Annotated in this window: 50 protein-coding genes, 2 tRNA genes, 3 rRNA genes and 1 pseudogene (1 of these 56 only partly in view); 18 read left to right on the top strand and 38 right to left on the bottom strand. The window is 62.9% G+C overall.

From position 1 onward, the window contains the following. Together G513_RS0119105 and G513_RS24140 are read right to left on the bottom strand one after the other, a co-directional pair. On the bottom strand, nt 1-258 hold the 5' portion of the coding sequence (locus G513_RS0119105) for a GFA family protein (protein ID WP_022978469.1). 150 nt of this gene lie to the left of the window's left edge; the window shows 258 of its 408 coding nt (coding positions 1-258); its start codon is at nt 256-258; the stop codon falls past the left edge of the window. A 283-nt stretch (nt 259-541) separates the two neighbouring features. Beyond that, on the bottom strand, nt 542-1,501 hold the full coding sequence (locus G513_RS24140; RefSeq protein ID WP_022978468.1) for a LysR family transcriptional regulator: 960 nt from the start codon (nt 1,499-1,501) through the stop codon (nt 542-544). Between the two features lie 127 nt (nt 1,502-1,628). Here G513_RS24140 and G513_RS0119095 point away from each other — a divergent pair, with 127 nt between their 5' ends. From G513_RS0119095 to G513_RS0119085, 3 genes are all read left to right on the top strand, one after another. Continuing rightward, complete coding sequence (locus tag G513_RS0119095; protein WP_022978467.1) at nt 1,629-2,231, top strand: FMN-dependent NADH-azoreductase; 603 nt, start codon at nt 1,629-1,631, stop codon at nt 2,229-2,231. 32 nt (nt 2,232-2,263) lie between these two features. Continuing rightward, entirely contained in the window at nt 2,264-2,650 is a 387-nt protein-coding gene (locus G513_RS0119090; protein WP_022978466.1) for a DoxX family protein, read from the top strand. A gap of 82 nt (nt 2,651-2,732) precedes the next feature. Continuing rightward, nucleotides 2,733-3,614, top strand: a complete 882-nt coding sequence (locus tag G513_RS0119085; protein WP_022978465.1) for a pirin family protein — start codon at nt 2,733-2,735, stop codon at nt 3,612-3,614. On the opposite strand, the gene hutG is transcribed toward G513_RS0119085, so the two are convergent. The 6 genes from hutG to G513_RS0119050 all read right to left on the bottom strand — a co-directional run bounded on the left by hutG (nt 3,611) and on the right by G513_RS0119050 (nt 8,577). Continuing rightward, nucleotides 3,611-4,414, bottom strand: a complete 804-nt coding sequence (gene hutG / locus G513_RS0119080; protein ID WP_022978464.1) for an N-formylglutamate deformylase — start codon at nt 4,412-4,414, stop codon at nt 3,611-3,613. The two genes, G513_RS0119085 and hutG, sit on opposite strands and share 4 nt — an antisense overlap. Before the next feature lie 35 nt (nt 4,415-4,449). Next, the gene (locus tag G513_RS0119075; RefSeq protein WP_022978463.1) at nt 4,450-5,832 is read right to left on the bottom strand and encodes a formimidoylglutamate deiminase; all 1,383 of its coding nucleotides are present in this window, start codon (nt 5,830-5,832) and stop codon (nt 4,450-4,452) included. A gap of 293 nt (nt 5,833-6,125) precedes the next feature. Continuing rightward, nucleotides 6,126-6,797, bottom strand: a complete 672-nt coding sequence (locus tag G513_RS0119065) for an MBL fold metallo-hydrolase (RefSeq protein ID WP_022978462.1) — start codon at nt 6,795-6,797, stop codon at nt 6,126-6,128. Then, nucleotides 6,794-7,933 carry a mechanosensitive ion channel family protein gene (locus G513_RS24135; RefSeq protein ID WP_022978461.1) on the bottom strand — a complete coding sequence of 380 codons (1,140 nt, stop codon included), beginning with the start codon at nt 7,931-7,933 and terminating at the stop codon, nt 6,794-6,796. The genes G513_RS0119065 and G513_RS24135 overlap by 4 nt, the downstream gene beginning before the upstream one ends. Before the next feature lie 22 nt (nt 7,934-7,955). Continuing rightward, nucleotides 7,956-8,339 (bottom strand): type II toxin-antitoxin system death-on-curing family toxin, encoded by a 384-nt coding sequence (locus tag G513_RS0119055; RefSeq protein WP_022978460.1) that lies wholly within the window; start codon nt 8,337-8,339, stop codon nt 7,956-7,958. A 7-nt stretch (nt 8,340-8,346) separates the two neighbouring features. Beyond that, nucleotides 8,347-8,577, bottom strand: coding sequence for an AbrB/MazE/SpoVT family DNA-binding domain-containing protein (locus G513_RS0119050; RefSeq protein ID WP_022978459.1), 231 nt, complete (start codon nt 8,575-8,577; stop codon nt 8,347-8,349). Between the two features lie 104 nt (nt 8,578-8,681). On the opposite strand from G513_RS0119050, the gene G513_RS0119045 reads away from it, so the two are divergent. Then, on the top strand, nt 8,682-9,092 hold the full coding sequence (locus tag G513_RS0119045) for a DoxX family protein (protein ID WP_022978458.1): 411 nt from the start codon (nt 8,682-8,684) through the stop codon (nt 9,090-9,092). On the opposite strand, the gene G513_RS0119040 is transcribed toward G513_RS0119045, so the two are convergent. Next, entirely contained in the window at nt 9,068-9,451 is a 384-nt protein-coding gene (locus tag G513_RS0119040; protein ID WP_022978457.1) for a YchJ family protein, read from the bottom strand. The two genes, G513_RS0119045 and G513_RS0119040, sit on opposite strands and share 25 nt — an antisense overlap. Then, the gene (locus tag G513_RS0119035) at nt 9,448-10,050 is read right to left on the bottom strand and encodes a DUF938 domain-containing protein (protein WP_022978456.1); all 603 of its coding nucleotides are present in this window, start codon (nt 10,048-10,050) and stop codon (nt 9,448-9,450) included. The genes G513_RS0119040 and G513_RS0119035 overlap by 4 nt, the downstream gene beginning before the upstream one ends. Before the next feature lie 98 nt (nt 10,051-10,148). On the opposite strand from G513_RS0119035, the gene rsgA reads away from it, so the two are divergent. After that, nucleotides 10,149-11,186: a ribosome small subunit-dependent GTPase A gene (rsgA, locus tag G513_RS0119030; protein ID WP_022978455.1), complete on the top strand. Its 1,038-nt coding sequence runs from the start codon at nt 10,149-10,151 to the stop codon at nt 11,184-11,186. Here the strand turns inward: rsgA and G513_RS0119025 are convergent. Further along, the gene (locus G513_RS0119025) at nt 11,183-12,019 is read right to left on the bottom strand and encodes a D-hexose-6-phosphate mutarotase (RefSeq protein WP_022978454.1); all 837 of its coding nucleotides are present in this window, start codon (nt 12,017-12,019) and stop codon (nt 11,183-11,185) included. The genes rsgA and G513_RS0119025 overlap by 4 nt on opposite strands. An 84-nt stretch (nt 12,020-12,103) precedes the next feature. Here G513_RS0119025 and xth point away from each other — a divergent pair, with 84 nt between their 5' ends. Then, nucleotides 12,104-12,898 (top strand): exodeoxyribonuclease III, encoded by a 795-nt coding sequence (gene xth / locus G513_RS0119020; RefSeq protein ID WP_022978453.1) that lies wholly within the window; start codon nt 12,104-12,106, stop codon nt 12,896-12,898. A 165-nt stretch (nt 12,899-13,063) separates the two neighbouring features. Next, on the top strand, nt 13,064-14,047 hold the full coding sequence (locus G513_RS24130) for a hypothetical protein (protein ID WP_022978452.1): 984 nt from the start codon (nt 13,064-13,066) through the stop codon (nt 14,045-14,047). A 112-nt stretch (nt 14,048-14,159) separates the two neighbouring features. On the opposite strand, the gene G513_RS0119010 is transcribed toward G513_RS24130, so the two are convergent. From G513_RS0119010 to pyrE, 13 genes are all read right to left on the bottom strand, one after another. After that, nucleotides 14,160-15,428: a hypothetical protein gene (locus tag G513_RS0119010; RefSeq protein WP_156891808.1), complete on the bottom strand. Its 1,269-nt coding sequence runs from the start codon at nt 15,426-15,428 to the stop codon at nt 14,160-14,162. A 123-nt stretch (nt 15,429-15,551) separates the two neighbouring features. Next, nucleotides 15,552-17,291: a gamma-glutamyltransferase gene (ggt, locus tag G513_RS0119005; RefSeq protein WP_245563149.1), complete on the bottom strand. Its 1,740-nt coding sequence runs from the start codon at nt 17,289-17,291 to the stop codon at nt 15,552-15,554. A 30-nt stretch (nt 17,292-17,321) separates the two neighbouring features. Next, nucleotides 17,322-17,576 (bottom strand): YfhL family 4Fe-4S dicluster ferredoxin, encoded by a 255-nt coding sequence (locus G513_RS0119000; protein WP_022978449.1) that lies wholly within the window; start codon nt 17,574-17,576, stop codon nt 17,322-17,324. Nucleotides 17,577-17,613: 37 nt separating this feature from the next. Next, nucleotides 17,614-18,105, bottom strand: coding sequence for a pantetheine-phosphate adenylyltransferase (gene coaD / locus G513_RS0118995; protein ID WP_022978448.1), 492 nt, complete (start codon nt 18,103-18,105; stop codon nt 17,614-17,616). Continuing rightward, complete coding sequence (gene rsmD / locus G513_RS0118990) at nt 18,102-18,677, bottom strand: 16S rRNA (guanine(966)-N(2))-methyltransferase RsmD (protein ID WP_022978447.1); 576 nt, start codon at nt 18,675-18,677, stop codon at nt 18,102-18,104. The genes coaD and rsmD overlap by 4 nt, the downstream gene beginning before the upstream one ends. A 35-nt stretch (nt 18,678-18,712) precedes the next feature. After that, nucleotides 18,713-19,042, bottom strand: a complete 330-nt coding sequence (locus G513_RS24125) for an antitoxin (RefSeq protein WP_022978446.1) — start codon at nt 19,040-19,042, stop codon at nt 18,713-18,715. 4 nt (nt 19,043-19,046) lie between these two features. Beyond that, nucleotides 19,047-20,489 carry a metalloprotease TldD gene (gene tldD, locus G513_RS0118980; RefSeq protein WP_022978445.1) on the bottom strand — a complete coding sequence of 481 codons (1,443 nt, stop codon included), beginning with the start codon at nt 20,487-20,489 and terminating at the stop codon, nt 19,047-19,049. An 81-nt stretch (nt 20,490-20,570) separates the two neighbouring features. Beyond that, a complete protein-coding gene (locus G513_RS0118975; RefSeq protein ID WP_022978444.1) occupies nt 20,571-21,431 on the bottom strand; it encodes a carbon-nitrogen hydrolase family protein in 861 nt (286 codons plus the stop codon). Continuing rightward, nucleotides 21,424-25,338 (bottom strand): YhdP family protein, encoded by a 3,915-nt coding sequence (locus G513_RS0118970; protein WP_022978443.1) that lies wholly within the window; start codon nt 25,336-25,338, stop codon nt 21,424-21,426. Before G513_RS0118970 ends, G513_RS0118975 begins: the two co-directional genes overlap by 8 nt. A gap of 67 nt (nt 25,339-25,405) precedes the next feature. After that, nucleotides 25,406-26,863 carry a ribonuclease G gene (gene rng, locus G513_RS0118965; RefSeq protein ID WP_022978442.1) on the bottom strand — a complete coding sequence of 486 codons (1,458 nt, stop codon included), beginning with the start codon at nt 26,861-26,863 and terminating at the stop codon, nt 25,406-25,408. Beyond that, nucleotides 26,860-27,471: a Maf family protein gene (locus tag G513_RS24120; RefSeq protein WP_033418229.1), complete on the bottom strand. Its 612-nt coding sequence runs from the start codon at nt 27,469-27,471 to the stop codon at nt 26,860-26,862. The genes rng and G513_RS24120 overlap by 4 nt, the downstream gene beginning before the upstream one ends. A 90-nt stretch (nt 27,472-27,561) precedes the next feature. Then, nucleotides 27,562-28,227, bottom strand: coding sequence for a hypothetical protein (locus G513_RS0118955; protein WP_156891807.1), 666 nt, complete (start codon nt 28,225-28,227; stop codon nt 27,562-27,564). After that, entirely contained in the window at nt 28,157-28,804 is a 648-nt protein-coding gene (gene pyrE, locus G513_RS0118950) for an orotate phosphoribosyltransferase (RefSeq protein WP_022978439.1), read from the bottom strand. Before pyrE ends, G513_RS0118955 begins: the two co-directional genes overlap by 71 nt. Before the next feature lie 268 nt (nt 28,805-29,072). Here pyrE and G513_RS0118945 point away from each other — a divergent pair, with 268 nt between their 5' ends. After that, nucleotides 29,073-29,861 carry an exodeoxyribonuclease III gene (locus G513_RS0118945; RefSeq protein WP_022978438.1) on the top strand — a complete coding sequence of 263 codons (789 nt, stop codon included), beginning with the start codon at nt 29,073-29,075 and terminating at the stop codon, nt 29,859-29,861. Here G513_RS0118945 and G513_RS0118940 read toward each other — a convergent pair whose 3' ends face one another. Both G513_RS0118940 and G513_RS24115 read right to left on the bottom strand, forming a co-directional pair. Then, nucleotides 29,862-31,190 (bottom strand): AmpG family muropeptide MFS transporter, encoded by a 1,329-nt coding sequence (locus G513_RS0118940; protein WP_022978437.1) that lies wholly within the window; start codon nt 31,188-31,190, stop codon nt 29,862-29,864. A gap of 305 nt (nt 31,191-31,495) precedes the next feature. Next, nucleotides 31,496-32,128: a GNAT family N-acetyltransferase gene (locus G513_RS24115; RefSeq protein WP_022978436.1), complete on the bottom strand. Its 633-nt coding sequence runs from the start codon at nt 32,126-32,128 to the stop codon at nt 31,496-31,498. A gap of 142 nt (nt 32,129-32,270) precedes the next feature. On the opposite strand from G513_RS24115, the gene G513_RS0118930 reads away from it, so the two are divergent. Genes G513_RS0118930 through arsH form a run of 4 tightly spaced genes read left to right on the top strand, consistent with a single transcriptional unit; the run spans nt 32,271 to nt 34,429 of the window. Further along, nucleotides 32,271-32,603, top strand: coding sequence for an ArsR/SmtB family transcription factor (locus tag G513_RS0118930; RefSeq protein ID WP_022978435.1), 333 nt, complete (start codon nt 32,271-32,273; stop codon nt 32,601-32,603). Then, nucleotides 32,600-33,298, top strand: a complete 699-nt coding sequence (locus G513_RS0118925) for an aquaporin (RefSeq protein ID WP_022978434.1) — start codon at nt 32,600-32,602, stop codon at nt 33,296-33,298. Before G513_RS0118930 ends, G513_RS0118925 begins: the two co-directional genes overlap by 4 nt. Continuing rightward, nucleotides 33,295-33,726, top strand: a complete 432-nt coding sequence (arsC, locus tag G513_RS0118920; protein WP_022978433.1) for an arsenate reductase (glutaredoxin) — start codon at nt 33,295-33,297, stop codon at nt 33,724-33,726. Before G513_RS0118925 ends, arsC begins: the two co-directional genes overlap by 4 nt. After that, nucleotides 33,692-34,429 carry an arsenical resistance protein ArsH gene (gene arsH / locus G513_RS0118915; protein ID WP_028475761.1) on the top strand — a complete coding sequence of 246 codons (738 nt, stop codon included), beginning with the start codon at nt 33,692-33,694 and terminating at the stop codon, nt 34,427-34,429. Before arsC ends, arsH begins: the two co-directional genes overlap by 35 nt. Before the next feature lie 56 nt (nt 34,430-34,485). Here the strand turns inward: arsH and G513_RS0118910 are convergent, their stop codons facing one another. Further along, nucleotides 34,486-35,925 carry a mannose-1-phosphate guanylyltransferase/mannose-6-phosphate isomerase gene (locus G513_RS0118910; protein ID WP_022978431.1) on the bottom strand — a complete coding sequence of 480 codons (1,440 nt, stop codon included), beginning with the start codon at nt 35,923-35,925 and terminating at the stop codon, nt 34,486-34,488. Nucleotides 35,926-36,487: 562 nt separating this feature from the next. On the opposite strand from G513_RS0118910, the gene G513_RS0118905 reads away from it, so the two are divergent. From G513_RS0118905 to G513_RS25585, 3 genes are all read left to right on the top strand, one after another. Beyond that, nucleotides 36,488-39,442, top strand: coding sequence for a ribonucleoside-diphosphate reductase subunit alpha (locus tag G513_RS0118905; RefSeq protein WP_022978430.1), 2,955 nt, complete (start codon nt 36,488-36,490; stop codon nt 39,440-39,442). A 150-nt stretch (nt 39,443-39,592) separates the two neighbouring features. Continuing rightward, the gene (locus G513_RS0118900; protein ID WP_022978429.1) at nt 39,593-40,831 is read left to right on the top strand and encodes a ribonucleotide-diphosphate reductase subunit beta; all 1,239 of its coding nucleotides are present in this window, start codon (nt 39,593-39,595) and stop codon (nt 40,829-40,831) included. A 101-nt stretch (nt 40,832-40,932) separates the two neighbouring features. Beyond that, the gene (locus tag G513_RS25585; RefSeq protein ID WP_084711635.1) at nt 40,933-42,702 is read left to right on the top strand and encodes an ATP-dependent nuclease; all 1,770 of its coding nucleotides are present in this window, start codon (nt 40,933-40,935) and stop codon (nt 42,700-42,702) included. 393 nt (nt 42,703-43,095) lie between these two features. Here G513_RS25585 and G513_RS0118895 read toward each other — a convergent pair whose 3' ends face one another. Then, nucleotides 43,096-43,752: an SET domain-containing protein gene (locus G513_RS0118895; RefSeq protein ID WP_022978428.1), complete on the bottom strand. Its 657-nt coding sequence runs from the start codon at nt 43,750-43,752 to the stop codon at nt 43,096-43,098. 76 nt (nt 43,753-43,828) lie between these two features. Continuing rightward, nucleotides 43,829-44,626, bottom strand: a complete 798-nt coding sequence (locus G513_RS24110) for an enoyl-CoA hydratase/isomerase family protein (RefSeq protein ID WP_022978427.1) — start codon at nt 44,624-44,626, stop codon at nt 43,829-43,831. A gap of 161 nt (nt 44,627-44,787) precedes the next feature. Here G513_RS24110 and G513_RS0118885 point away from each other — a divergent pair, with 161 nt between their 5' ends. Next, nucleotides 44,788-45,063 (top strand): hypothetical protein, encoded by a 276-nt coding sequence (locus G513_RS0118885; protein WP_022978426.1) that lies wholly within the window; start codon nt 44,788-44,790, stop codon nt 45,061-45,063. Between the two features lie 178 nt (nt 45,064-45,241). Beyond that, nucleotides 45,242-45,694, top strand: coding sequence for a PA2169 family four-helix-bundle protein (locus G513_RS0118880; protein WP_022978425.1), 453 nt, complete (start codon nt 45,242-45,244; stop codon nt 45,692-45,694). Nucleotides 45,695-45,762: 68 nt separating this feature from the next. On the opposite strand, the gene G513_RS0118875 is transcribed toward G513_RS0118880, so the two are convergent. The 4 genes and pseudogenes from G513_RS0118875 to motA form a co-directional block, all read right to left on the bottom strand. Continuing rightward, entirely contained in the window at nt 45,763-47,109 is a 1,347-nt protein-coding gene (locus tag G513_RS0118875) for a histidine-type phosphatase (protein ID WP_022978424.1), read from the bottom strand. A gap of 5 nt (nt 47,110-47,114) precedes the next feature. Then, entirely contained in the window at nt 47,115-48,617 is a 1,503-nt protein-coding gene (locus tag G513_RS0118870; RefSeq protein ID WP_022978423.1) for a flavin-containing monooxygenase, read from the bottom strand. Between the two features lie 206 nt (nt 48,618-48,823). Then, nucleotides 48,824-49,798: pseudogene (motB, locus tag G513_RS24105) on the bottom strand (flagellar motor protein MotB); the annotation flags it as partial. A 1-nt stretch (nt 49,799) separates the two neighbouring features. Next, a complete protein-coding gene (motA, locus tag G513_RS0118860) occupies nt 49,800-50,654 on the bottom strand; it encodes a flagellar motor stator protein MotA (protein ID WP_028475760.1) in 855 nt (284 codons plus the stop codon). A 211-nt stretch (nt 50,655-50,865) separates the two neighbouring features. Here motA and G513_RS0118855 point away from each other — a divergent pair, with 211 nt between their 5' ends. Further along, nucleotides 50,866-51,495 (top strand): flavin reductase family protein, encoded by a 630-nt coding sequence (locus G513_RS0118855; protein WP_028475759.1) that lies wholly within the window; start codon nt 50,866-50,868, stop codon nt 51,493-51,495. Nucleotides 51,496-51,577: 82 nt separating this feature from the next. Here G513_RS0118855 and rrf read toward each other — a convergent pair. The 5 genes from rrf to G513_RS24100 all read right to left on the bottom strand — a co-directional run bounded on the left by rrf (nt 51,578) and on the right by G513_RS24100 (nt 56,841). After that, nucleotides 51,578-51,692: ribosomal RNA gene (rrf, locus tag G513_RS0118850) — 5S ribosomal RNA — on the bottom strand. A 191-nt stretch (nt 51,693-51,883) separates the two neighbouring features. Next, nucleotides 51,884-54,720, bottom strand: a 23S ribosomal RNA gene (locus G513_RS0118845). 258 nt (nt 54,721-54,978) lie between these two features. Beyond that, a tRNA-Ala gene (locus tag G513_RS0118840) sits at nt 54,979-55,054 on the bottom strand. 69 nt (nt 55,055-55,123) lie between these two features. Then, nucleotides 55,124-55,200 (bottom strand) — tRNA-Ile (locus G513_RS0118835). A 117-nt stretch (nt 55,201-55,317) separates the two neighbouring features. Next, nucleotides 55,318-56,841 (bottom strand): 16S ribosomal RNA (locus G513_RS24100). The 16S, 23S and 5S rRNA genes sit together here with 2 tRNA genes alongside, the layout of an rRNA operon. Between the last annotated feature and the right edge of the window lie 117 nt (nt 56,842-56,958).

Below are 56,958 nucleotides of genomic sequence, written 5' to 3'. Positions count from 1 at the left end.
CGGGGCACGTGAAGTGAGCGGCGTGCCACAGGCGCCGCAGAATTCGCGGGTGACCGGCTGGTCCAGATCGCTGCGCTTGAACACCACCGGCTTGCCCTTCACGTACGAAAACTGCGCTTCCGGCAGGCCGACGACGACGTTCGGGCTGCCGCCGCTGATGTACTGGCATTCGCGGCAATGGCACTGCGCACGCAGCTGCGGTTCGGCTTCGGCGCGGTAACGGACGGCACCGCAGTAACAGCCACCTTCAATGTTCATGTCGCTCTCCTCATGGGTCTATTAACAATTACTTTGGTCACTGCGTTGCCGGTCCCAAATAGTCTCACTGGGCCGCCGGGCGAAGCGCGAACCGCGGGCCATAGCCTACCTATGGTCAAGGTTCGCAACGAAGTCCCGGCGACTTTTTGGCCGCAACCCGAAGGGGCAGGGCCGTTTTTGCCCATTGCTGCCTCTCTCGTCGCGTCAATGGGTCGGCCATTGACCGCTCCTCGTTCGTTGCACTGGGCAAAAACGACCTCCGCCGCAGCGATCAAAGTAATTGCTAATAGACCTTGGTTTTTCGAGTCCTGGAAGTATGCCCGGCAGCATCCATTTCGGCTTGTCCGGCTGTGCACTTTTCGGCAGCCGTTTCGCGCAGGATTTCGGCGAGCCTGAGCAGGCCGGGGCCGGCGTAGTCTCGATCGGCAAAGATCAGATACAAGGTGAGATGCCGCTCTGCACCGTCGCGCAGAGGCAGGGCCTTGAGCCGGCCGGCGGTAAGTTCATCGGTGATCTTTTCCTCCGGGAACCAAGCGAATCCGTAGCCCATCGCCACCGCCTGGATCGAGGTCGACATCTGGCTGACCACCCAGCGCTGCTTGGCATCGTGCGAAACCTGGCCGGGATCACGAGCGGCGCCGGAATCGCGGACCACGAGATGACGGTGATTGCGCAGATCGGTCGAGGTCAGCGGTCGACCGAACTGGTGCAGCGGGTGATCCGGATGCGCCACAGCCAGGAACTTGAGCGGCATCAGCGGCTCGCCGAGAAAGCCCTGCGGAATCACCGGCGCGATCGCCAGATCGACCCGGCCAGTCAGCAGCGCTTCGGAAGTGCCGCCGATCACCGACTCGATCAACTCGATGCGCGTATGCGGGCTGACCTCGCCGAACGCCGCCAGCGCCGGCAGCAGCACCCGATTCGGGAAGATCACTTCCACCGCCAGCCGCAGCTCGGCTTCCCAGCCAGCGGATAGCTGGCCGGCGGCGCGCTCCAGTCCGGCGGCTTCATCGAGCAGCGCCTTGGCGCGGCGATAAAGCAACTGGCCGGTGGCGGTCAACACCGCTTTGCGTCCCTGCACCTCGAAGGCCTTGACGCCGAGACGGGATTCGATCTGCTGCACCGCGTAGGTGATCGCCGACTGGCTCTTGTGCAGCGCCTCGGCAGCCTGCGCGTAGCCGCCGGAATCGACGACCTGCAGCAGCGCGCGCCATTGCTCGAGGGTGATACGAGGCGTCGCCATGGCGAACTCTATGATCGAATGATTCGATGATTAAGCGCGAAAACTTATGCTTTTTTATCTCATCAATCAATCGTCAAATGCGTGCACCGAAACACCGCCCCCAATGCACCGCTTCAGGAGACGTACGATGACCACCCTGCTCCAGATCAACGCCAGCCTGTTCGCCGGCCACGGCCAGTCCAGCCAGCTTGCCGACCGCTTCGTCGCCACTTATCTCGCCGCCCATCCGGGCAGCAGCAAGGTGGTGCGCGATGTCGCCAGCGATCCCGTGCCGCATCTCGACGGCCGCCGCTTCGCCGCTTTCACCACGCCGGCTGCCGAGCGCACCGCCGAGCAGAAGACCGTCATCGCCTACTCCGATGCCCTGATCGCCGAGTTGAAGTCCGCCGACGTGCTGGTGATCGGCCTGCCGATGTACAACTTCGGCGTGCCCTCGCAGCTGAAGAGCTGGATCGACCACATCGCCCGCGCCGGTGAAACCTTCCGCTACACCGCCGAAGGCCCGGTAGGCCTGGTGACCGGCAAGAAGGTCTATGTATTCGCGACGCGCGGCGGCCTGTACGTCGGCACTCCGCTCGACACCCAGACCAGCTACGTGCGGGACTTCCTGAACTTCATCGGCATCACCGACATCGAGTTCGTCTACGCCGAAGGGATCGCCTATGGTCCGGAGCAGAAGGACGCCGCGATCGCCAAGGCCAACGACGCCATCGCCAAGCTGGCCGCCTGACCCTCAACCCACACGAACGAGCACCCGAAACCATGAACAAGACCTACCCTGCCATTGAACTCGCCGGCCGCATCCTGCTGGCGCTGATGTTCCTGCTGGCCGGCATTTCCAAGATCACCGGCTATGCCGGCACTGCCGCCTACATGGCTTCGGCCGGCGTGCCTGGCGCGCTGTTGCCGCTGGTGATTGCGCTGGAAGTCGGCGGCGCGCTGGCGATCATCGTCGGCTTCCAGACCCGCCTCGTGGCGCTGGCGCTGGCCGGTTTCTCGGTCGTCGCCGCGGCCCTGTTCCATTCGAATTTCGCCGATCAGATGCAGATGACCATGTTCCTGAAGAACGTGTCGGTGGCCGGCGGCTTCCTGATCCTGGCTGCCAACGGCCCGGGCGCCTTGAGCCTGGATGCGAAGCGCAAGGCCTGAGCCGCGACCCGACACTGCGGCGCCATCGTCACCCGGCGATGGCGCCGTCCCCACAGATACTTTTCCGATCCCGGAGACTTCCATGAGCACTCGCACCCTGCAGCACGTGATCCCGTCGATCCCGACCAGCGATGGCGCCGGGGTCAAGCTGCGCCGCTCGATCGGCGCCCAGCGCGGCCTGTATCTGGACCCGTTCCTGATGCTCGACGAGTTCGGTACCGACAACCCCGGCGACTACATCGCCGGCTTCCCGTCCCATCCGCATCGCGGCTTCCAGACCGTTACCTACATGCTCGATGGCCGCATGCAGCATCGCGATCATCTGGGCAATGTCGGTGATCTCGGCCCCGGCGGCGTGCAGTGGATGAGCGCCGGCCGTGGCGTTATCCATTCCGAGATGCCGCTGCAGGAAAGCGGGCGGATGCGCGGCTTCCAGTTGTGGATCAACCTGCCGGGCAAGGACAAGTTGCAGCCGGCCTGGTACCGGGATATTCCGGCGGCCGAGATTCCGGTCGCTGCACTACCCGATGGCGGCACGATCAAGGTGATCGCCGGCTCGGTGCAGCTTGGCGCGCAGACGCTCGATGGGCCGATCAATGGCTCGGCACAGCGGCTATCCACCGATCCGCTGTACATCGATCTCGATCTGCCTGCTGGTGCCCGCCATCAGCAGGCGATCGGCTCCGGCCACAACGCTTTCATCTACACCTACGAAGGCAGCGTGACCATCGGTGACGGTGCGACTGCGAAAGCGCTGCCGGCGCAGGCGGCTGGCGTGCTGACGCCGGGCGAGCAGGTGACCATCGTCGCCGGTGCCCAGGGTGCGCGACTGGTGCTGATCGCCGGCCAGCCGATCCGCGAGCCGGTGGTGCAGTACGGTCCGTTCGTGATGAATACCCGCGAGGAGATCGAGCAGGCAATTCGCGATTACAACGATGGCACCCTGACCCAGGCAGCGGCCTAGGCTGCCATCGGGCGCCAGCTGACCAGCGCGTCGACCAGCCGTCGCAGCACCGCCTGCAGCGGCTCGGCGCGCGCCGGGTTCCAGTCCTGCGGGTTGGCTTCGTCGAGATAGCCGGCCTGGACGATCTCCAGGTGCAGCGCGTGCAGGCCCATCTCCGGAATGCCGTAGTTGTGCGCGCTGTAGCCGCCTTTGACGATACCGTCGATGCTCAGCGAATAGGTCGGATCGGCATCGAGCGCGACGACCGCAGCCTGGCGCAGCGAGGGATCGCAGCTGCGGCCGTTGCAACTGCCGAGATTCAGATCCGGCAGCCGCCCGGTGAACAGGCGCGGCACTTCGGCGCGTATCGAATGGGCATCGAGCAGGACCGCGTGGCCGTGCCGGCCGTGCACGGCGGCGATCTGCTCGGCCAGCGTGTCGTGGTAGGGCTCCCAGTAGCGCTGACGGCGATCGTCGATCTGCGAAGCATCCGGCACGCAACCGGGACGGTAGATGTCGTCATAGGAGAAGGTGGTGTCGGCCACCAGCCCGGTCAGGTCGACGCCGGGGTAATGCGAGGCCCCGCCCGGATCACGATTCAGATCGACCACGTAGCGCGAATGCGTGGCTGCCATCAGGGTGGCGCCCGAGTACACGGCGAAATGAAACAGGAACGGCAGGTGCCAATCGGTATCGGGCAACGGCCGGGCCGCGTCGCTGAGCCGCTCCGCATAACCCGGCGGCAAGCTGGTGCCCGCGTGCGGAATGTTGATGATCAGCGGCGACTGACCGCGGATCAGCAGCTGCAGCGGGGCGGTCATCTAGACCCCGGCTCCACACAAGGGCGCGCGCGATTTCACGCAAGCAGCCTTTTCATCACTTGGCGATAGCGGGCGAAACTCGCCGCTGCCTGAGGATGCTGACCATCACGCACCACCCAGCGGCCGGCGACCATGACATCGCGCACCGGCTGACGCGCCGGGCCGAAGATCGCGGCGTCGAGCAGGCCGTCGTGGCGTTGTTCGGCGAGTGCGGGATCGTCATCGTTGAGCACCAGCCAGTCGGCCCGGCTGCCCACTGCCAGGCTGCCGACCGGCTGGCCGATCGCCTGGGCACCACCGGCTGCGGTGATCCGGTAAAGATGGCCGCCGAGCGAATCGCCGATGCCCTTGGCGAGCACGTTGCGGCGTTCGAAGCGCAGGCGCTGGCCGTATTCGAACAGCTTCAGTTCGAGGAACGGATCGACGCCGACATGGCTGTCGCTGCCGATGCCGATGCGGCCGCCGGCCCGGAGATAGGGCACGGCATTGAAGAAGCCGTCGCCGAGGTCGCCTTCGGTAGTCGGGCACAAGCCGGCGACGACGCCGGTACGCGCCAGGCGCTCGGCTTCGACGATCTCGGTATGGGTGGCGTGCAGCAGGCACCAGCGGCCGTCGAGGGCAATGTGATCGAGCAGCCAGGCCACCGGACGCTGGCCGGACCAGGCCAGGCAGTCGTTCACTTCCTTGAGCTGCGCGGCCAGGTTCAGGTGGATCGGCATGCCCGGCTGCAGACTGTCGGCGAGACCGACGGCCGCCGTGAGCTGCGCCGGCGTCACCGCGCGCAGGCTGTGCGGCGCAATGCCGATGCGCTGGGCCGGATGACCCTGCACGGCTTTCATCAGCGCTTCGACGATCTGCCCGTAACCTGCCGCGTCATTGATGAAACGCCGCTGACCGATGGTCGGCGGCGTGCCGCCGAAGTTGTCGTGTGCATACAGCACCGGCAGCAAAGTCTGGGCGATGCCGGTGGCGTCGGCCGCCGCCAGCAGGCGCTCGCCGACTTCGGCACGGTTGGCATACGGCCTGCCGCCGGCGTCGTGATGCAGGTAGTGGAACTCGGCGACGCTGGTGTAGCCGGCGCGCAGCATCTCGATGTAGACCTGCGTGGCGATCGCTTCGACATCATCCGGCCGCAGGCCTTCGAGGAAGCGGTACATCAGCTTGCGCCAGGACCAGAAGCTGTCGCCCTGCGGGCCGCCCTTCTCGGTAAGCCCTGCCATGCCGCGCTGGAACGCGTTCGAGTGCAGGCAGGGCATGCCCGGCACGACGGCGCCATTGAGAACTTCGGCATCACCGATGTCGGCGGCCGCGGCACTCGGCGTGATCGTGGTGATCAGGCCATCGGCGGCGACCTCGAACAGAACCTGGTCGTTCCAGCCGGTGGCGAGCAAGGCAGACGGCGCGAGGTAGCGGGACATGGTGGGTTGCAGGTCGGTTGAGGGCGGTCGAATTCGGGTTCGCTGGCGGCGAAGATTACGCAATCCGGAGGTGCGCCGCCTGCGCGTCGATCACCTGGTTCTGACGGTTCATGCTGTGCTCTGCAAACTGCAGCAATCCAGCATATTGAGGCCAAGCGTCGTTTACATGAAGACTGGTTCACCCTAACCAGGTCACCCCGCGCCGCAAGGGTAAATGCCGCTCCGTCCTGTACGGCTAAATCGGTTCAGGCCGGTGCTGCCGCTGCTGCGGCTTAGCTAGCCAATCTCAGAATTCAGAACATCGAGTCCGCGACATAGGGGTTCTGTTTCCGCTCGGCACCGAACGTCGACATCGGCCCGTGGCCGGGCACGAACTGGGTGTCATCACCGAGCGGGAACAGGCGGGTGCGAATCGCCTTAATCAGATCGGCGTGATTGCCGCGCGGGAAATCGGTGCGGCCGATCGAGTTCTGGAAGATCACGTCGCCAACCAGCGCCAGCCGCGAGGCCGGGTGATGAAACACGACATGGCCCGGCGTATGACCCGGGCAATGCAGCACGTCGAGCGTCAATGAGCCGAGCGTCACCGTGTCGCCCTGCTGCAGCCAGCGGTCCGGCACGAAGCTGCGCGTCGGCGGGAAGCCGTACTGCTTGGCGGCGTCCGGCATGCCATCGATCCAGAACGCATCGTCCGGATGCGGGCCTTCGATCGGCAGCTTGAGCTTTTCCGCGATCTCGGCAACCGCGCCGGCATGATCGAGATGGCCATGGGTCACCAGCAGCTTGACCAGCTTGATGCCGTGCGCGGCAACCCGAGCCAGCAGGCGCTCGGCTTCACCGCCGGCGTCGACCAAGGCACCCTCCATGGTCAGCGGATCCCAGATCAGCGAGCAGTTCTGCTGGAACGGCGTCACCGGAATGATCTCGCCACGCAACAGCGCCTCGGGCTTGGCGGGCTCGCTCATCGCTTGCCCTCCGGAGCTTCGTTGCCAAGCTGATGGCCGGCCTGGGCTGAAAGCTGCGCCACGGCCGCCAGCAGTTCGCGACTGCTGCCGCTGTACGGGAATGAAAAGCGGATGCCATCGGCTTCGAAGCGCCGGACGATAGTCAGCAGCACTTGCTGGCGGGTATTCATGTAAAGCCCGTAGTCCGGATCGATCATCCAGTAGACCAGCTCGAATTGGTAAGCGCCGCCGACCAGCGCCTTCAGATGGGCGCGGTCGACGCGCGTCTTGTCCTGACTGGCGACGATGTCGCGCAGCATGGCGGGAATTTTTTCGACGACATCGACCGGCGTGGCGAACTCGACATCGACGGTCATCACCACGCGGCGCTCGTACATGCGCTTGTAGTTGCGCAGGCGCGCCTTGAGCAGATCGCTGTTCGAGAAGATCAGCTGCTCGCCGGTGTCCGCGCGCAGGCGCGTGGTCTTCAGACCCACGTGCTCGACAGTGCCCGAGAAACCGTCGACCGCCATCGCATCGCCGATCACGAACGGCTTGTCGACGACGATCGACAAGGACGCAAACAGATCGCCCAGGATGTTCTGCACCGCCAGCGCCACCGCGATGCCGCCGATACCCAAGGACGCGACCAGCGCGGTGACATTGATGCCGAGGTTGTCGAGGATGAACAGCAACATCACCATCCACAGCAGCAGCTTGCCGATGAAATTCAGGGCCGACAGGCTGGTAGCGGTGCCGACATCGTGCTGTTCGGCGCGGACCCGCGAGGCGGCGACCCAGAAATCGAGGATCGCCCCCAGCCACATGCCGACCTGCAGCAGCACTGCCGCGGTGACGATGCGATCGAGGATCAGCGCGGTCTTCTTGCCAAGCTCCAGATACTGGCTGCCGAAGTACAGCGCGACGAAGACGATCAGCCACAGCTTGGTCGACTCGACGGCGTTGATCAGCGCCGGGTCCATCTTCGTCGCCTTCGGCCGCTGCCAGTTCGATAGCCAGCGGATCAGCAGCCGCTGCACGCCGAACACCACGAGCACGATGGCCAGCGCCACGGCGACGGCGACCAGCCAGTCGCTAAGTGGGTTGCGAACCAGCACGCGGTCGAGCGTGCTGAGGTAGGAGATCAGGTCATTCATCGAATCGAAGTGGGTTCAAGGATCAGCGTGCGGGCCTTAGCGGCTGCGTGGCCAGCCAGTTGGCGAAGCCCGCTTCATCGAGCAGGCCTTCGGCGAGTTGGACCATGTGTTCGACCATGTCCGGGGATGGAACCGGCATCGGGATGCCGTTCAGCCGCATGAACAGCAGCGCTGCGAACAGTCCGGTGCGCTTGTTCGCATCGATGAACGGATGGTTGCGGGCAATGCCGTAAGCGTAAGCCGCGGCCAGCTGATGCGGATCGGTCTCACCATCCGCAAACTTGTTTTGCGGCCGCGCCAGCGCGGAGTCGGGCAAGCCGGAATCGCGAATGCCCGCAGCCCCGCCATGCACGGCCAACTGGTGATCGTGCATGGCGATGACCACGGCTCTTTCGAGAAAGATCATCGGCCTTTCAACGCTTCGCCAGCGCCCTCAGTACATCGCGGTATTCACTCGCGACTTCTTCGGCCACTTTCATCTGCTCGGCAAAGCCTTCATCGAACGGCGTGATCCGGAACGAACCATCCGGCGCCTTGGTGGCGAATACCGAATCGCCCTGCTTGAGGCCCAGTTCGATCATCATCTCCTTCGGTAGCAACACGCCAGACGAGGAACCGACGGCGCGGACTTTCAGTTCATACATGGCTGGACCTCTGATCGATGAAGAATGTTGATACAGAAATTATAATCTTTCCTGCCAAACAACGGTCATCACCGACCCCGCTTTTACCGACCAACTCCCACGCAATGATCAATCTCCCCGCCAGCCCCGCCCGTCGCGCCGGCCTGATCTTCACTTTCCTGTGGTTCCTGATCGGCGGCATCGGCCACTTCGCCGCAGCCGGATTCTTCGCCTCGATCGTGCCGCCGTGGGTGCCGGAACCGTTGCTGGTCGTCTACCTCAGCGGCGTGGTTGAACTGGCGCTCGCCGCGCAGCTGATCCCGCTGAGGACGCGGCCGCTCGCCGGTGCCGCGCTGATCCTGCTGATCGTCGCGGTGACGCCGGCGAATGTCTGGATGCTGCAGCAGCAGGCGACGCTGTTCCCGCAGTTCCCGGTCTGGCTGCTGTCGTTGCGCCTGGTGATCCAGGTCGCCTTGATCGCCAACGTCTGGTGGAGCACACGGCCCGAGCCTCAGCGCACGTCGCCATCCAGATAGAACCAGCGGCCGCCTTCGCGAATGAAGCGGCTGGTCTCGTGCAGACGCACGGCGCTGCCGCCGCCGAGGCGGTAACGGGCGACGAATTCGACGATCGCCCGGTCTTCGCCGGTCTGCTGGTGCTGGCGTATCTGCAGGCCCAGCCATCGGGTCGGCGGCGTGGTCGCCAGATTCAGGTCGTCCGCACGCGTGCGCGGATGCCAGGTCGCCAGCAGGTAATCCTTGAGCAGCAGCACATAGGCGCTGTAGCGCGAGCGCATCAGTGCTTCGGCAGTCTCGGCGACGAATCCGTCATGCAGCGGGCCGCAGCAGCCGCCGTAATGCCGGCCGCTGTCGCAGGGGCAGGCATCACCGATCATCGATTCGCTCCGCGCTGCCAGATCAGGCAGCGGTTATTGGCCGGCATCGCTCTGTCCTCGACCAGCCGCAGGCCGATCGCCGAAGCCAGTGCGTCAATCCATTCGAAGTCGCGAATGCCGCTGGCCGGATTGCCGCTGCGCAGGCTGGCATCGAAGGCGACATTGCTGGCGCTGGTGTGCTGACCGTCGTATCGGAACGGGCCGTAGATCGACAGCACCGCATCATCACCGAGCACGGCTGGCAGCTTCGCGAACAGCAACTCGACTTCCGCCGCACTCATGATGTGCAGCGTGTTGGCGCTGTAGACGGCATCGAACAGCGCTTCCGGGAAAGCGCCGTTGACATCGAGCGCCAGCGGCGCCGGCGTGTTCGGCAAGGCTGCTTCATCAAGCCAGGCGCGAATGCCCGGAAGATAGGGCGCGCGGTCCGCGCATTGCCAGTTCAGCTGCGGCAGTGCCGCCGCGAAATGCACCGCATGCTGGCCGGTGCCGCTGCCGATTTCCAGCACCTGCCGGCGATCGGCGAAGTGCTCGAGCAACACCGCGAGGATCGGCTCGCGGTTGCGTTCGCAGGCGGGGGAATACGGCTTTTCGACCATGGCAGCAGTGATTGCGAGTTCAGGGCCGGCAGCATAGCGAAACGCTTTTTGCGTACCATCCAACGACCGCCGACTTTGAGCCCCAACCCTGTGATGACTTGCGCCTGAATCCGCTGAACGACGAAGACCTGCTGCGCGCCATCGGCTGGAACGCGCATTGCGCCGCCGCCCTCGCCGCGCTCGTCAACCCGCAGGGCCGGCCGGCGCGGATCATCGAGCAGCATCGCGGCCATCTCGTCGTTCACGATGGCCAGCGTGGCCACAAGGCGAAAACGCTGACTGCGCTGTTCGATCGCCTGGAAATCACCGGCGACGGTCTGGCCGTTGGCGACTGGGTGCTGATCGCCGAGGAAGGCGGCAGCCTCTACGTCCACGAGCATCTGCCGCGCGCCAGCCTGCTGCTGCGCAGCCGCGGCGACAACGGCGTGCAGCGGATCGCCGCGAACATCGACACCGCGCTGCTGGTGATGGCGCTGGACAATGATTTCAGCCCGAACCGTCTCGAACGCTATCTGCTGATGGTGCGTGCGGCGAACGTCACGCCCGTGGTGATCCTGACCAAGCCGGACCGGGCGACCGACATCGACGCGCAGCGTGCCGAAGTAGCGGCACTGGCCGGACCGGCAACGCCGCTGTTCGTGCTCGATGCGCGCATCGCCAGCGCGCAGCAGACCCTGGCGCCGTGGCTGGCCGCGGGCCAGACCTTGGTGCTGCTCGGCTCATCTGGCGTCGGCAAGTCGACCCTGGTCAACAGCCTGATGGGCAATGAACTGGAGCGCACCGGTGCGACGCGCGCCTACGACGATCGCGGCCGCCATACGACGACTTCACGCAGCCTGCGCACCTTGCCGCAGGGCGCCTGCCTGATCGACACACCCGGCGTGCGCGAGCTGAAACTCGGCGGCGAAGAAGACGTCACCGCCGATGCTTTCGAGGACATCGCCGAACTGGCGCACAGCTGCCGCTTCCGCGACTGCAGCCACGGCAACGAGCCGGGCTGCGCGGTGGTCGCCGGCCTGCCGCCGGAGCGGCTCGACAACTACCGCAAGCTGCGCGACGAACTGGCCGCCACCCAGAAACGGCGACTGGAAGCCGCCAGCGTGCCGATGCCGACGCGGCGTTCGAAGAAGCGCTAAGCAGCGTCTAAGGTCTGGGTGCCAGTCCACGTAGCGCCCGGTGCTAGGGTCACCGGACAACCCACCACGGCCGCTTCGATGCACAGCATCCGCAGGTAGCCCTGCGGATCGAGATCGCTAAGTGCTGCGCCTTTCGCAGCGCCTGGATTCCAGACCACGGTGTCGCAGAAGCCCTGCTGACCGATGCGCAAGCTGGCACGCGGCTCGCGCAGCAGCAGTTCGCTCGGTGCATCGAAATAGATGCGATCGACCTCGCCCTCGATGGCGACTTCGTGGCTCGCTTCCAGACGCACGACGCTGCCGTTCGCGCTATCGCGATAACGCAGACCCTGCAGGCCGAGCACGCGGACAGCGCCGAGATCCTCGACCGCCAGATAGGTGTGCAAGGCCGCGGTGAAGGTGAAGGCTTCGGTGCCGCGATTGCGCACCGACAAGCTCACCGACAGCTGCGCGCCGCCGATCGTCGCCAGCAGTTCGGCGACGAAAGCCTGTGGCCAGATCGCGCGCGTCTGGTCGCTGTCTTCGAGGCGGAAGCGCACCGACAATCCGCCGCCATCAACCGGCCCGGCGTCGACGAACGACCATGACGCCGTCCGCGCGAAGCCGTGCTTGGGCAGCGGGCCTTCCGCCGCAAACTGCGGAAAGATCACCGGAATGCCGCCGCGGATCGCGGCCGTCGGCCGGTAGTCGGTCAGACCGCTGAGATACAGGCGCTCAAGCCCGTCGACCGGCGTCCACGAGGTGATGTGAGCCCCGTGACGATGGACGCTGATGCGGGCGCCATCGGCGGCGGCGAGGTTCAGGATGGCGGCGTTGGCGTCGGCTTGGTTCATGGGAGCGCAAGAAGAAAGTGGCTGGCTACACGGCTACTGCTCCGCTAGTCTGCCGCGCGGATATCCGATCAACCAAGACTTGCCATGAAAATCGCCACCTGGAACGTCAACAGCCTGAAAGTCCGGTTGCCGCAGTTGCTGGCCTGGCTGGAGATTCAAGCCGAGACGGCGCCGATCGACATCATCGGCCTGCAGGAAACCAAGCTGACCGACGACGCTTTTCCGGGTGCGGAACTCGAGGCTGCCGGCTGGCATTGGGCACATGCCGGGCAGAAGACCTACAACGGTGTGGCGATCCTGTCGCGCCATCCGCTGCGCGATGTCAGCCGCGACATTCCCGGCTTCGCCGACGAGCAGCGCCGGGTCATCGCCGCGACCATCGACACGCCGGATGGCCCGCTCCGCTACATCTGCGCCTATGTGGTCAACGGCCAGGCGCTGGGTTCCGAGAAGTACGCGTACAAGCTGCGCTTCCTCGCCGCGCTGCGCGACTACATTGCCGACGAACTGAAGCAGCATCCGCGGCTCGCCGTTGGCGGCGACTACAACATCGCGCCGTTCCCGTCCGATACCCACGATCCAGCCACCTGGGAAGGCAACATCCTGTGCTCGGAGCCGGAACGCGATGGCTTCCGGGCGCTGCTCGCGCTCGGCTTGGTCGATGCGTTCACCTTGTTCGAGCAGCCGCCGAACTCGTTCACCTGGTGGGATTACCGCGCTGCCGGCTTCCGTCGCAACCAGGGACTGCGCATCGATCATCTGCTGCTGTCGGCGCCGCTCGCGCAGCTCTGCACGGCGGCAGTGGCCGATCTGATCCCGCGTCGCAACGAACGGCCGTCGGACCACGCGCCGTTCATCGCGACACTCAAAGGGAACTGACCGCTGATCCTGGGGGTCCATGCTGCCCGTCCGATAAGACGGCTGCTTTGAGACCTGCTTCACAGGTCACCGATGGCAAAGCCTTCGCCGGGCTGCATGCTACGTGCAGTCCAGAAGGCTTCCGCCTCCTGCCCCCAGCGACATCAGACAGAGACCGAGCCCGCAATGGAATCGCGCCGGCGCAATCATTACGACGTCACCAATCAGATCTGCATTGCCGATCCTCACGAGGTGCGCGACGAGGTCTCGCGGCTGCTGGCCGCGCACGATCCGCAGCTCGACGACGGCGTGCTCGATGCTGCGTTCCTGACCTTCACGCGCCTGCATGCCGGCGCCCTGCCCGGCTATGCCGCGGCCGACACGCTGTATCACGATGCCCAGCACAGCCTCGATTGCGCCCTGGGCACTGCGCGGCTGATCGATGGCCACGAGCGCGGCGTACCCGCCGCCGAGCGCATCGGCCCGCGGCGCGCACTGCTCGGCGTGCTGATCGCCCTGTTCCATGACGCGGGCTATGTCCGCCGCCGCGGCGATCGTGCCAGCAATGGCGCGGCGTACACGCTGAGCCATGTGCAGCGCAGCGCCGAATTCCTGCAGCGCTTCCTGCCCCGTTTCGGCTTCGAGCAGGAAGCGCTGCTCGCCAGCCGCATCGTCCATTTCACCGGCTACGAGATGGCGCTGGACGACATCGCCGTAAGCGACCCGCGCGATCGCGCCCTCGGCTTCATGATCGCCAGTGCCGATCTGCTGGTGCAGACCGCAGACCGCTGCTATCTCGAGAAATGTCGGGATTTCCTCTATCCGGAATTCGAAGCCGCCGGGCTTGCCGGGGTGCGCCAGATGGGTGGCCCGGAACCGCTGTATGCCGACCGCGACACCCTGATGCGCGGCACGCCCGAGTTCAATGCGCGGCTGTGGCAGGACCGGCTCGATGGCTATTTCGGCGGCATCCATCGCCACCTCGGCACCCATTTCGAGGGCCGGTACGGCGGCCGCAATCCATATCGGGATTGCATCGACGACAACCTGCAGCGCATTGGCCACGCGATCCGCCGCGGACGCTTCGACGAGCTGAGCCTGAGACCGCGCGCCATCGACGCCGCCTGCATGCGCCGCAAGCTCGGCCTGCGGGAACAGGTGGCCGCCTGAAGCCAGGCACAGCAGGCATCAACGAAAAAGCGGCGCCCCGATCACTCGGGGCGCCGCTTTTTCGTTGCTCCATCACGACACCCGGCCAAGCCCTGACCGGGTGCCCCGACACTCAATCCGCTTCGGTGATCGACTCCGGCGTACCGCTGCTGCCGAGCGACGAGGTGGTGACATGGAGATTCGGTGCGATGTTGCCGCCGCCGCTGGTGAGAATACCGTTGAAGACCAGGATCTGGCCGCCGCCGTTGAGCTTCTCGGCCACGTACAGGCTGCCATCGCTGCGCAGCAGCACGTCGACCGGATTGCCGAGCAGCGTCGCAGCACCGCTGATCGACCGTGACGGCACGACGATCGCCGGGCCGCTGCCGGTGGTAGCGTCATTGGCGGTGCTGGCATTGTCGATCACGAACAGAGCGCCGTCGCTGTCACTGGTCGGCGAGCCGACATCGGAAACCACCAGCTGGTTGGTCGAGCGGTTGTAGCTGATGCCGTGCAGGTTCACGGACACCTTCGACGACGTGCCGCCGCTCACCGAACCAGGGGTGATCGTGCGGCTCGGAGTTACCGCCGGGCCGGCCGCACCGCCAACTGCTGACAAGTTGGCGCGGACCAGGAAGTTGTCGTAGACCGCGATCGTGCCGTTGGTCATCGCGGCATACAGGCGATCAACGAACGCGTCATAGGCCACGTCCCAGGTCCGGCCGCCGGCTACCGACAGCGGAATCGTCTTCAGCACCACCGGCGGCGTCGCGCCGAACAGGGTCGAGATCAGATGCAGCGACGGCACCGACACCGGATCTTCGCCAGCTACCGCGGTCGGCGCATCGGCGACGATCAGCTGGTTGCTGGTCAGGCCCGCCACCGTGATGCCGCGCGGCGCGACGATCTCGGGGAACTTGTATTCCTTGTCGAACGCCGGATCGAAGTTGGCGTTGCCTCGGACTGGAAAGTTGGCAATCCGGCGCAGCGTTGCCACGCCCGCGATCGAGCCGACCGCATTCAGCGAGCCATTGTCGCTATCGATGCCTTCGTTCAGGCCGGTATTGAAGCTCGCCGTACGGCTGCTCAGATTGGCCGCGTAGGTATCCGCGGTGCCGAGATCGCCGCCGCCATCCAGCGATACGTAGACCGCGCCGACCGCGCCGCCGCCCGTCAAACCACCCAGAGTGCCGCCGGTGGTGGTGCCCGTGGTTCCGCCGGTCGTGCCACCCGTGGTCGAGCCGCCGGTCGTGGTGCCGCCGGTCGTCGAGCCCGTGGTGGAGCCGGTCGTGCCGCCAGCCGGATCATCACTGCCACCGCCGCCATTGCAGCCGGTCAGCATCATGGCAGTGGCCGTGGCGGAAACCAGGGCAAGCAAGCGAATTCGCGTCGTCAAACTCATGAGTTCTCCTCGTTGTTATGGACGGTCGCGTTGCGCTTGCCGTCTGGTGACAGGTTCATTGCCTCGGGATACTAACCAGCCGCCATCGGGCTTGTCGAAACGGCAAACCCGGGCGGAACCGATCTAATCGCGCCGCTTCAGAAGCCGCACTTCGCCGCTGCCGACGCCGCGCGGATCAGCGGCTGCTTCCAGCGTGTCGCTGGCCGGACGCCAGAGCACTGCCTGAAGATTGCCGTAAGTGCTATCGAGCAGCTTCAGTTCGTGGCCCATCGCCGTCAGACGGCCGACTTCTTCCGGACTGAAGGCGCCCGGTTCGTACTGCACGACGTCCGGCAGGTACTGATGGTGGTAGCGCGGCGCGGCGACGATGGTTTTCACATCGGCGCCGTTGACGAAGTTCAGCACGCCAAGCAGCACCATCGTCGCGATCCGGCTGCCGCCCGGCGTACCCAGCACCAGCACACCGTTCGGGCCTTCGATGAAGGTCGGCGACATGGTCGACAGCGGCCGCTTGCGCGGTGCCACCAGGTTCGCTTCCGAGCCGATCAGGCCATAGGCGTTGCTGGCGGTGGTCGACGCCGCAAAGTCGTCCATCTCGTCGTTCAGCAGGATGCCGGTGCCCGGCGCCATGTAGGCCGAGCCGAACGACAGGTTGATCGACATCGTTGCGGCAACGCGGTTGCCGTCGGCATCGATCACCGAGAAATGCGAGGTGTTGGTGCCACCCGGCGCGCCGAGCGGCGCTGGCGGCAGGCTCGCCGACGGCGTCGCCTTGTCGCGGACGATGCCTTTCGCCAGCTCCAGCGCATAACTGCGCGAAGCCAGCCGAGCCAGCGGAATGCGGACGAAATCGGGATCGCCGAGCCAGGCGGCGCGATCGCGATAAGCGCGGCGCAGCGCCTCGACGACGAGATGCTTGCCAACGCCATCGCCGACATCCGACCAGCCGATCGCTTCGAGCTGCTGCAGCGTTTCGATCAGCGCCAGACCGCCGGCCGAAGGCGGCGGTGCCGACACCAGGCGGTAATCGCGGAACCAGGTGACCATCGGCGAACGCTCGACGACCGTGTAGCGATGCAGGTCATCGGCGCTCCAGATGCCGCCGGCTTCGCTGACGCCGGCAAGCAGGCGCTTCGCCGTTTCGCCATCGTAGAAACCCGGCAGGCCCTTGTCGGCAAGCCGCTTGATCACCGCGGCGAGATCGGTCTGGCGCAGCTTCTGGCCGACCGTCGGCACCTTGCCGCCGGGCATGAACACCGCGCGTGCGGCCGGCGAGAACCGAGCCTGATTCTGCTCGATCGCCTTGACCAGCTTGGCATCGACGGCGAAGCCATCCTTCGCCAGTTCGATCGCCGGTGCCAGCGATTTTTCCAGCGGCAGCTTGCCGTACTTCTTGGCCAGATAGACCAGCGCCGCCGGTTCGCCGGGAATACCCGCAGACAGCGGGCCGTCACGCGAAGCCTTGTCGATCGCCTTGCCGCTGGCGTCCTGATACATCGTCGGCGTGGCGGCAAACGGCGCGACTTCGCGACCATCGACCATCGTCTCGAAACGATCCGAGGCGCGATGCAGCAGCCAGAAGCCGCCGCCGCCGATGCCCGAGCCGGTGGGCTCGACGACGGCGATCGCCGCAGTCACCGCAACGGCCGCATCGAAGGCATTGCCACCAGCGGCGAGAATATCGAGCCCGGCCTTGGTCGCCAGCGGATGAGCACTGGCTACGGCATTGCCGGGCGGCTTGTCGGCGGCGCTGGCAGAGAAACCGGCCGGCAGCAGCAGGGCCAGCGACAGCAGAAGCAATAACCGGATGGGTCGGGCGGCGGCAAGGCCGTCGAAGCGGTGGCGAAGGACGATGGAAGTCACGCGGAGTTTCCTGATGAGACCAGACCGCGCTCAGATCTTGGCGGCAGTCAGCAGCCGGTATTTGGCCAGCAGCTGTTCGGGGCTTTCGACATGCAGCAGGTCGAGCGGAATGCAGTCCACCGGACAGACCGAGCGGCACTGCGGTTCATCGAAATGACCGACGCACTCGGTACAGCGTTCCGGCGCGATCTCGTAGATTTCCGGCCCCTGGAAAATCGCCTGATTGGGGCAGGCCGGTTCGCAGACATCGCAGTTGATGCAGTCGTCGGTGATCGTCAGCGCCATGGGCTGATGATACGGGAGCTGATCTGGCGCCGGGATTTCAGCGCGTCTTGCGGCCGAAACGAGCAAGCAGAGACGGGATCACCGCTTTCGGCACCAGCTTCTTGACCGGCGCACCGAGGCCGGTCAACTCGCGGACCAGGCTCGACGACAGATGCGCGTACTCCGGCGATGGCGCCAGCAGCACGGTGTCGAGTGTCGGATAGAGATCGCGGTTCATCACCGCCATCTGCTTCTCGTATTCGACATCGCCGACATTGCGCACGCCGCGCACCAGCACGGTCACGCCATGCTCCTTCGCGAAGTCGACGACCAGGCCGTTGAAGCCGACGACTTCGACATTGACCAGATCGGTGACCGAGGCGCGGATCAGCTCGCAACGCTCCTCGAGCGTGAACTTGGGGTTCTTCGCGATATTCGAGCCGACCGCGACGATCAGCTTCGGGAACATTCGCGAGGCACGATGGATGATGTCGTTGTGACCCAGGGTGATCGGGTCGAAGGTGCCTGAGTAGGCGGCGATGACGCTCACGGTTGCGGCTCTCCCGGTGGCGCGTAGGTGAACAGGCCGTAGCTTACCTGCCCCGCGGTCTTTTCCTTGAGCATCGTGTAACCGGCCGGCAGCACCGGCGGCTGGCCCTTCGGCCATTCGAGATAGAGACGGTTCAGTTCCTTCAGCACTTTCGGCAGGCTGGCGAGCGTGGAGGCCAGCAAGGTGCTGTCGTACGGCGGATCGACGAACACCAGATCGAAGCGCCGCGGCGTCGAGCGCAGGAAGCCAATGCCGTCGCCGCGAATCACGTCGCAGCGATCGACGACCTTCAGCTTGGCAACCGCCGTGCGGATCGCGTCGGCCTGCGCGCCGCCGGTCTCTGCAAAGCTGGCGTGAGACGCACCACGCGAGATCGCTTCCAGCCCGAGCGCGCCGCTGCCGGCAAACAGATCGAGCACGGTGCTGCCTTCGATGATCGGGCTCAGCCAGTCGAACACGGTCTGACGCACGCGATCCGGCGTCGGACGCACACCGGCGTCAGCATCGAAATCGATCAGGCGGCTGCGGAATTCGCCGCCGATGATGCGCAGGCGGCCGAGGGGTCTTCTCATTGGGTAAGGGGGAACGGAGGAAAAGGTAGGCCGCTTCAGCGGCCGAATTTGGGACCGACCGGCGACGGCGCATGCAGATCGCCGTCCGGCGCCTTGCGCCGCGGTCGCGGCCCGGACGCGGCTGGCGCTTCACGTCCAGGCAGGGACGGCGGTACGGCCGCAGACTTCCCCACGGGTTCGATGATCAGGCGGTCGCCATCGCGGATCAGCCGCACGGACTCGCAGTCGAAGCGCAGTTCCTTCGGCAGGCGGATCACCTGGACGACGCCGAGTTGGGTGAGCCGAACGACGGTGCCGGAGTCATCGGCATCAACACGCCTGGCGCGCTTGGCGAGCGTTGGCGTCGCACTGGGGATCGCTTTCATCACATCACGCCTGCGTGCCGCCGACGGTCATGTTGTCGAGCCGCAAGGTCGGCTGGCCGACGCCCACCGGCACGCTCTGGCCATCCTTGCCGCAGGTGCCGACGCCGCTGTCGAGCTTCAGATCGTTGCCGACCATCGATACCCGGCTCATCGCTTCCGGGCCGTTGCCGATCAGCGTCGCACCCTTCACCGGGCGGGTGATCTTGCCGTCTTCGATCAGGTAGGCCTCGCTGGCCGAGAAGCTGAAGTTGCCGTTGGTGATGTCGACCTGGCCGCCGGCGAAGTTGACCGCGTACAAGCCCTTCTTGACCGAGGCAATGATCTCGGCCGGATCGCTCTGGCCGGGCAGCATGTAGGTGTTGGTCATCCGCGGCATCGGCAGATGCGAGAACGATTCGCGGCGGCCGTTGCCGGTCGGCGCCATGCCCATCAACCGGGCGTTCATCTTGTCCTGGATGTAGCCGCGCAGGATGCCGTTCTCGATCAGCGTCGTGCACTGCGTCGGCGTGCCTTCGTCATCGAGGGTCAGCGAACCGCGCCGGCCCGGCAAGGTGCCGTCGTCGACGATCGTGCACAGCGGGCTGGCCACCTTCTGACCGATGCGGCCGGAATACGCCGAGGTGCCCTTGCGATTGAAGTCGCCTTCCAGACCATGGCCCACCGCTTCATGCAGCAGGATGCCGGGCCAGCCGGCGCCGAGCACCACGGTCATCGCGCCGGCCGGTGCCGGAACCGCTTCGAGCAGCATCAACGCCTGGCGCACCGCTTCGGCGGCATGGCGTTCGGCGGCGTCGCCCGCGAAGAAATCGCCATAGGCGCCGCGACCGCCGCCGCCGCTGCCGGCCTGTTCGCGACGGCCGTTCGATTCGGCGATCACGGTGACGTTCATCCGTACCAGCGGCCGGATGTCCGCCGCCAAGGTGCCGTCGGCGGCGGCGACCATGACGATGTCGTGGGTCGCCGCCAGCGACACCATCACCTGGGTGATGCGCGGGTCGATGGCGCGTGCCGCGGCATCGGCGCGCTTCAGCAGTTCCAGCTTCTTTTCGGTCGGCCAGCTGTCGAGCGGGCTTTCGGCCGGATACAAGGCCTGGCGATTCGGCTGCACCAGCACGCCGAGCGTATTGCTCTGGCCGGTGCGGACGATCGCCGTCGCCGCGCCCGAGGCATCGACCAGCGCCGGCAGCGACAGCTCATCGGAATACGCGAAGCCGGTCTTCTCGCCGCTGATCGCGCGCACGCCGACGCCCTGCTCGGTGTGGTTGGAGCCGGACTTGACGATGCCGTCCTCGAAGAACCAGGACTCCGATACCGAGTTCTGGAAGTACAGATCGGCCGCGTCGATACCCGGTTTCATCAAGCCAGACAGCACGCGCTGGATCGCGCCTTCGTCGAGGGCAGCGGGTTCCAGCAGGGTGGCGCGGGCAAGTGTGAGAGCGGTGGTCATCGGCAGCGTTCGGGAAAGGAATGAGGGAAGGATGCGGGGGATCGCGCCAGATGCAAGCCCGGAGGCGCGCTGGCGGTAGGCTCAGACGCCTATGCGCCGCTGTGACAGGTTCGGAAAGCCGGCGCGCAAACGGTGTAGCGCCGGCACGTCGACCTTGGCGGTGGCGACGGCCTCGCCTTCCGGCAGGCAGGCCAGCACCTCGCCCCAGGGGCCGACGATCATCGAATGGCCCCAGGTCTGGCGGCCACCGGAATGGGTGCCGGTTTCGCCCGGTGCCAGGACATAGACCTGGTTTTCGATCGCGCGCGCGCGCAGCAGGATCTCCCAGTGCGCAAGCCCGGTCTTGGCGGTGAACGCCGCCGGCACGCAGAGGATTTCGGCGCCGCGCGCCGCCAGTTCGCGGTACAGCTCGGGGAAGCGCAGGTCGTAGCAGACCGACAGGCCCAGCTTGCCGGCCGGCGTCTCGACAACCGCGAAACCGGCCGGATCGCCGTGGGCGATGGTCCGCGATTCGCGGTAGCGCTCGCCGGTGGCGCTCGGCACATCGACATCGAACAGATGGATCTTGTCGTAGCGCGCGCGCTGCGCACCGCTGGCATCGAATACCAGGCTTGCTGCCCATACCCGGCCCGGATCGCCATCGACCGCAATAGGCACGGTGCCGGCGACGATCCACAGCCCCAGCCGCTGCGCGGTTTCGGCCAGCCAGTCCTGGATCGGCCCGCGTCCGAAAGCTTCGGCATGGGCCAGCTTGTCAGTCTCCTTCGCGCCCATGATCGAGAAGTTCTCGGGGAGTGCGGCCAGCACAGCGCCGGCCTCGGCAGCTTCGGCCAGCAGGCGCGCAGCGGTCGCCAGATTGTCGGCAACCACCGGCGTGGAGTTCATCTGGATCGCCGCAATCATCGGCAGGATCGGCGGCGAATCGGGCGTGGGCTCAGCCATTGCGGGCGTCGGCAGGCGTCGTGGTCGGGGTGGGGGCCGAGAAAGGAAGCTTACTGGGCGGGGCAGCGGGCGCTTCGCCCGATTTCAGTACGGTCGGGTCGTCCCAGCTACCGGTGACACGGTAACTGAACTTGCCGATCTGGTTGAACGGTTTGTCGAACAACTGCTGGGCGACCAGCAGGATGCCGCCTGCGATCGGCCCGCCAAGCAAGGTTGCGCCGACGGTGACACCGGTGGAGATATCCGGGAACACGGTGACCTTCTGGTCGTAGTCACGGGCAGCCAGGCCGATGCGGCCGCGCATCTCCACTTTCAGCGACGGGCCGTCGATGTCCAGATCGTCGGTCACCGCATCGCCATCGGCGAGCTTGAAGCTGCCTTTCAGCTTGTCGAAGCCGAGGCCGTCGGCGACCACGTCGCGGAAATCGAACAGCAGCCGGCGCGGCAGCGCATACAGGTTGACCAGGCCGAGCACCCGACCGGCACCCGGCTCCACCGCTTTCAGCGAGCCGCGATGGACATCGATATCGATGGTGCCTGTAGCCTGCGACAGCTCCAGACCGGCCGGCACCCGCGGCCAGATCACCGCGCCGCTGAAGTGGCTGGTTTCAGCGACCAGGTTCGGCGTGTAGCCGAACACGCGCAGCACATCGCCGATGTCATCCGAATGCAGATCGAAGCTCAGATCGGCGCTGGAGCCATCGACGCCATCGAGTGCCCGACGCAGCCAGAAGCCACCGACCTTGGCCTCCAGATGGCCGCCGTCCAGGGTCAGGCGTTCGACGCGCTGGCCATCGTTGACTCGCGCGGTAACCAGATTCAGGTGGCCGAGATCGACTTCGCCGAGGCTCAACCGCTGGATATCCAGATCGAACACAGGCGCGCGAGTCGGATTGAACGGCGAATCCGGCGGTGCCGCGCCCGGCACGGTCGGCGGCAGTGGCGGGAACGGTTCCAGCGCCAGGGCTTCCAGCCGACCGATGACGCTGCCGCCATCGCCCGGCTGCCAGCGCACTTCGCCTGCCGCAGCACCGGTGGTGCGCACGGTCACACCGTCGCCATCCGGCAGCGCGAGCAGCCGCGTCGCGCCGAACTGCAGCCGGCGCAGGCTCACCTGCTTGGCGCTGATATCGGCACTGAGGAAACGCGGGCCGCTGCTGCCGTTCGCCGAGGCTTGGCCGAAGCCGCTCTCGGGAGCGCTGATCAGGGCGAGCCAGGCGCCGAGATCGAAGTAGTCCGGCGCGCCGCTGATGACCAGGCCTTCGGCGTCGGCACGCGGCATCGCGGGATCGCTACTGAGCCGCACTTCGATGCCATGCGGCCGTGTCGCACTGCCGCTGTCGGCCCCGTTGTTGGCCCCGTTATTGGCGCTGGCTTCAGCGAAGCGCAGGCCGGCGTGCAGTTCTTCTGCGATCCGGATGCCGACCCGGGTCGCGCCGTTGTCGCCGCTCAGATCGATCGCTACCGGCAAGGCCGAACCGGCGCTCTTGGCGAGCGGCGTCGGCAGGCTGGACGTCACGCCCTGCAGATCGGTGGCCAGCGACAGATGACCGTTGTCCGGCCCGCCGAGCGGCAGCCGCACAGTCATCGTCGTGCTGCCGCTGAGACCGTTGCGCAGCCAGACCGGAATGAAGGTGCCGGACAGACCTTCGCCGCGGCCCGGTTCCAACTCGAAGGCGGCAGTCAGCAACGGCTGAGCGTCGACGGCGCTGATCTGGGCCGTTATGGCGGTGTCGTAGAGCCGGGCGGTGAGCCGTTCGGCGCTGATCGACTTGCCGTAGTCCAGTTCGCCGTTGAGGCCGCGCAAAGGCTCCTGCAAACCACGCACCTGCAGTTCGGCATCGTGCAGGTTGAGCACGCCGGTGGCGTCGATCGGCGGCTGCGGAATGTTCAGCGGCATCCGCAATGCCAGAGTCGCGGCGGCCGGGCCGCTGGCCTCGGTGCGGGTCAGCAGGCCGGAGACGCGAGTCTTCAGCGGCGAGTCGCGCAGCAGCCGGTACAGGTTCGCCGCATCGCCCTCGAAAGCGCCATCGAGCACCAGCGCCGGCACGAAGAAATCGGCGATTTCGGCGTGCAGCCGGGTCACGGTCAGATCGCTGATCCGCCCCTCGCTGGCATCGATATCAAGGCCGCCATCATGGAAGTGCAGATCGGCCGCCATCGCTTCGGCCGCCGGCCAGTCCGGCGCGAACGCCAGCACGCCATCGCGCACCTTGAGCTTGAGTTCCCAGCGCAGGGTCGGATGATTGTCGGCATCACGCGGCGTCAGCGGTGCGTCGATCAGCAATTCGCCGGCGGTGACCTTGGCCTCCCGCACGGCCCGGTCCAGCCATTCGCGGTTGTGCTCGCTCCAGTTCTTCGGCATCCAGGGCTTCAGCGCGGTGACGTCGTCGGCCTTCACATCCAGCCGCAGCTTCAGGTCCGGCACCCGGTCAGGATGCAGATTCAGCGCGATGTCGCCCTTGACCTCGGCGCCGCCGAGCACCAGGTCGACGGCGGGCACCGACAGCTGCCAGTCCTCACCGGTACGCTGCCAGTGCAATTCGCCGCGCAGGGTATCGAGCGGCAGCGATAGCTCGAAAGCCCGCGGCAGATGCACGGCGACGGCGGTTCCGGCGAGGCGGATCTGGCCGCTGTCGCGCGTCGCAAGCAGATCACCGGCGATCCCGGAAACGCCATCCTGCTCGGCACGGCTGATCAGGCCGACGCCGACCAGCTTCGCCTGCACGGCCAGCGCGCCCGGCTGATCATCGAGCCGCGGGCCCACCGTCACGCTCAGCGCCTGAAGATCACCCTCGGCATCACGCAGCCGGGCCAACGACTCCGGCAGCTCGCGCCAGGCCGTCAGCCAAGGGGCGATATCGTCGAGACGCAGCAGCGGCAGCTTCAGCGTCTCGCTACCGTCAACCGCTCTCGCCGCTTCAAGTCCGGCCAGCGACCACGGCCCGCGCGCGCCGCTCAGATCGGCTTTCGGCAGGCTCAGGCGCCAGCCGTCGGCGACCGGTTCAATTCGCGCTTCAATCTCGACGGCGGCGATCCGCGCCAGTGGCGCGTCAGCGGTCCGCGCGGTGACTTCGTGCGCCTGCAAGGCGAGCTGCATCGCACCCGGCTTCCCCGCGTCGATCCGGCCCTTGGCGCTCAGCTGCGCGTCATCGAGCGCGATCTGCACGCCAGGCTTCAGCACCGGCTTGAGCCAGGGCCAGCCGGCGATGTCTTCGACCTGCAAGCTCCAGTCGCCGGCGAGCGTGTCGAGCTGGGCGGGATCGCCGGTGATCAGCGCCGTCAGCCGGGCGCGACGAGCCATTTCGGCTGGCGGGCGCAGCACGGCGTCGAGCGCGTAGCCGGCATTGCCGTGGCGCAGTTGCGCTTCGTCGAGCACGAAGTCGAGCGGCGCGGCATCGCCGAGCCGCACATCATGCAGGCGCAGGCTGCAGTTGCGAAGGCGCAGCTCGGTATAGCGCGCAAGGTCGTCCGCCAGCGCGTGATTGCCCGTGTCTTTCAGGGTGACGCCGTCGAGCGTCAGATGGCCGTCGGCATCGGCACGGGCGACCAGTTGCAGGCCTTCAGCCTCGATGCGGTCCGGCACCCGCGGCCCGGCAATCAGACGGCCGAGGCTCAAGCCCAGCCGGAGCTTCGGCGCTTTGAGCAACGCGGTGCCGCTGTCATCGAGCAGCGCCAGATCGTGCAATTCCAGGGTCGGGCTCAAGCCGCGCCAGGTCAGCGCCATGGTGCCGATCCGGGTCGGATGACCGACGCTGGTGGTGACGAAACGCTCGACATCGCCGCGATAGCCGGGCACCGCATCGATCAGCAGGCGGAAGCCGAGGCTGATCGTCGCGACGCTGATCAACAGCACGGCCAGCACAGTGATCAGCCGCGTCCACCAGCGCTTGGCGACCAGCTTCATGGCGAGCGCGGATCAAGCCTGCGCGAAAGACCGTCCCTGTCTTCGATGTTCAGGGAACCGCGCAAGCTCACACCGGCACCACGTCGAAGGTCTCCTGCGAGTAGTGCGACTCGGCCTGCAGCTTGATCGGCCGCTTCAGGCTCGCTTCAAGCTCGGCCAGACCGCCGCTCTGCTCTTCCTGCAGGCGCTCGATGACTTTCGGATGGGCGAGCACCAGAAACGCTTTCGGCTCGTACAGCCGCGCGGCGCGCTGCACTTCGCGGGCGATCTCGTGGCAGATGGTTTCCACCGTCTTCACCACGCCACGACCATCGCAGACCGCGCAGGGCTCGCAAAGAATGTGGCCGAGGCTTTCGCGGGTGCGCTTGCGGGTCATCTCGACCAGGCCCAGCGGCGAGAACGGATAGACGTGGGTGCGCGCCGAATCGCGGGCGATTTCCTTTTCCAGGGTGCGCAGCACCTGGGCGCGATGCTCTTCGGCCTTCATGTCGATGAAGTCGATGATGATGATGCCGCCGAGGTTGCGCAGGCGCAGCTGGCGGGCGATCGAGCCGGCCGCTTCGAGGTTGGTCTTGAGGATGGTTTCCTCAAGGTTCCGGTGGCCGGTGAAGGCACCGGTGTTGACGTCGATGGTGGTCATCGCTTCGGTCTGATCGATGATCAGATGACCGCCGGATTTCAGATCGACCTTGCGGTCGAGCGCGCGATTCAGTTCGTCCTCGACGCCGTACAGATCGAAGATCGGCGCATGGCCGGTGTAGGCCTCGATCTTCGACGCCGCCGACGGCACGAACACCTTGGCGAACTGCTGCACGCGGCGCGCTTCCTCGGCGGAATCGATGCGGATGCGCTCGACCGCAGTGCCGAGCAGATCGCGCAGGATGCGCATCGACAGCGGCAGATCGCCGTGAACCAGATGACCGGGCTTGGCGAACTGCGTCTGCTGGTTGACGCTGGCCCACAGCCGGGTCAGGAAGCTCAAGTCCTGACGCAGGCCGTCTTCATCGGCACCTTCGGCCGCGGTGCGGGCGATCACGCCCCAGTTCGGCGAGAGCTCCGGCACCAGCTTTTCGAGCAGCGCCTTGAGCCGCGAACGCTCGCCTTCGTCCTCGATGCGGGCCGACACGCCGACATGCTTCTCGAACGGCATCAGCACCAGATAGCGCGACGGGATCGACAGCAGGGTGGTCAGCCGCGCGCCCTTGGTGCCCATCGGATCCTTGAGGATCTGCACCAGCACTTCCTGGCCTTCATGCAGCAGCTTCTCGACCGGCGGCAGCGGCCCGGCGTGGGCTTCGCTGGCGATCATGTCGGCGACGTGCAGGAACGCGGTGCGATCGAGCCCGAGGTCGACAAACGCAGCCTGCATGCCCGGCAGCACCCGCACCACCACGCCCTTGTAGATGTTGCCGACCAGGCCGTGGCGCGCCGCACGCTGGACATAGATTTCCTGCGTCGCGCCGCCTTCGACCAGGGCCACGCGGGTTTCCTGCGGGCCGATGTTGACGAGGATTTCGGTGCTCATTGCGTGCGCGGCGATACCGGTAGAGCGCGAGGTAGCCCGGTTCCGACACCGAAGCGGCCCAGCAATTCCGCCGTCTCATACAGCGGCAGGCCGACCACCCCGGTGTAGCTGCCTTCGATTCTCCGCACCCAGCGCGCGGCATGGCCCTGGATGCCGTAGGCGCCGGCCTTGTCGAGCGGCTCGCCGCTGGCGGCGTAGGCACGGGCATCGGCTACCTCGATATCACCGAAGACGACGTCGGTGACGGTCCAGATCGTTTCCAGCCGGTCGCCGTCGACCACCGCCACGGCGCTGACCACCTGGTGGCTGCGCCCGGCGAGGCGCATCAGCATCGCCACGGCATCCTCGGCATCGCGCGGCTTGCCGAGGATCAGGCCATCGATGGCGACATCGGTATCAGCGCCGAGCACCGGAATCGGCAGGCGCGCATGGGCCGCACCAGCGCGGGCTTTGGCCGTCGCCGTCTCCAGCGCGTAGTCGAGCGGCGACTGGCCGGGCTTCGGCCGCTCCGGCACATCGGCGGCGATCACGGCATGGCTTACCCCAAGCGCGGCGAGGAATTCGGCGCGGCGGGGCGAACGCGATGCGAGGTAGAGCTGGACCGACATCGACAGCAAGGGAATTTGGGGGGGAATGATCAAGGTTCCCGGCATTGTCGGCGATTCCCGCGCTGCCTGTGAATCGGGTCGAAACCGGGTTCAGTTGCCCTTTGCCGGCCGCAGTTCGCGATAGCGCTGGATGTCGCGTGCGAAGTCCGTACTGACCTTTTCGCGTTCGCCGCGGATGCGTTTCATCGCGCCGGCGTGGTCGATCTTCGCCGCGTTGAACTCGTCGATCCTGGGGCGCAGCTTCGGCTCGGCAGCGACTCTTCGGTTCAGGTCGGCAAGCGTGGTTTCGGTATCACCGAGCGCCTTCTCGGCCAGCCGCAGACGGCCGTCGAGCGCGGTGATGCGTTCGTCGCGGGTCCGTTCGATATCGGCAACGCTGGTGTAGGACTGCAGCAGGTAATGGTCGTAGGCGAGCGCCTGCTCGCGCTCGCGCTGGGTCCGGGCTTCGACTTCGACCTCGGCCGCCGATTTCTGCGCCGGCAACACTTTCTGGGTGATGCCGCGCTGATCGACCAGTTCACGCTGACGCCGCACTTCGGACGGCGGCACCGCATCGCCGCAGATGCGCTGGCCGGCGTCGTTCTTCCAGCACTGCACCGTGGCCGCCTGCAGCGACAGCCAGGGTGCCGCAAATGCCGCCAGCAGCAGCCAGTACAGCAGGCTGCGTCCGGTCAGACCACGCGGCTCAGGCCACGCCATAACGCTGTTGGTAATCGGCAATTGCAGCCACCACTTCGGCTCTTCCACCTTGTTCATGCAGGTAGCCGAGCAAGTCCTGGACCGTGACCAGCGACACCACCTCGAGCCCCGTTTTCTCGACCAGTTCGGCCACTGCGGAGCGACCATTGGCGCCCACTTCCTGACGATCCAGGGCAGTTATGGCCAAAACTGGGCGGGCACCGGCACGGCTCAGCAATGCATGCGACTCGCGCAGCGCGGTGCCGGCGGTGAGCACGTCGTCGACCACCACGACCCGCTGACCGGCGACATCGGCGCCGACCAGCACCCCGCCCTCGCCATGGTCCTTGGCTTCCTTGCGGTTGTAGGCGAACGGCAGGTCGCGCCCAGTCAATTCGGCATAGGCGATGCTGACCGCCGCCGCCAGCGGAATGCCCTTGTAGGCAGGGCCGAACAGCAGATCGAACTCCACGCCGTGAGCGATCAGCGCTTCGGCGTACGCCTTGCCGAGATTGCGCAGCGCGGCACCCGAAGAGATGCGGCCGAGGTTGAAGAAGTACGGACTGACCCGGCCGGACTTCAGGGTGAAGCTGCCGAACTTCAGCACTTCAGCCTTCAGGGCGAGATCGAGGAAGGTGGTCTGGTACGGCTTCATGCGGGGTCCGGTTTCAGGCGGCGATGGGCCGAAAGTTTCGCACAAGCGCCCGGTAAGGCTGCGCTAGCGCAGCGCACACGACGAAGCGTTGGTGATGTGTCGATGGATCGTGGTGCGAATCGAGGCGCGATGAGGAGCCATAGTTGTTCTATGGCGACGATTCGCTTTGATTCGTCGCGCCGCGAGACGCGGCGCAGCGCTGACGGTTTGTTTTACGCGCTGCGCTAGCATGCGCGAACCGATCCTCCGGTCGCCTCGTCTTTCCGCCATGCGCATCATCTCGATCAATACCAACGGCATCCGTTCCGCGGCCAAGAAAGGCCTGTTCGACTGGCTGAAAACGGTCGATGCCGACTACGTCTGCATCCAGGAAACCAAGGCCCAGATCGAAGACCTGGCCGGCGACGACACCTTCGCACCAGCCGGCTATTTCGCGCATTTCCGCAGCGCCGTGAAAAAGGGCTACGCCGGTGTGGCGATCTATTCGAAGCGGGAGCCCGAAGCGGTGCTCGACACGCTCGGCGAAGCGGAATTCGACGACGAAGGCCGCTACCTGGAACTGCGCCACGGCAATCTGTCGGTGGTGTCGCTGTATCTGCCGTCCGGCTCATCTGGCCCGGAGCGGCAGGCATCGAAGGATCGCTTCCTCGCGTACTTCCTGCCGAAGCTGCGTGAGTGGAAAGCCAGCGGCCGGGATTATGTGATCTGCGGCGACTGGAACATCGCCCACACCAAGATCGACATCAAGAACTGGCGCTCCAACCAGAAGAACTCCGGCTTCCTGCCGCACGAGCGCGCCTGGCTTGATGAGCTGTTCGGCGCCCTGCCCGACGGGCTTGGCTGGGTCGACGGCTTCCGCTCGCTGCATCCGGAAATGGAAGGCGAGGCCTACAGCTGGTGGTCGAACCGCGGCAATGCCTACGCGAACAACGTCGGTTGGCGCATCGATTACCAGATCGTCACGCCGGCGATGGCCTCGAAGATCACTGCCGCCCACATCTACAAGGGCGTGAAGTTCTCCGACCACGCGCCGGTGGTCATCGACTACGCTGACTGATTACGGGCCCGCCGATTCGGCATTGGCGCGTTCGTTGTCGGCGATCGAACTGTCGATCAGCCCGGCGCGCCACATCCACGCGAACAGGAAGACGCCGGGCAGCGCGATCAGCGTGGTCAGCACATAGAACTCGACGTAACCAAACGCTTCGATCATGGCCCCGGCCGTCGAACCGGTCAGCACGCGGCCGACGATCGACGCCGCGGCGGACAGCAGCGCGAACTGCGTCGCGGTGAAATTCAAGCTGCACAGCGCCGACAGGTAGGCGACGATCACCACACCGCCGATGCCGCTGGCGATGTTCTCGAAGCCGATCGTGAAGGCCAGGAACCAGGGGCTATGACCGATCGCGGCGAGGGCTGCGAAGCTGAGGTTCGAGACCGCCATCAGCACCAGCGCGATCAGCACCGAGCGCTTGAGCCCGAGCCGCGCATAGAGAATGCCGCCGATGAAGATGCCGATCAGATAGGCGATGAAGCCGAAGCCGACGTCGTACTTGGCGATCTCGTCGTTGGTGAACTGCAGATCGTTGAGCAGCAGGCGCAAGGTCAGATTGGCCAAGGTGTCGCCGATCTTGTGCAGCAGCACGAACAGCAGCACCAGCAGCGCGCCGCGGCGGCGGAAGAATTCCGCCAGCGGGCCGAACACTGCCGCCACGGTCTGGGAAAAACCCTTGGCGACGATCGGCGCGCGGCGCCGCAGCGGCTCGCCCATCAGCACGCCGACCACGACCGCCGGCAGCACCAGCAACGCACACAGTCCATAAGCCAGCGCCCAGCCGGCATCGGCCGCGACCAGCAAGGCCAGCGAGCCGGCCGTCACCGAGCCGATGCGCCAGCCGTACTGCGACATGCCGGAGCCGACACCGAGTTGTTCGGGGCTCAGCAGTTCGATGCGATAGGCGTCGATGACGATATCGAACGTCGCGCCGGCAGCACCGAGCGCGATCGCCGCGAAAGCCATCAGCGGCAGGCCATCGGCTGGCGTCACCAATCCCAGAAAGATCGTTGCAGCCGCAGCCAGCACGCTGGCCAGCCATAACCAGGACACGCGCTGACCGAAGCGGCCGAGCAGCGGCAGACGCGCCTGATCGACCAGCGGCGCCCACAGGAACTTGAAGTTGTAGACCAGGAAGGCCAGCGAGAACGCGGTGACCGTGCGCTTGGTGATGCCGTCCTGTGCCAGCCGCGTGGTCAAGGTGGCGCCGATCATCGCGTATGGAAAGCCGGACGAGATGCCGAGCAGCAAGGCCGCCAGCGGCGCACTTTCGGCATACGGACGCAGTGACAGCGGCAGGGAGTCGCGCCAGCGGGAGATCGAAGAGGTCATGCCGAATCAGGAAGTGGGAAAGCGCCGAGGGTCTGTTGCCATTACTTTGATCGCTGCGTTGCGAGTCAAAAAATCGCCGGGCGAGGCGCGAACCGCGGGCCATAGCCTACCTATGGTCAAGGTTCGCAACGAAGTCCCGGCGGTCCAGAGACATTACTTGGGGCCGCAACCCTTCGGGGCGGGGCCGTTTTTGCCCATTGCTGCCTTACTCGTCGCGCCAATGGGTCGGCCATTGGCCACTCCTCGTTCGTTGCACTGGGCAAAAACGACCTCCGCCGTAGCGACCAAAGCAATGGCAACAGACCCTAGGCATCGATTGGCGTGGCCGTCACTACATCGTGCATCAGTCGGGCGAAGCGCATCGCCGTGCCATCGCGCTGCGGTACCTCGATCGACGATCCGTAGATCGGCATCTCGATGCTGGCAACCTCCGCCTCCGAGCCAACGACCTTGCCGCCCAGCGACTTCAGATAGCGCAGGAAACCGGAATTCTCCCACAGCACGTCGTAATAGAAGGTGCGATAGCCCTGCCGCGATGCGGTGAGATGCAGACAGGCGTGCAGCAGCGAGCCGGCGCCGATGCGCTGGTAGGCGTCGATGACGGTCAGCGCCACCTCGGCCACGCCCGGACGTTCCGGCATGGCGATGTAGCGGGCAACGCCGATGCCGACCGGCTCGGCAAATTTCATATCCAGCGCGCCCCAGGCTTCATGGCCGCGGTGATCGGGATGAGTCAGGAAATCGAGCTGCTTGGCGCTCAACTCCGAAGCCTGGGAAAAGAAACGCAGATGCCGGGATTCCGATGACAGGCGCGCGTAGCCGCTGACGAAGTACGGTAGATCGCTGGGCCGCACCGTCCGCACCAGGGCCTGCGTCTCGTGACCGAGCACGAAGCGGAAGGCCTGCGGCAGCGGCGGAAGATTCGGCGGAGATGCCATGCCGCACTGTAGCGGTGGCGGCCGACTGGCGATGCTGGATCGCCAGCAAAGTCGAGTCATCGACCCCGGACGACCGTTCGTAATCTGTATCTGACCCCGATTTTCTCTTGAATCAATTTCATATTTTGATTAATGTTGAAATATGGAAATCAATTCCGCTGTCATTGCCCTTGCCGCTCTGGCGCAGGAAACCCGCTTGTCGGTGTATCGGATGCTGGTCGAGGCCGGACCGGAAGGTCTGGCGGCCGGGCGACTGGCCGATGGGTTGTCAGTAGCGCCAGCCAGCCTGTCGTTCCATCTGAAGGAACTGCTGCACGCAGGCCTCGTCCGTTCGCGGCAGGACGGACGCTACGTCATCTATTCGGCGAACTACGAGGCGATGAATGCGCTGCTCGGCTACCTCACCGAGAACTGCTGCCGCGGCACGACTGCCGCTTGCTTGCCGATCACTTGCTGCGAGCCTGCCAAGCCGTGAAAAACATCGTCGACCTGCCTCGCCGCCTTGCGGCCGAATTTGTCGGCAGCGCACTGCTGCTGGCGATCGTCGTCGGCTCGGGAATCATGGGTGAGCAGCTCGCTGCCGGGAACACGGCGCTGGCGCTGCTGCTGAATGCGATTGCCACCGGCGCCGGGCTGATCGTGCTGATCACCCTGTTCGGGCCGCTGTCTGGCGCGCATTTCAATCCGGCGGTGTCGGCATTGTTTTGGGCGCGCGGCGAATTGTCGGGGCGTGCTTGCCTCGCCTACCTGCCGGTACAACTGGCCGGCGCAGTCATCGGCGTACTACTGACGCACGCCATGTTCGATCTGCCGCTGCTGCAGCTCAGCGAACACGCCCGCCATGGCCCCGGACAATGGACCGGCGAGTTCGTCGCCACCGCCGGTCTGATGCTGTGCATTCTCGGCTCGCTGGCCACGCGTCCAGCCTGGACACCTCTGCTGGTCGCGGCCTGGATCGTGGCCGGTTATGCGTTCACCTCGTCGACGTCGTTCGCGAACCCGGCAGTGACCTTGGCCCGCAGCCTGAGCGATACCTTTGCCGGCATTGCACCGGCCGACGTTCCCGGCTTCGTGATCGCGCAACTTGCCGGCACCGCAGCCGGCGGCCTGCTCGGCGCCTGGCTGTGGCCAACCCCAACGTCAACCTCAATCACCGAAGCCTATCCATGACCATCACGATCTATCACAACCCCGCCTGCGGAACCTCGCGGAACACCCTGGCGATGATCCGCAACGCCGGCATCGAGCCAACCGTCATCGAATACCTGAAGACACCGCCGGACCGCGCCACACTCATTGCGCTGATCGCGAAGATGGGCGTGCCGGTACGCAGCGTGCTGCGCGACAAGGGCTCGCTGTATGAAGAGCTGGGCCTCGCCGATCCGAAGTGGACTGATGACCAGCTGATCGACTTCATGCTTCAGCATCCGATCCTGATCAACCGCCCGATCGTGGTGACGCCGCTGGGCGTGCGCCTGTGCCGACCGTCTGAATTGGTGCTCGATCTGCTGCCCGCGGCTCAGCGTGGAGCCTTCACCAAGGAAGATGGCGAAGCGGTGGTCGATGCGGAGGGCCAGCGTGTCCAGCCTCCTCGCTGATCTTCCGAATGTCGATGCCACCGAATTCCGGCAGCCGTCGCTCGAGGCGCTGAGCCCGTCGACACGAACCGCGCATGCACCACGCATCCTGCTGCTCTATGGCTCGCTGCGGCAACGTTCGTTCAGCCGGCTGCTGACCTTCGAAGCCGAGCGTCTGCTGCAGGCAATGGGCGCCGAAACCCGCATCTTCGATCCGGCCGGCTTGCCGCTGCCCGACGGCGCTCCCGAGTCACATCCGAAAGTGCAGGAGCTGCGCGAATTGGCGGCGTGGTCCGAAGGCATGGTCTGGACTTCGCCTGAACGTCACGGTGCGATGACCGGCATCCTGAAAGCGCAGATCGACTGGCTTCCCCTCAGCGTCGGCGCGGTTCGGCCAACACAGGGCAAGACCCTGGCGGTGATGGAGGTCAGCGGTGGCTCGCAGTCGTTCAACGCGGTGAACCAGATGCGCATCCTCGGAAGATGGATGCGGATGATCACGATCCCGAACCAGAGTTCGGTCGCGAAGGCGTTTCTGGAGTTCGATGAGGACGGACGAATGAAGCCGTCGTCGTACTACGACCGGGTCGTCGACGTCATGGAAGAACTGGTCAAGTTCACGTTGCTTACGCGTGAGGTATCGACACATCTGGTCGATCGCTATAGCGAGCGCCGGGAATCGGCCGCCGAGTTGTCAAAACGCGTCAATCAACACGCGCTTTGACTACTAAAGTGGTGCCGGGTGTAGCCGCATAGGCTGCGGTTACACCCGGCCGGACTTCAGGGCATGCCCGCCACTTCCGGCGTGCGGCCATAGACATCTTCGAAGCGAACGATGTCGTCTTCGCCGAGGTAGCTGCCGGACTGCACTTCGATCAGTTCCAGATGTACCTTGCCCGGATTCTCCAGGCGGTGCGAATGGCCCAACGGGATGTACGTCGATTCGTCCTCGCCCAGCAGGAACACCTTATCGCCATTGGTGACCCGCGCCGTGCCCTTGACCACCACCCAGTGCTCGGCACGGTGGTGGTGCATCTGCAAGCTGAGCTTTTCGCCCGGCTTGACCAGAATGCGCTTGACCTGGAAACGGTCGGACAGCGAGATCGTTTCGTACCAGCCCCAAGGCCGGTAGACGCGTGGCCGCGCAACCGCTTCGCTGCGACCCGCCGCCTTCAAACGATTGACGACTTTCTTGACGTCCTGCAGGCGATCACGCGACGCCACCAGCACCGCGTCGACGGTCTCGACGACCACGGTGTCTTTCAATCCCAGCACGGTGACCAGGCGATGCGTGCCGTGCACCAGGGTGCCGTCGCAATCTTCGACCATCACGTCGCCGCGGGCCAGATTGCCGCGCGGATCGACGGCCGGCAGCTTGGCGAGGAAATTCCAGGAACCGACATCGTCCCAGCCGGCGTCGAGCGGCACCAGCGCCGCTTTCTCGGTCTTTTCCATGACCGCGTAATCGATCGATTCATTGCGGGCATCGCCGAATGAAGGACCGTCGAGGCGGACGAAATCGGTATCGCGCTTGGCCTTCGCCAAGGAGCGCTCGCAAGCCAGCAGCATGTCCGGCTCAAGGCGCTGCACTTCCGCCAGGAAAACGTCGGCGCGGAACAGAAACATGCCGCCGTTCCAGTAGTAGCCACCTTCCTTGAGGAAAGCTTCGGCCTTGGCCTGGGGCGGCTTCTCGACAAAGGCGGCGATCGCGGACGCGCCTTCGATCTCTAGCGGTGCTCCGGCCTTGATATAGCCGAAACCCGTTTCCGGATGCGTCGGATGAATGCCGAAGCTGACGATATGGCCGGCCTTCGCAGCCTCGACGGCAATTCCGGAAGCCTTCGCGAACGCGGCTTCGTCAGGAATCGTGTGATCGGCGGCCATCACGAACAGCACCGTTTCCGGGCCGTAGGTTTCCAGCGCCCACAGTGCGGCGCATGTGGTTGCAGGCCCGGTGTTGCGGCCTTCCGGCTCGAGCAGCACCTTGGCCTGGCCCATGTTCACCGCGCGCAACTGCTCGGCGACGATGAAACGATGGCCCTCGGCGCAGACCGCCAGCGGGGCGACGACGTTGGGCAGGATTTGAGTGCGCAGCGCCGTGTTCTGCAGCAGGCTGAAGGAATTGGTCAGCGCCAGGAACTGCTTGGGGTATTGCTCACGCGACAACGGCCAAAGCCGCGAGCCGGCACCGCCGGCGAGAAGGACAGGCAGCAGCATCATTTTTTTGTTTTCCTGATTTCGGGGAAGGAACAGGAGGAAATTGAGTCTTAATTGCAACGAAGACTAGCTTATCGAATGTCTCAGTTTTGAGAACCCGACAGGAGGTCCCATACGATCTAGAACGCGACCAAGTCGACAGTTCTCCTTCGTTTGGCAATACCTGACGGCTTTTGCCGAAATCTCCGAGCAAATCCTGGGCCAGCCCGACTTGGCCTGAGGCGGTCCAGACCTTCAGTGCGCAACGGCGCGCGCAGCAAGACCGCATGTGACGAAAGCCCGACGGTGGAGTCAAACCGTTTGTCGGCTCCGAACGGCGGAGACGCGTATGGGTCACGCAGCCCGCATCACCGACAACTGCAATCGCGACCTTGGTTTAGGTCATTTATGCACAGCTTTTGCACCGGCCGTTCCGGGGCTATCCACAGCTTCAACCACAGCATATTGGGGTTGACCGCATTTTTAACCCCTATATATTGATCTGCCGGGGGAATCTCCCGGGACGTTCCGGGTCGCAACGACCCCCCGCCGCACCGCCCGCCGCCTTGGGGAGAATCCGAAAATCATGCAAACACAAAACCTTACGCCATCCCCCGCACGCGCCACCGGCGCCGGTCAGAATTCCGCCCCCGCCGCCAGCGCTGCTGAACTGGCCGCGACCGCGCCGGGCGCGATCAAGGTCATCCGTCGCAACGGAAAATTGACCAATTTCGACGCCAACAAGATTGCCATCGCGCTGACCAAGGCTTTCCTCGCCGTCGAAGGCGGCCAGGCCGCTGCCAGCGCCCGGGTTCGCGACAAGGTCGCCGAGATGACCCAGTCGATCGTCCACGCGCTGACCCGTCATCTGTCCGGCGGCGGCACCCTGCACATCGAAGACATCCAGGATCAGGTCGAACTCGGCCTGATGCGCGCCGGCGAGCACAAGGTTGCCCGCGACTATGTGCTGTATCGCGAAGAGCGCGCCCGCGCCCGCGCGGCCGAAACCGCGTCGAAGACGATTGCCGTCGTCGCCCCCGCCCTGAACGTCAAGATGGACGACGGCCGCCTGCTGCCGCTGAACGAAGCCCGCCTGCAGCGCGTGGTCTCGGAAGCCTGCGCCGGCCTGAGCGGTGTCGATGCCGCCGAAGTGCTGACTTCCGCACTCCGTGATCTGTACGAAGGCATTTCCGAAACCGAGCTGAGCCAGGCGCTGACCCTCGCCGCCCGAGCCCGCATCGAGAAGGAGCCGAACTACACCTACGTGTCGGCCCGCCTGCTCTGCGACGCCATGCGCCACGAAGCGCTGAAGTTCCTCGGCATGCCGGATTCGCGTCCCACATTCGAGGACATGAAGGCCGTCTACAGCGACTACTTCCGCGAGTTCATCCACAAGGCTTCCGAGCTGGAACTGGTCGACTCGAAGCTGTGCCTGTTCGATCTCGAACGCCTCGGCGCTGCCCTGCTGCCGGAGCGTGACGCGAAGTTCGACTACCTCGGCCTGCAGACCCTGTACGACCGCTACTTCATCCACAGCAACAAGACCCGCTTCGAGCTGCCGCAGGCGTTCTTCATGCGCGTGGCGATGGGCCTGGCGATGAACGAGATCGACCGCGAAGCCCGCGCGATCGAGTTCTACACGCTGATGTCGTCGTTCGACTTCATGTCGTCGACGCCGACCCTGTTCAACTCCGGCACCCTGCGTCCGCAGCTGTCGAGCTGCTACCTGACCCAGATCCCGGACGACCTGCACGGCATCTTCAACGCCATCCACGACAACGCGATGCTGTCCAAGTTTGCTGGCGGCCTCGGCAACGACTGGACGCCGGTGCGCGGCATGGGCGGCTGGATCAAGGGCACCAACGGCAAATCGAATGGCGTGGTGCCGTTCATGAAGGTCGCCAACGACACGGCTGTCGCCGTCAACCAGGGCGGCAAGCGCAAGGGCGCGGTCTGCGGCTACCTGGAAACCTGGCACCGCGACATCGAAGAGTTCGTCGAACTGCGCAAGAACACCGGCGACGATCGTCGCCGCACCCATGACATGAACACCGCCAACTGGGTGCCGGATCTGTTCCTGAAGCGGGTCATGGAAGAAGGCCAGTGGACCCTGTTCAGCCCGGAAGAAGTGCCGGACCTGCACGATCTCTACGGCAAGCCGTTCGAAGCCCGTTACGCCGAGTACGAAACCCTCGCCGACCAGGGCCGGATCAAGAACTTCAAGCGCATTCCGGCGCTGAATCTGTGGCGCAAGATGCTGTCGATGTTGTTCGAAACCGGCCACCCGTGGATCACCTTCAAGGACCCGTGCAACCTGCGTTCGCCGCAGCAGCATGTCGGCGTCGTGCACTCGTCGAATCTGTGCACCGAAATCACCTTGAACACCAAGGCGAACCAGGAAATCGCGGTCTGCAACCTCGGCTCGGTGAACCTGCCGGCGCATATCGTCCCCGGCCCGAACGGTCCCGAGCTGGACGTCGCGAAGCTCGAGCGCACCATCACCACGGCGATGCGCATGCTCGATAACGTCATCGAGTACAACTACTACTCGGTGGCCACCGCGCGTAACTCCAACCTGCGTCACCGCCCGGTGGGTCTCGGCGTGATGGGCTTCAACGATGCGCTGTTCAAGCTGCGCATTCCGTACGAGTCCGATGCGGCGATCGACTTCGCCGATCGTTCGATGGAAGCGATCAGCTACCACGCGATCAAGGCTTCGGCCGATCTTGCCGTCGAGCGTGGCGCCTACGCCAGCTTCAAGGGCTCGCTGTGGGATCAGGGCATCCTGCCGCTGGATTCGATCAAGCTGCTCGCCGATGCCCGTGGCCAGTATCTGAAGCAGGACACCCAGGAATCCGGTGCCTTCGACTGGAACGCGCTGCGTACCCAGATCAAGACCACCGGCATCCGCAACTCGAACACCATGGCGATCGCGCCGACGGCGACGATTGCCAACATCACCGGCGTGTCGCAGTCGATCGAGCCGGTCTACCAGAACCTGTACGTCAAATCGAACCTGTCCGGCGACTTCACCGTCGTCAACGAATACCTCGCCAACGAGCTGAAGGCGCTCGATCTGTGGGACGAAGTCATGGTCCATGACCTCAAGTATTTCGACGGCAGCGTGCAGAAGATCGACCGCATCCCGGCCGAGATCAAGCAGATCTACAAGTGCGCGTTCGAGATCGACGCCAAGGTGCTGGTCGACGCCGGTTCGCGTCGCCAGAAGTGGATCGACCAGGCCCAGTCGCTGAACCTGTACATGGCCGCACCGTCAGGCAAGAAGCTCGACGAGCTGTATCGCCACGCCTGGCTGTCCGGCCTGAAGACCACGTATTACCTGCGCACGCTGGGTGCCACGCACGCCGAGAAGACCACCATTCAGGATGGCCGCCTCAACAACGTCAGCAAGGGTGCGGATGCGGGTTCGGCGGCGGCACCAGCCCGTCAGGCCAAGCCGGCTTCGATGGCCGCAGCCAGCGAACCGACGGCACCGAAGGTCTGCTCGATCCTCGATCCGGACTGCGAGGCGTGCCAGTAGCCGGCCGCAGCGTCAGCGGGGCCACGCCCGGCCGGACTCTGGTCCCGCCGGGCGTCGGCGTCTGTGGCACAGCCCAATTCCTGCCCGCCGCCACGCGCGACGGGTGTATAAATACACATATTGAACGTTACTGAATCCGGAGAACCCGACATGCTCGACTGGGACGACGCCCCCGCTGCACCCTCTGCTCCGACGATCGATCCGATCGTCGCCGCGCCGCGCATCGCCGCATCCGCTGCCCGCCCGGTCTATGCCGCGCCAACGCCGGCCCCGACGCCGCGCATCCCGGAAGCCAGCGAATTCAAGCTGACGCCGACGCAGGCCAAGGTCGAATCCGGTGCCACCGGGCTCGAAGACATCACCATCGGCGCCCGCCGCATCCAGGTTGATGACAAGAAGATCATCAACTGCCGCGCCGATCTCAACCAGCTGGTTCCGTTCAAGTACGAATGGGCCTGGAAGAAGTACCTGGACGCCTGCAACAACCACTGGATGCCGCAGGAAATCAACATGAGCGCGGACATCGCGCTCTGGCAGGACCCGAACGGCCTGACCGACGACGAGCGCATGATCATCAAGCGCAGCCTCGGCTTCTTCTCGACGGCGGACAGCCTGGTCGCGAACAACCTGGTGCTGGCCGTCTATCGCCACCTCACCAACCCGGAATGCCGCCAGTACCTGCTGCGCCAGGCCTTCGAGGAAGCGATCCACACCCACGCCTACCAGTACTGCATCGAATCCCTCGGCCTCGACGAAGCCGAAGTGTTCAACATGTACCGCGAAGTGCCGAGCATTCACGACAAGGCCGCCTGGAGCCTGCCGTTCACCCAGAGTCTCGCCGACCAGGAATTCCACACCGGCACCCCGGAAAACGATCAGCGCCTGCTGCGTGACCTGATCGCGTTCTACGTGGTGTTCGAAGGCATCTTCTTCTACGTCGGCTTCGTGCAGCTGCTCAGCTTCGGCCGCCGCAACAAGATGGTCGGCGTGTCCGAGCAGATCCAATACATCATGCGCGACGAGTCCATGCACATGAACTTCGGCATCGACGTGATCAACCAGATCAAGATCGAAAATCCGCACCTGTGGACGCCTAAGTTCCAAGAAGAGATCGCCGCGATGCTGATCGAAGCCACCGAACTCGAAATCAAGTACGCCCACGACACCATGCCGCGCGGCGTGCTCGGCCTCAACGCCGGCCAGTTCAACGACTACCTGAAGTTCGTCTGCAACCGCCGGTGCTCGCAAATCGGCCTGAAGCAGCTCTACCCGGGCGCCGAAAACCCGTTCCCGTGGATGAGCGAGGTCATGGATTTGAAGAAGGAGAAGAACTTCTTTGAGACTCGCGTGACGGAGTATCAGACGGGTGGGGCTTTGAGCTGGGATTGATAGTCGTGCCTTAAAGGTGCCGCTAAGAAAAAGACCAATAAAAGCCCTCAGATTGAGGGCTTTTTTACACGTTGGATTTAGCCTAAACGAGCATCGCCAACATGAGTAAAGTTCGCGCGTATCGCATCAAGAATTTTCGCTCCATCGCAGATACAGGTTGGTGCCCTCTCGCTCAAGATGGAGTCACTGTTCTAGTAGGTCAAAACGAGTCCGGCAAAACATCGGCCTTGGAGGCGCTAGCTAGAACACTTAGCTCCGTCCACGAGGTAACTGGAGACGACATAAGAGTAGGAGCAGATCTCCCAGAGATTGAGCTGAAGCTTGAGATCACATCCCCACAACTTAACGATTTTCTGAACGATACAAAAATTGCGCGGCTATGGGCAACCAAAATCGTCGATCTCTCTAATTATCTTGAGAATAATAGAAATTTAATCGATATTAAATTTAATTGGACGCGGTCCGGAGAAACATTCAAAAAAACGATCTCTCTGTCAGACAGCGGGCTCGCTCAAATATTAGAAGCCACAAGTGAAGACAGTGACGAAATCTCGGAGGCCCTCACCGACGATGATTATCGGCCAACTGATATAGCCAATTTACTATATGACGAAGCACCGAACACGATACTTTTTAACGCTGACTCTGGCCTTCTTCCTGATCAGATAGACATTAATGAGAAATTTTCAATTTTGGGACAAGGGGCATTAGCTGCAAGAAATTTTCTAAGTATCGCGAATATAAATCTCAAAAATCTAGTACTGAGCGACCGGCGAGCGAGACAGAATGTTTTAGATCGAGCAAATTCTAAAGTTAGTACCGATTTCGTTTCGTTTTGGTCGCAAACTATTGGTAACAACACAAAACTCTCGATCGAGTGCGACTTGGAATTTCACGCCGCGGACTCACCAAAATCTGGAACACCTTATTTAGTCTTCTGGATCAAAGACGGTTTAACTAAACTCTATCCAAGACAGAGAAGTCAGGGTGTGCGGTGGTTCATTTCGTTCTATCTGCAAGTTCATGCATCGGAAAAAATCGGGTACAACAGAATTTTCTTATTAGATGAACCAGGAGCCAATCTCCACGCCAAAGCGCAAGGCGACGTTCTTAAGCTTATTAATCATCTAAGCAAAAATAATCTTCCTTTTATATACTCCACTCATAGCCCGCACTTAGTGGAGAATGAAAAACTTTACAGAGTGCATGCCGTTCAAAGAGATGACCTTCAAGAAGATAGTCCCACGATAATAATCGACGCACACCGTCTTGCAGCAGCTTCATCGGATACTTTATCGCCAATACTGACTGCAATGGGAGCCGATTTTAGCTCTCACGCCTCGATACCAAAAAATAACAATGTTCTAGTTGAGGAAATCAGCGGCTTCTATTATCTCAATGCTTTTTGGAAGCTTAGCGCGCGAACGAAAAGCGTTTATTTTTTAGCAGCGACAGGCGTGAATAAGCTCGAGTCTCTTTCTTATATGTTTCTTGGTTGGGGCCTATCGCACTTAGTAGTTCTAGACGATGATCGTCAAGGTCGAGAGGTTTATAAAAATCTAAAGAAAACGCTTTATAACGATGACGACAATCAAGCTAAAAATAATCTAATCAAAATTAATGATTGCGGAGGAATTGAAGACGTTTTCAGTAAGCCAGATTTTTCAAATTTTGTCCTTAATGAAAAAATCGCGTCCAGAAGCGAAAGCAATAGTGATTACGTCAAACAAACACGCCGATCTAAGCCAGTCCTAGCCTTTCAATTCAAACTACGCGTTGACAATGGCGACTTAAAGCTTAGCGATTTCGATAAGGAGACCGCAGAGAAAATAACGGCGCTTACCTCAAAAATTGAACAACGATTAATCTAAAGTCATTAATAATTGGAGTTAAAAGGGGCCAGGTTCGAATAATCCATTCGACGAGGCCTTGGCGCCGCTTTTTCGCGCTATCGCGCGACCTACTTTCTTTGGCGCAAAGAAAAGTAAGCAAAGAAACACGCCCCATCGCTGAGCTGACCCCGGCCCGACAGCTGCCGCAGTCGGGCGTTCGGGTTCGCGGCGAGCAGTGCTCGCCGCGAACCCTCACCCTGCGCTTCTCGGACCTGCCGGGGCTTTTCGACGCGCCATCCGTGGCGCAGCGAAAAGGCTTCGGCACCTGCCTCGCCCCTGCGGGCCTCATCCGTCAGTTCCTGCGATGCTCGGCGCGCTCAAGGGGGCCAACATCAAAAGCACCAGCAACGGCATGTGAAGCGCGCATTGCAGCTAAGCAGCGCCCCTCTTGAAGTAAGCGGCAATTCCTTCCTTCGACAATCCGGCAACCTGTGGTGGCCGTTCCGCTTCGCAGCGCGAACAGCGGCACAGAAACCGGAAGTCCTTGAGCAACTGCGCATTGCGCTCGAACCAGTTCAGCGCGAGGAAGGCTTCGTCGGCCAAGTAGTTCCAGCAGATCGCCGCGCCATTCGGGATCGGACGCGTGGCGAGCAGCAATTCGGCCAGTGGCTGTTGGGCATTCGCACCCAGCTTTGCGTTCGGATCACAGGAATGATTGGAGCGGCTGACGATCGGCCAGATGCCGTAGCCCTGTGTGCCGCCCTGTGAATAGCGGATGTTGTTGGCCGCTACCCGGTGGTAAAGCTGGGTGAGCTTCTTTGGATTGCGCTTGTACTTCCGCGCCAGGCCTTCAAGGATTTCGAGATCGTGGGTGCCGAGGCGCCACAGCGTCATCTTCAGGTCTTCCGCGCTGACTCTCGCGAAGGTTTCGTCCGACGCGAGGATGGATTCCAGCAGCAGTAGCGGCCCGAGATCCTCCTCGTCCGGTTCGATCGCCACGAAGGCAATCGGGTATTCCGCCGCCAGCAGCACGCCCTTCTCGACGTCCGCCGAGGCCACCAGCTGCTTTTCGTTGCCCCACTGAGCCATCCGAACGAAGGGGGCGTAAGGCTCCGGCACCGTCATTGCGGCAACTCCATTTCGCGTACGGGCATTCGGTGCTGGCTCAAAGCGTCTCCAGCCAGGCGCGGCGCTGATCGTAGGGAAGGTCGACGTAAGTCTGCATCGCCACTCTGCTGTCTTCGGACAGCATGGTTTCCAGGAAGGCGGCGCTTTCCATTTCCAGGCCGGCGGCCAGATGGGTATCGCTGCCGGCGTAGATCGCGCGCTTGGCGCAGGCGATCGCTTTCGACGGCAAGGCGGCCACTTCATGGGCGATGCGGCTTGCGTGGGCGACGGCATCGTCGGCGAGTTCGTTGACGATGCCGAGGGCCAGCGCCGTTTCGGGATCGACGACTCTCGAGCGCAGGATGAATTCCGCCGCGCGGCCAACGCCGATCAACCGGGACAGGCGCTGCGTGCCGCTGCCGCCAGGGATGATGCCGAGGCGCACTTCCGGGAAGCCGTAGCGGAAATCACCGCGCTGGCCGATACGGATATCGCAGGCCAGGCTCAGTTCCAGACCGCCGCCCATGGTGTTGCCATTCATCGCGGCGATCACCACCTTGGGGAGATCGCGCAGGGCCAGCAGCAGGGCGTGGTAGTTGCGGTTCAGCGAGGTGCCGATGCTGCGCAGGCTGTCGTTGTCGAGCGCCAGCGCCAGCAGTTCCTCGACGCTGTAGTGGGTGATGAAAGCGCCGCCCGGCGCACCGCAGAGCACGATGGCGCGGACGGCTGGGTCCCGCCAGGTTTCGATCAGTTGCGCGAGTTCCTGCGCGCCCTCGGCGCAGAAGTAGTTCATCGGCGGATTGCGGTAGGTCGCCACCACCACACCATCCGCGAGCTGCGTGGACCAAAGTGCCATTGCGTCTGCCCCTTCGAAGTTCTTGCTGCGTGGTGGATCGATCGCCGGCTGGCAGCATGCCGAAGGATGCGGCTTGATGAAATGAGAAGCAGCCCCTGTCGGCAGCCCAAGCGAGCTGAGCGTCCATAATGGCTCCTCGTCTTCACACGCCAGGAATGCCCATGACCGACGTCACGATCACCCTTCATCTGAACGCCTACCGCGAGCGCGCGCTGAGCCTGCAGCCGGAACGGCGCGAAGCTGAAGAAGCCTACGACGCCAACTACCGCGACTACGTGAACTACCTGACCGACGAAGCCGCGAAAGCGGGCTACGCGCTGAGCACCGATCACGGCGACAGCACTGCTTACTCGATCCACGCACCGACTCACGACACGAAGCAGGCCGCGCACGACTGGCTGGCCACCTTGCCGGATATCTGGAACTGGATTCCCTGAGTTCCGCCCCGCCCTTGCATCGCGCTTGCATCTGGGGCCAACAGGACTACGATCTTCCCGCCGCCCTGCGAAGCCGTATTCCGCTTCGATGCGCAGGACTGTAGCGTTTCCGAAGCAGCGATAGCGGAATGACGGCCTCGTCCAGATGCGGTGTTCGATCTGGAGGAGGATTCATGTCATGAGCAATCTCGACACCATCACGCTGCTCAATCGTCTGATCGTGACCACCAAGAATGGCGAGGCGGCCTTGCGGGCTGCGGCCAGCGAGGTGCATCACGCGGAGCTGCAGGAATCGCTGGAGGAATACTCGCGCTTCTTCGCCGATGCGGCACGCGAGCTGCAGGCCAGCGTCGAAGCGCTGGGCGGCAAGCCGAAAGGCAGCGGCACCTTCGACAACACGCTGCATCGCACCTGGCTGCACATCAAGGCCAACGCCTATGGCCGCGACGAAGCGGTGATTCTCGATACCGTGGAGGCCGACGAACAGGAGGCCGATGCGCGTTACTCGGATGCGCTGACCTGGTCGACACCGCCGGAAATTCACGCGCTGCTCGAACGGCAATACGAGGGCACGCATCAGCGCCATGACCACATCCGGCAGCTGCGGCAGCAGCTGGAACACGCGGCCTGAAGCCGGTCATCTTCCGTTGACTCAGCACCGGGCGGATCTCGATCCGCCCGGCCACTGCTGACCGCGAATCAGCCGCCGGGGCAGTCCGCCGCAAACGCTGCTTCGAAGCGCTTGCGGACGATGGGCAGTGGACAGGCGCCATCGATTTCGCCCTTGTCGCAGCCCGGCATCTTCACCACCAGCCTGCCCGGCGGATGGGCGAGATCGAGCGGCGCATTGCTGCGCATCTGCTGCAAGGTCTGGTAGTACAGCACCGTGCGCACGTAACGCTTGCCGTCCGCCGGGTTGATCAAGCGCTCGAAAGCCAGGGTGCCGCCCATCGGGAACTGATCCGGCTGATCCGGCAGCGACCACTGCAGGCCGAGCATGCCGGTGATCGACGCCAGATGCGTATCGCGGCCCACGAACGCGGCGAGGCGGCTGGCGCGCGGTGGCGTGCCCGGTGCCGGGCTTGCATCGCTTGCCTCGGAAACATCATCCAGCGCTGCCAGCAGCGCGCGCGCCAGCGGCGAACCGTTGCGCGCTGCGATGTACGGCGGCTGGCGGCTCAGGCGCAGATAGAGATTGCGCGGGCCGAGCAGCGGTGACAGCGTTTCCGGCGTGGCGGCATCGCCCCAGGCGACATCCTTTTCCGGGAAGCCCTGGATGTATTGCAGCAGGAAGTTCTCGCCAACCGTGGTCGCCGATTTCAGGCCGCCTTCGATGGTCACGCCGGTCTTGCCGCCTTCGAGCACGTTGCCGAAATCCTCGATGCCGCAGGACGGCGCATCGTTGACGCAGCGCGTGCCGCTGCGCACCTGCAGGATGTCCTGCATCGCTTTCAGGCTGGCGCGTTCGCTGCGGGCCGCCTGATCGAGACTGCCACGCGCCGCCTTCAGGATCGCCGCGCTCGCCTTCGGCACGCTGAGCTTGCAGAGGCCCACTTCAACCGGGTTGAACAGCGGGTCCGGCCCCTTGTCCTGCGGCGCGAAGCCGGTCTGCAGGCCGCAGCCGGGGAACATGCCGTCGAGCAGCGCCTGGGCACTGAGCGGCACGCGACGGACGACGTTGTCGGCCCAGGCGGCGACCGTGCCGGCTTCAGGGCAGCCCTTCTCGGGCAGCAGGCCGGCAGCAGCGTAGGACTGCCGGTAATAGCCGCCGAGCGTGATCAGCAGGCTGATGCCGCGTTCGGTCAGTTCACCGGGGCCGACTGGCCATTGCGGCCAAGGGCGACGCGACGAAGGCGCCAGTTGCTCCGGCGTCTGGTTCGGCGAACGCGCGCCGTGGCGCATCAGGAAAACCGATTTCTCGAGCGTCAGTGCCGGCGCCTGGTTCGGTGCATCTGCGGCTGATGCTGCAGTCGAAATCACCAGCGCCAGAAGCAGCGACGCACAGCCGCTCGCACGCCGGATTCCGGCCATGTCGTTCGTCGTCATCGGGATCAGGCGGCCTTGGCAACCTTGCCGGGCTTCTTCGCAGCGACATCCGCCGGAGCGGCTTCGAAGCTCAGGAAACCGTCGTCGATCGGATCGCTGAGCAGCATCGGCTGATCGCGCTTGTAGTCGTGCAGCACCCGCCATGGCAGGGATTTGCCCTGACGGGGCAGGGTCTGCGCGGCGCGCATCACGTACCCGGATTTCAGGCTGCCGAAGATGGTGTCGTCATCGCGCTCACCGGCCGGCGCGCGTGCCTCGAAGCGCGCGTAGCCATGCTGCTTCATGTGGCTGAGCAGGCGGCAGATATACCGGGAGGCGATGTCCGCCTTCAGGGTCCACGGCGCATTGGTGTAGCCGACGATCCAGGCGAGATTCGGCACGCCTTCGAGCAGTGTGGCCTTGTAGGTCAGATGATCGTTCGGCTGTATGGCCTTGCCGTCGACGCTGATCTGGACGCCGCCGAACACCTGGAGGTTCAGGCCGGTGGCAGTGATCACAATATCCGCCGCCAGTTCGTCACCGTTCTTGAGCTTGATGCCGCCCTCGGTGAAAGACTCGATCTCGGCAGTGACCACCGACGCCCGGCCCTTGCGGATGGCCTTGAACAGATCGCCATCCGGCACCGCGCAGAGGCGCTCTTCCCAGGGGTTGTAGCGCGGCGTGAAGTGCTTCATGTCGACCTTGTCGCCGACCTGCTTCTCGACGTTGTCCATCAGCAGCTTGCGAGCCTTCTCCGGCCAGCGCAGCGAGCCGAAGTACATCGCTCGCAGCAGTGCCAGATTGCGCTTGCGGGTGATCGCGTAGACCAGCTTCCTGGGCAGGAACTTGGACATCGTCCGGGCGATCGCGTCGGTGCCTGGCACGCTGAAGATGAAGCCCGGCGAGCGCTGCAGCATGGTCACGTGCGCGGCGTCATCGGCCATCGCCGGCACCAGAGTCACGGCGGTGGCGCCGGAGCCGATGACGACGACGCGCTTGCCCTTGTAATCCAGCCCTTCCGGCCAGAACTGCGGATGTACGCGCGTGCCCTTGAAACGTTCCTGGCCCGGGAAGTCCGGCAGGAAGCCTTTGTCGTAGTTGTAGTAGCCGGTGCAGCTGACCAGCACGCGGCTCTGGTAGGTCTGCTCGCGGCCGCTGGCTTCGTCGAGCGCGTGCACCGTCCACAGATTGGTCTTGGTCGAGAAATCGGCGCGGACGATCTTCACGCCGTAGTGAATGTTTCGATCGACGCCGTATTCCTTGGCGGTTTCGGTGACGTACTCGCGGATCGAGGTGCCATCCGCCAGCACCTTGAACGAGTTCCACGGCCGGAACGCGTAGCCGAAGGTGAACATGTCGGAATCCGAACGGATGCCGGGATAGCGGAACAGATCCCAGGTGCCGCCGATGCGGCTGCGACGCTCGAGGATCGCGTAACGCTGGTCCGGGCAATCGCGCTGAATGTGGCAGGCCATGCCCACGCCGGACAGGCCGGCACCGATGATCAGCACGTCAAAGGGGTTTTGCATCGCACGTTCCTCGTTCTTGTTGGGCTGCCGGGCTGCGGCTGTCAGAGCGATCCCATTCGCTCACGACACACGCCCTGCGGACGCGATCCTTGGTGGAGTCGTCGTCTGGGTGAATGATCGTTTATCTCGATGCATTCGCCAACAACAGATGTGCACTCAGGCTGTTGTCGGCCCTGAACGAGGCGCTATCGACTGGCCTGTCAGTGAGGGCCGCCGGGTGCGGGTTCGACAGCAGCAGCCGGAACGGCCAGAGCGGCAACTTCCGGTGTTGCTTCCGCCGCGGCTTCTTCAGGCGCTTCGTCGAGAGAGCCGCCGGAATACTCACGCGTCTGCTCGCCCTTCGCCGCGGCTTCGGCATCGATGGTCATCACGACGATGCTGATGCGACGGTTGATCGGCGCCTGTGCGTTTTCCTTGTCGAACAACACCGACGACGACAAGCCGACGACGACGGCGATCTTGTCTTCGCTCAAGCCGCCAGCCACCAGCGCGCGACGCGCCGCGTTGGCGCGATCAGCCGACAGCTCCCAGTTCGTATAACCATTGGCCTTGCCGTACGGCGTGGTGTCCGTGTGACCGCTGATGCTGATGCGGTTCGGCACTTCACCAATGAATCGCGCGAGTTCGTGCAGAATCTCGACGGTGTAGGCCTTCAGGCTGGTGCTGCCGATATCGAACATCGGACGGTTCTGCTTGTCGACGATCTGGATGCGCAGGCCGGCGGGCGTGATGTCGATCAGCAACTGATCCTTGAATGGCGCCAGCGACTGGCTGGCCTCGATCGCCGCGCTCAGTTCCTTCATCAGCGATTCCAGGCGCTTGCGCTCCTGTTCCTTGGCCATCTTCTTCGCTTCTTTCGGATCGGCTGGCCGGATCGTCGCCTTCTTCAGTTCCATGCCGCTGCCGAGCTTGATCAGGCTGGTGCTGGCACCGCCCGGTCCGTTGATGCCGGGCGACGGCGCGGTTGCACGGCCGTCCATCATGCTCGGGTTGTTGAAGTACTCGGAGATCGCGCCCCGCTGCTCTTTGGTGGTTGCGGCGATCAGCCACATCAGCAGGAAGAACGCCATCATCGCGGTCGCGAAATCGGCGAAGGCAACCTTCCAGGAACCGCCGTGATGACCGCCGGCGACAACTTTCTTGACCCGGCGAATGACGATGGGCGTGATCGTGTCGCCCATGTCACTTCGCCCCTTTCAGATGGGCCTCGAACTCCGAAAAACTGGGCCGCATGTCGATCGTCAGCGACTTGCGGGCGAACTCCACGGCGATGTTCGGGTTGTAGCCATGCAGGTTGGCGACCAGCGCCATCTTCACGCATTCGTAAGCCTTGGAATCTGCCTTGGCCACGGTCTCGACCGCGATCGCCAGTGGGCCGACGAAGCCGTAGGCGAGCAGGATGCCGAGAAAGGTACCCACCAGTGCCGCGGCAACGTGTTCGCCGACGGCAGCGATGTCACCGCCGATCGCCCCCATCGTGATGACGATACCGAGCACGGCAGCGACGATGCCGAAACCTGGAAGCGAATCGGATACCCGCGTCAGCGCATGGGCTGGCGCTTCGGCTTCGTGATGATGGGTTTCCAGTTCCAGATCGAGCAGCGGTTCCAGCTCGTGCGGACTCATGTTGCCGGAGACGATCATCCGCAGACAGTCGGTGATGAATTCGAGCAGATGATGATCCTTGGCGATGCTCGGATACTTCGAAAAGATCGTGCTCGCGGCTGGATCTTCGATGTGTCCTTCCAGCGACATCATGCCGCTCTTGCGGGCGGTGCTCAGCAGTTCGTACATCAGCCCGAGAATCTCGAGATAGCTCTGTTTCTTGTAATGCGGACCCTTCAGCACCGAGATCACGCTGGAAAACACCGCCTTGACCACTTTCATCGGATTGGCGATCAGGAAGCCGCCGAACGCTGCCCCGCCGATCACCAGCAGTTCGTAGGGCTGCCAGAGCGCCATGATCTGACCGTGAGACAGCACGAAGCCGCCGAGCACACTGGCAATGACAACGAGAGAGCCAACAATGGGCAGCATGGCGAATTCCGAGGGATGGACGAGGAACAGCAACGTTCACTTCGTCTATCGGCAGCGGCGGGCTTTGCTTGATGTCTATCGATCAGGAACCGGCAAGCGGCGGCAATCAAGGGCTTTTCGGTAACGGATCAGGCCGCGGGCCCGGGACGCAGGGCGCGGATCCATGGCGAACGAGGCAGAATCGGCCAGTCCTTCCGAAGCCTGCCTTCCCATGTCTGAGTCCGACCGCGATCACTACTACGAGCCCCGAAACGGCCATGGCCTGCCCCACGATCCGTTCAATGCGATCGTCGGACCACGGCCGATCGGCTGGATTTCGAGCCAGGATGCGGAGGGCCACCGCAACCTGGCGCCCTACAGTTTTTTCAATGCATTCAATTACGTGCCGCCGATCATCGGGTTCTCGAGCATTGGCTACAAGGACACCGTGCGGAACATCGAGCAGACCGGCGAGTTCGCCTGGAACCTGGTGACACGTCCACTCGCTGAAGCCATGAACGCGAGTTGTGCGCCGGTGGCGCCTGAAGTCGACGAGTTCGTGCTGGCCGGCCTGACGCCAGCTCCGTCACGGCTGATCAAGGCACCTAGAGTCGCCGAAAGTCCGGTGTCCTTCGAATGCCGGATGACCCAGATCATCCAGTTGAAAGGCCATGACGGAACGCTGGCTGATAGCTGGCTGATACTGGGCGAAGTCGTTGCAGTCCACATCTCCAGATCGTTGCTGAAGAATGGAATCTACGACACGGCAGCGGCGCATCCGGTACTGCGTGCGGGTGGCCCTGGCGATTACTACGAGATCGAAGCGAGCAGCCGCTTCCAGCTGTTCCGTCCAACAGCCTGACATCGCTGTTTTTTTTGGATTAAGAAAAGCCGTTCAAAGGAAAACCCCCTGACCGGTTAACGATCAGGGGGTTTTGGTTGGAGCCTGGCAGTGTCCTACTCTCGCATGGTCTTGGCCACACTACCATCGGCGCTGAGCTGTTTCACTACCGTGTTCGGGATGGGAACGGGTGGTTCCAACTCGCTATGGCCGCCAGGCAAACTGTTTGAGGGATCAGTCTTGCGACTGATCTCTCGAATTGGGGTTGTAGTCAAACACGTTGGGCAACATCAATGCCTTGGTTACTTCACGTTTCGGCTTGTTACCGCTTTAGGCCTTGGCGTTACAACTTGTAGGAACGCTGTGTCTCGGTCAGATTGTGTCTGAGCCAAGAACGCTTGAGCGTTATATGGTCAAGCCTCACGAGCAATTAGTACGCGTTAGCTCCATGCATTACTGCACTTCCACATCGCGCCTATCAACCTTGTTGTCTACAAGGGCTCTTTAGGGATCTTAAGATCCGTGATATCTCATCTTGAGGTGGGCTTCCCGCTTAGATGCTTTCAGCGGTTATCCCGTCCGTATTTAGCTACCCGGCGATGCCACTGGCGTGACAACCGGAACACCAGAGATACGTTCAACCCGGTCCTCTCGTACTAAGGTCAACTCCTCTCAAATATCAAACGCCCACGGCAGATAGGGACCGAACTGTCTCACGACGTTCTGAACCCAGCTCGCGTACCGCTTTAATTGGCGAACAGCCAAACCCTTGGGACCTGCTACAGCCCCAGGATGCGATGAGCCGACATCGAGGTGCCAAACACTGCCGTCGATATGGACTCTTGGGCAGTATCAGCCTGTTATCCCCGGAGTACCTTTTATCCGTTGAGCGATGGCCCTTCCATACAGAACCACCGGATCACTTAGACCTACTTTCGTACCTGCTCGACTTGTTTGTCTTGCAGTCAAGCAACCTTATGCCTATGCACTCACTGCGCGATTTCCGACCGCGCTGAGGTTACCTTCGCACTCCTCCGTTACTCTTTGGGAGGAGACCGCCCCAGTCAAACTACCCACCATACATTGTCCCTGACCGGGATATACCGATCGAGGTTAGAACTCCGAAATTACCAGGGTGGTATTTCAAGGTTGGCTCCATCAAGACTAGCGTCCTGACTTCAATGCCTCCCACCTATCCTACACAAGCAATTTCAAAGTCCAATGTAAAGTTGTAGTGAAGGTTCACGGGGTCTTTCCGTCTTGCCGCGGGAACACTGCATCGTCACAGCGATTTCAATTTCACTGAGCCTCGGAAGGAGACAGTGGGGCTATCGTTACTCCATTCGTGCAGGTCGGAACTTACCCGACAAGGAATTTCGCTACCTTAGGACCGTTATAGTTACGGCCGCCGTTTACTGGGGCTTCGATCAAGAGCTTCGCCTTGCGGCTGACCCCATCAATTAACCTTCCAGCACCGGGCAGGAGTCACACCCTATACGTCCACTTTCGTGTTTGCAGAGTGCTGTGTTTTTGATAAACAGTCGCAACCCCCTCTTCACTGCGGCCTACTTGCGTAGGCGAACCTTATCCCGAAGTTACGGTTCAAATTTGCCGAGTTCCTTCTCCCGAGTTCTCTCAAACGCCTTAGGATACTCTCCTCGCCCACCTGTGTCGGTTTGGGGTACGGATTCCTTTTGCCTGAAGCTTAGGGACTTTTCTTGGAAGCATGGTATCAACCACTTCGTCTCAAAAGAGACTCGTCATCACGCTTCAGATAATCACTCCGGATTTGCCTAGAGTGCACTCCTTTGCGCTTAAACCACCATCCAACAGGTGGCTGGTCTAACCTTCTCCGTCCTCCCATCGCAGCTAAGGAAGTACAGGAATATTAACCTGTTTGCCATCGACTACGCCTTTCGGCCTCGCCTTAGGATCCGACTTACCCTGCGCCGAAAATCGTTGCGCAGGAAACCTTGGGCTTACGGCGTGCAGGTTTTTCACCTGCATTATCGTTACTCATGTCAGCATTCGCACTTCCGATACCTCCAGCAACCCTTACGAGTCACCTTCGCAGGCTTACGGAACGCTCCTCTACCGCGCATATTGCTATGCACCCGCAGCTTCGGTACATCGCTTAGCCCCGTTACATCTTCCGCGCGGACCGACTCGACCAGTGAGCTATTACGCTTTCTTTAAATGATGGCTGCTTCTAAGCCAACATCCTGGCTGTCTATGACTTTCCACATCGTTTACCACTTAGCGATGATTTAGGGACCTTAGCTGGCGGTCTGGGTTGTTTCCCTCTTCACGATGAAATTTAGCTCCCACCGTGTGTCTCCCGCGATTGAACTTCAGGGTATTCGGAGTTTGCAACGGTTTGGTAAGGACTTATGTCCCCCCTAGCCGTAACAGTGCTCTACCCCCCTGAGTTAGACGCGAGGCGCTACCTCAATAGCTTTCGAGGAGAACCAGCTATCACCCGCCTTGATTAGCCTTTCACTCCTATCCACACCTCATCTCCGACTTTTTCAACAGGCGTGAGTTCGGGCCTCCATTGTGTGTTACCACAACTTCACCCTGGACATGGATAGATCGACGGGTTTCGGGTCTACAGCCTGCAACTAAGCGCCCTATTAAGACTCGGTTTCCCTACGCCTTCCCTATACGGTTAGGCTTGCTACAGACTAGTAAGTCGCTGACCCATTATACAAAAGGTACGCCATCACCCTTGCGGGCTCTGACTGCTTGTACGCATCCGGTTTCAGGTTCTATTTCACTCCCCTCACAGGGGTTCTTTTCGCCTTTCCCTCACGGTACTGGTTCACTATCGGTCGGCAACGAGTATTTAGCCTTGGAGGATGGTCCCCCCATATTCAGACAAGGTTTCACGTGCCTCGCCTTACTCGATTTCATCTCATGCAGTTTTTCGTGTACGGGGCTATCACCCGCTATGACCAGACTTTCCAGACTGTTCCACTAAACCGCACAAAACTTAAGGGCTACTCCCCGTTCGCTCGCCACTACTAGGGGAATCTCGGTTGATTTCTTTTCCTGCAGGTACTTAGATGTTTCAGTTCCCTGCGTTAGCCTCCCTTGCGGGATACGGCCTAAGCCGTGGGTTGCCCCATTCAGAAATCCTCGGATCAAAGCTTGTTTGCCAGCTCCCCGAGGCTTATCGCAGGCTACTACGTCTTTCATCGCCTGTTGCCGCCAAGGCATCCACCAGATGCGCTTGGTCACTTGACCATATAACCTCAAACGTTCTTTCGAGCATTCGAAATTACGGTTTTATAACCACAACTATTCCTACAATTACGTTTACTTCCGCCGTTAAGCACCAAAGGCATTGAGAACGTCACAACTCATTACTGAATCGTCACGCTGTTGCTTTACAGTGTTTAACTACAACCCTAATTTTTAAAGAACAGTTCAAATCAGATACCGAAGCATCCGATTCATCAAAATCATCTGCTTGCGCAAATGGCTTGGATCAATCGAAATAAATGGTGGAGCCAGTCGGGATCGAACCGACGACCCCCTGCTTGCAAAGCAGGTGCTCTCCCAGCTGAGCTATGGCCCCGGTCGTCCAGTTACCTGGAGATTCCGTTCCGTTGTTGGAGATGTGACCCTCCGATAATGGTGGGTCAAATGGTGGGTCTGGGAAGACTCGAACTTCCGACCTCACCCTTATCAGGGGTGCGCTCTAACCACCTGAGCTACAGACCCGAACAACGGATAGAGCGCCGAATCAGCCCTGATGACAGGACGATCCTTGGGCAACTCTGATTTCTGATGACAAGTGATTTTTGCTGGATGCTTCCGAACGCTTGAGAAGCGTTCTCTAAAGGAGGTGATCCAGCCGCAGGTTCCCCTACGGCTACCTTGTTACGACTTCACCCCAGTCATTGACCACACCGTGGACGGCGTCCCCCTTGCGGTTAGACTACCGGCTTCTGGTGCAGCCAACTCCCATGGTGTGACGGGCGGTGTGTACAAGGCCCGGGAACGTATTCACCGCGACAAGTGCTGATCCGCGATTACTAGCGATTCCGACTTCATGGAGTCGAGTTGCAGACTCCAATCCGGACTACGATCGGCTTTCTGGGATTAGCTCCCCCTCGCGGGTTGGCAACCCTCTGTACCGACCATTGTAGTACGTGTGTAGCCCTGGTCATAAGGGCCATGATGACTTGACGTCATCCCCACCTTCCTCCGGTTTGTCACCGGCGGTCCCCTTAGAGTGCCCAACTGAATGATGGCAACTAAGGGCAAGGGTTGCGCTCGTTGCGGGACTTAACCCAACATCTCACGACACGAGCTGACGACAGCCATGCAGCACCTGTGTTCAAGTTCCCGAAGGCACATCCGCATCTCTGCAGACTTCTTGACATGTCAAGACCAGGTAAGGTTCTTCGCGTTGCATCGAATTAAACCACATACTCCACCGCTTGTGCGGGCCCCCGTCAATTCCTTTGAGTTTCAACCTTGCGGCCGTACTCCCCAGGCGGAGAACTTATCGCGTTAGCTACGACACCGATTTGCTAAGCAAACCAACGTCAAGTTCTCATCGTTTACGGCGTGGACTACCAGGGTATCTAATCCTGTTTGCTACCCACGCTTTCGTGCCTCAGCGTCAAAACAGGCCCAGGAGGTTGCCTTCGCCATCGGTGTTCTTCCAGATATCTACGCATTTCACCGCTACACCTGGAGTTCCGCCTCCCTCTACCGTTTTCTAGTCTGACAGTATCGGCCGCAATTCCCAGGTTGAGCCCGGGGCTTTCACAACCGACTTATCAAACCGCCTACGCACGCTTTACGCCCAGTAAATCCGATTAACGCTAGCACCCTCTGTATTACCGCGGCTGCTGGCACAGAGTTAGCCGGTGCTTATTCTGTCGGTACCGTCAAGACTTCAAGTATTAATTGAAGTTTTTTCTTCCCAACTTAAAGTGCTTTACAACCCGAAGGCCTTCTTCACACACGCGGTATTGCTGGATCAGGCTTTCGCCCATTGTCCAATATTCCCCACTGCTGCCTCCCGTAGGAGTCCGGACCGTGTCTCAGTTCCGGTGTGACTGATCATCCTCTCAGACCAGTTACGGATCGTCGCCTTGGTGAGCCATTACCTCACCAACAAGCTAATCCGACGTAGGTTCCTCTAAAAGCGTGAGGTCTTGCGATCCCCCACTTTGCTCTTGCGAGATCATGCGGTATTAATCCGGGTTTCCCCGGGTTATCCCCCACTTAAAGGCAGATCCCTACGTATTCCTCCCCCGTCCGCCACTAGGTATTGCTACCTCGTTCGACTTGCATGTGTTAGGCATACCGCCAGCGTTCAATCTGAGCCAGGATCAAACTCTCCAATTAATTTAAAGCTAACTGGACTGCCCCAAAGTGCCGAAGCAACTTCAAGGTCATAGAGCGATCGATGGGCTCTTTACTGCTTTCATCGATGCTCCGTAATGCATTGGCTTCATGCCAAGC

Origin of the sequence: Nevskia ramosa DSM 11499 (assembly GCF_000420645.1) — a bacterium.
GTDB classification, from domain to species: domain Bacteria; phylum Pseudomonadota; class Gammaproteobacteria; order Nevskiales; family Nevskiaceae; genus Nevskia; species Nevskia ramosa.
The sequence above is the reverse complement of the archived record's forward strand: the minus strand, read 5'-3'. Positions and strand labels throughout refer to the sequence as shown.

Coding starts and splice junctions, on each gene's coding strand:
- G513_RS24140 (WP_022978468.1), bottom strand. CDS start 1,501: ATGGCGACGCCTCGTATCACCCTCGAGCAATGGCGCGCGCTGCTGCAG.
- G513_RS0119095 (WP_022978467.1), top strand. CDS start 1,629: ATGACCACCCTGCTCCAGATCAACGCCAGCCTGTTCGCCGGCCACGGC.
- G513_RS0119090 (WP_022978466.1), top strand. CDS start 2,264: ATGAACAAGACCTACCCTGCCATTGAACTCGCCGGCCGCATCCTGCTG.
- G513_RS0119085 (WP_022978465.1), top strand. CDS start 2,733: ATGAGCACTCGCACCCTGCAGCACGTGATCCCGTCGATCCCGACCAGC.
- hutG (WP_022978464.1), bottom strand. CDS start 4,414: ATGACCGCCCCGCTGCAGCTGCTGATCCGCGGTCAGTCGCCGCTGATC.
- G513_RS0119075 (WP_022978463.1), bottom strand. CDS start 5,832: ATGTCCCGCTACCTCGCGCCGTCTGCCTTGCTCGCCACCGGCTGGAAC.
- G513_RS0119065 (WP_022978462.1), bottom strand. CDS start 6,797: ATGAGCGAGCCCGCCAAGCCCGAGGCGCTGTTGCGTGGCGAGATCATT.
- G513_RS24135 (WP_022978461.1), bottom strand. CDS start 7,933: ATGAATGACCTGATCTCCTACCTCAGCACGCTCGACCGCGTGCTGGTT.
- G513_RS0119055 (WP_022978460.1), bottom strand. CDS start 8,339: ATGATCTTTCTCGAAAGAGCCGTGGTCATCGCCATGCACGATCACCAG.
- G513_RS0119050 (WP_022978459.1), bottom strand. CDS start 8,577: ATGTATGAACTGAAAGTCCGCGCCGTCGGTTCCTCGTCTGGCGTGTTG.
- G513_RS0119045 (WP_022978458.1), top strand. CDS start 8,682: ATGATCAATCTCCCCGCCAGCCCCGCCCGTCGCGCCGGCCTGATCTTC.
- G513_RS0119040 (WP_022978457.1), bottom strand. CDS start 9,451: ATGATCGGTGATGCCTGCCCCTGCGACAGCGGCCGGCATTACGGCGGC.
- G513_RS0119035 (WP_022978456.1), bottom strand. CDS start 10,050: ATGGTCGAAAAGCCGTATTCCCCCGCCTGCGAACGCAACCGCGAGCCG.
- G513_RS0119025 (WP_022978454.1), bottom strand. CDS start 12,019: ATGAACCAAGCCGACGCCAACGCCGCCATCCTGAACCTCGCCGCCGCC.
- xth (WP_022978453.1), top strand. CDS start 12,104: ATGAAAATCGCCACCTGGAACGTCAACAGCCTGAAAGTCCGGTTGCCG.
- G513_RS24130 (WP_022978452.1), top strand. CDS start 13,064: ATGGAATCGCGCCGGCGCAATCATTACGACGTCACCAATCAGATCTGC.
- G513_RS0119010 (WP_156891808.1), bottom strand. CDS start 15,428: ATGAGTTTGACGACGCGAATTCGCTTGCTTGCCCTGGTTTCCGCCACG.
- G513_RS0119000 (WP_022978449.1), bottom strand. CDS start 17,576: ATGGCGCTGACGATCACCGACGACTGCATCAACTGCGATGTCTGCGAA.
- rsmD (WP_022978447.1), bottom strand. CDS start 18,677: ATGAGAAGACCCCTCGGCCGCCTGCGCATCATCGGCGGCGAATTCCGC.
- G513_RS24125 (WP_022978446.1), bottom strand. CDS start 19,042: ATGAAAGCGATCCCCAGTGCGACGCCAACGCTCGCCAAGCGCGCCAGG.
- tldD (WP_022978445.1), bottom strand. CDS start 20,489: ATGACCACCGCTCTCACACTTGCCCGCGCCACCCTGCTGGAACCCGCT.
- G513_RS0118975 (WP_022978444.1), bottom strand. CDS start 21,431: ATGGCTGAGCCCACGCCCGATTCGCCGCCGATCCTGCCGATGATTGCG.
- G513_RS0118970 (WP_022978443.1), bottom strand. CDS start 25,338: ATGAAGCTGGTCGCCAAGCGCTGGTGGACGCGGCTGATCACTGTGCTG.
- rng (WP_022978442.1), bottom strand. CDS start 26,863: ATGAGCACCGAAATCCTCGTCAACATCGGCCCGCAGGAAACCCGCGTG.
- G513_RS24120 (WP_033418229.1), bottom strand. CDS start 27,471: ATGTCGGTCCAGCTCTACCTCGCATCGCGTTCGCCCCGCCGCGCCGAA.
- G513_RS0118955 (WP_156891807.1), bottom strand. CDS start 28,227: ATGAACAAGGTGGAAGAGCCGAAGTGGTGGCTGCAATTGCCGATTACC.
- pyrE (WP_022978439.1), bottom strand. CDS start 28,804: ATGAAGCCGTACCAGACCACCTTCCTCGATCTCGCCCTGAAGGCTGAA.
- G513_RS0118945 (WP_022978438.1), top strand. CDS start 29,073: ATGCGCATCATCTCGATCAATACCAACGGCATCCGTTCCGCGGCCAAG.
- G513_RS0118940 (WP_022978437.1), bottom strand. CDS start 31,190: ATGACCTCTTCGATCTCCCGCTGGCGCGACTCCCTGCCGCTGTCACTG.
- G513_RS24115 (WP_022978436.1), bottom strand. CDS start 32,128: ATGGCATCTCCGCCGAATCTTCCGCCGCTGCCGCAGGCCTTCCGCTTC.
- G513_RS0118930 (WP_022978435.1), top strand. CDS start 32,271: ATGGAAATCAATTCCGCTGTCATTGCCCTTGCCGCTCTGGCGCAGGAA.
- arsC (WP_022978433.1), top strand. CDS start 33,295: ATGACCATCACGATCTATCACAACCCCGCCTGCGGAACCTCGCGGAAC.
- arsH (WP_028475761.1), top strand. CDS start 33,692: ATGCGGAGGGCCAGCGTGTCCAGCCTCCTCGCTGATCTTCCGAATGTC.
- G513_RS0118910 (WP_022978431.1), bottom strand. CDS start 35,925: ATGATGCTGCTGCCTGTCCTTCTCGCCGGCGGTGCCGGCTCGCGGCTT.
- G513_RS0118905 (WP_022978430.1), top strand. CDS start 36,488: ATGCAAACACAAAACCTTACGCCATCCCCCGCACGCGCCACCGGCGCC.
- G513_RS0118900 (WP_022978429.1), top strand. CDS start 39,593: ATGCTCGACTGGGACGACGCCCCCGCTGCACCCTCTGCTCCGACGATC.
- G513_RS25585 (WP_084711635.1), top strand. CDS start 40,933: ATGAGTAAAGTTCGCGCGTATCGCATCAAGAATTTTCGCTCCATCGCA.
- G513_RS0118895 (WP_022978428.1), bottom strand. CDS start 43,752: ATGGCTCAGTGGGGCAACGAAAAGCAGCTGGTGGCCTCGGCGGACGTC.
- G513_RS24110 (WP_022978427.1), bottom strand. CDS start 44,626: ATGGCACTTTGGTCCACGCAGCTCGCGGATGGTGTGGTGGTGGCGACC.
- G513_RS0118885 (WP_022978426.1), top strand. CDS start 44,788: ATGACCGACGTCACGATCACCCTTCATCTGAACGCCTACCGCGAGCGC.
- G513_RS0118880 (WP_022978425.1), top strand. CDS start 45,242: ATGAGCAATCTCGACACCATCACGCTGCTCAATCGTCTGATCGTGACC.
- G513_RS0118875 (WP_022978424.1), bottom strand. CDS start 47,109: ATGACGACGAACGACATGGCCGGAATCCGGCGTGCGAGCGGCTGTGCG.
- G513_RS0118870 (WP_022978423.1), bottom strand. CDS start 48,617: ATGCAAAACCCCTTTGACGTGCTGATCATCGGTGCCGGCCTGTCCGGC.
- motA (WP_028475760.1), bottom strand. CDS start 50,654: ATGCTGCCCATTGTTGGCTCTCTCGTTGTCATTGCCAGTGTGCTCGGC.
- G513_RS0118855 (WP_028475759.1), top strand. CDS start 50,866: ATGTCTGAGTCCGACCGCGATCACTACTACGAGCCCCGAAACGGCCAT.